This is a genomic window from Pseudolysinimonas kribbensis (genome assembly GCF_039531715.1).
Lineage (GTDB): Bacteria > Actinomycetota > Actinomycetes > Actinomycetales > Microbacteriaceae > Pseudolysinimonas > Pseudolysinimonas kribbensis.
The window spans coordinates 31,094-88,764 of sequence record NZ_BAAAQO010000005.1 but is presented as its reverse complement, the minus strand read 5'-3'; the positions used below and the strand labels follow the sequence as shown (position 1 = coordinate 88,764).

Below are 57,671 nucleotides of genomic sequence, written 5' to 3'. Positions count from 1 at the left end.
AGGCTGCGGGGGTGTTCGAGCACGTCCTGCGTCACGGTCAGTACGCCCCCACGGGTCGCAGCAGCACCTTGACGGTTCGCCAGAGGATCAGGAGATCGCCCGTGAGCGACCAGTTCTCGACGTAGTAGAGATCGAGACGCACGCTCTCCTCCCAGGTCAGATCCGAGCGCCCGCTGATCTGCCACATCCCGGTCAGGCCCGGCTTGATGTAGAGGCGGCGCAGGACGTGCACCTCGTACTTGTTGACCTCATCGATGAGCGGCGGCCGCGGCCCGACGAGGCTCATCTCGCCGACGAGGACGTTGAGCAGCTGCGGGAGCTCGTCGAGCGAGTACTTGCGCAACACGCGTCCGACTCGGGTGACGCGAGGATCGTCGCGCAGCTTGAACAGCACCCCGTTGCCGTCGTTGCCGTCGGCGAGCGCCGCGAGCGCCGTCTCCGCATCCGGCACCATCGAGCGGAACTTGATCATGGAGAAGAGGGAACCGTTGCGACCGACGCGGGCCTGGTGGAAGAACACCGGGCCGCCGTCCGAGACCTTGATCGCGACCGCGATCACCAGCATCGCCGGAGCGTAGAGGGCGAGGGCGAGCGCCGACGCGGCGATGTCGAACGCTCTCTTCAAAAGGTGCTTGCCGCCCTCGTAGCTCGGCAGCTCCACGTGCATGAGCGGCAGGTTCTCCACGGGCCGGATGTGGATCCGCGGACCCGCTACGTTGAGCAGCCGCGATGCGATGAGCATCTCCGCATCGGTGCGCTCGAGGCTCCATCCGAGGTCGCGCAGGAAGGTCCGTCCGTGGGGCTGCCCTGCGACGATGACCGCGTCGATCCCGCGCGCACGTGCCTCGGCGGCTACCGCGGACGACGTCGCCTTCCCGAGCACCGGGAAGCTCCGCTGGCCGGCGCGCACCTCCTGGGTCTCGTCCTCGCCTTCGAGCATGACCCCGACCGTTTCGTAGGGCCCGCCGTGCAGGCCGGCCAGCGTGATCAGGACCCGCTTGACGTCGTGCCGTGGTCCCACGACGAGCGTGGCGAGGGTGTTGCGACCGCGGCGGCGGCGGGAGATGAGCCAGGCGCGCCAGAGGCGACGCGACAGGAGGAGCCCCGCGAGTCCGACCGGGAAGGCCACCAGGAACAGAACGCGCGAGATGTCCGCCCCGATGACGAGCAGGGTGATCGCGTCGAGTCCGAAGGAGACGGCGGTCGCGTTGGTGACGCGCCGGTACTCGGTCGGTTCGGAGCCGATGACCCGGATGTCGCGCGTACGGATCGCGGCGAGCCCGGCGATCCAGGACACCGCGATCAGGCCGACCACGATCCAGTAGTTCACCCGGAGGCCACTGACCTCGAGGGCGGCGTCATCGGTGCCGAACCGCACGATCGTCGCGAGGCCGAGCGACGCCAGGACGACGCCGCAGTCGGTCAGCATGAGCGCGCCGGCGTAGCGGCGCATCGCTCGGCGACCAGGGGTCGTGCTCGCGGTACCGCTGCGCACAGGGAGGTCGAAGCGCGCCTCGAGCTCGGCCCAGGAGGGCGTGGCGGCGGTCACGTGGCCGGCTCCGAAAACGGAACAGGAACGGTGGAGATGTGCACTGTTCACCTGCGGGGGGACAGGTGACGGCGGAGCCGTCGCGGGGACAGGAACGCAAAAGGACGAGTCCGTCGGGGGACGGGCCCGGGTGCTTCCACGAGGGGATCAGCCGACGACGTGATCTCCGGCGACCTTGTTCGGCATCAATCTATCGGGGGACAAAAGGGTGGTCAACTCAAGTTCTGAAATGTAGCCCCGCATTGGGGTAGACAGGTCGTGCGCGTCGGCTTCTCGCCTTACGCGGACGGGGAACGACGCCGCGGGAACCAGGGGATGACGGGCGAGGTGCGCCGCTGGTACTCGGCGTATTCGGGGTACTTGGACCTGGTGATCGCCTCGGTGAACCGCGTCGACCCGATGAAGATCGCCAGCAGCAGCACGATCCCCAGGCAGGTCCAGTCGAGCCCTCGGGCGGCGACGATGCCGAACGCCGCGACGACCCACCACTGCGCGTTCTCGAAGAAGAAGTTGGGATGCCGCGAGACGCGGAACAGCCCCGTCTGCCGGAAGCGCGGCGACGGCTCCCGGCCGGCCGCCGCCTCGCCGCGCTTCCACCGCTGGAACGACCACTGCTGCTGATCGGCGACGGTCTCGCCGACGAGGAAGCCGATGAAGAGCACCGCGAGCACGACGTCGAGCACGCCGAACGGCGTGCGGTGGGCGAAGGCGGTCCACGCCGGGGAGGCGATGAGGAACAGCACCGCGTTCTGGAAGATCACGATGAACAGCAGGTTGAACACCTGGAACTGCGCCGGCGACATCCGGCCGCGCAGCACCGCCCACCGGTAGTCCTCGTGGTCGCCGCCGATGCCGGCGTAGCCGCCCTTGCGTGCGAAGTTGAAGGTGAGCCGCGCACCCCACAGCAGCACGAGCACCGCCATGACGTCCAGGCGCGGGTCGCGCAGGCCGGCCGCGATCGCGAAGACCCAGACGTAGACGACGGGGATGATCGACCAGATCCGGTCGACCCACGAGGTGTCCTTCGTGACGAGCGACGCGATCCAGCAGAACGCGGAGGCGACGGCGGCCACGATGAGCGCGACGATCAGCGGCGACATCGGGCCAGGCTAGCCCGGGACTAGCCTTGATCGCGTGCCGGCAGTGAGCTCTCGCATCCTCACGGTGCCGAACGTGCTGAGCCTCCTGCGGCTGCTGCTCATCCCCGTCTTCCTGGTGCTGCTGATCACGCAGCAGTACCTGTGGGCGCTGGTGACGCTCGTCGTGTCGAGCATCACCGACTTCGTCGACGGCTACGTCGCGCGCCGCTTCGACCAGGTCAGCCGCCTCGGTCAGCTGCTCGACCCGGCGGCCGACCGGCTGTTCATCTTCTCCACGCTCGTCGGGCTGGCGATCCGCGGATTCCTGCCGTGGTGGCTGGTCGGGGTGGTCGTCGCCCGCGACGTCCTGCTGCTCGTGCTCGGCGTGATCCTGGCGCAGCACCGGTACGGACCGTTGCCGGTGCATCATCTCGGCAAGCTGGGCACCTTCGCGCTGCTCGTCGCGATGCCGGTGCTCGTGCTCGGTGCGGCCTTTCCCGCGGTGGATGCCTGGGCCGAGCCCGTGGGCTGGGCGGCGGCGCTCTGGGGCGTCTTCCTCTACTGGTGGGCGGGCGTGGTCTATGCGATCCAGACCGGTCGGATGATCCGGATTTCCGAGGATGCGCCCGCCGGAGCATCGGATAGTGTGGACCGCTAAAAGGAGGGGATGGAATGGCCGACGACCCGCACGAGGACGACACTCCTCGGTCGACCGAGCAGCCCCAGCCCGCCGCGGCTTCCGCCCCGCAGGGGGCCGGCGCCGACACGACCGTGCACTATGCCGATGACTTCGCTCAGCAGCTCAAGGCCATGGAGGCCGGGGTCTCGCCGGAGGAGCAGGAGGCCATCGCCGCGCTCCCGTCCGGCTCCGCGCTTCTGATCGTCCGCCGCGGCCCGAATGTGGGTGCCCGCTTCCTGCTCGACGCCGACTCGACCATCGCGGGGCGGCATCCGGATGCCGACATCTTCCTCGACGACGTCACGGTGTCGCGCCGGCATGCGGAGTTCACGCGGGTCGGCACGTCGTTCCAGGTCAAGGACCTGGGCTCGCTCAACGGCACCTACTTCGACGGAGTGCGGATCGAATCCGCTCTGCTCAGCGACGGTGCCGAGGTGCAGGTGGGCAAGTTCCGGCTCACCTTCTACGCCTCGCGACTCGATCTCGCCGCTCTCAGCCGGTGAGAGCCGGCGCCGCCGCCCCGAAGCCGCAGGGTCCGGGGACGAACCTCCTCAGCATCGGTCAGGTCCTCGCGCGGCTGAGCCCCGAGTTCCCGGATCTCTCCCCGTCGAAACTGCGCTTTCTCGAGGAGCGGCAGCTCGTGACGCCGTCGCGCACGGAGTCCGGATACCGCAAGTTCTCGCCGGCCGATCTCGAGCGGTTGCGTCTGGTGCTGACCATGCAGCGCGACTACTATCTGCCGCTCAAGGTGATCCGCAGCTACGTCGACGACCTCGACGCCGGGCGCGAGCCCGTGCTGCCCGGCGGCCTCCAGGTCAGCGCGGCGCCCTCGATGCTGCCGGGCGGCCGCAAGCTGACCCGCGAGGAGCTCGTGCGGGAGTCCGGCGCGACCCCGATGCTGCTGAACGACGCGGTGAGCGCGTCGCTCATCGTCGCGGGTGACACGTTCGCCGAGGAGTCGCTCGTCATCCTGAAATCGCTCGTCGAGTTGCAGCGTTCCGGCATCGAGCCGCGGCACCTCCGCGGATTCCGGGCCGCCGCCGAGCGCGAGCTGGGGCTCATCGAGAGCGCCCTGATCCCGACCGCGCGCCGCTCCGACGCCTCGAGCCGCGCGAAGGCGCTCGACCTCGCCCGGGAGATCGCGGCGCAGCTCGAGCTCGTGCGCTCCAGCCTCATCCGCTCGGCGCTGTCGAGGCTCTGAGCATCGGCTCATTACACCCGACACGCCCGGCGCCTCATTGTCGGCGTTGATCCACGCGGGTAGCGTGTGAGAGCACAGCAGGTTCACCTTCAACTTCAAGCTGAGGGTTAACGACGGCTACCGAGGAGCGCGAATGAGCGACCTGACCCCCACGAGTCTGGGCCGCAGTGACGCGGCCCGCTACGGCGACGGCCTGCTCTTCACCGACGGTCTGCCGGAGCTGGACGACACGGCCGGGTATCGCGGCATCGTCGCCGCCCGTGCCGCCGGCATCAGCTACCGTCAGCTCGACTACTGGGCGCGCACGCAGCTCGTCGAGCCCACGATCCGGGGCGCGGCCGGCTCCGGCTCGCAGCGTCTGTACGGCTTCCGCGACATCCTCGTGCTGAAGCTCGTGAAGCGCCTGCTCGACACCGGCATCTCGCTGCAGCAGATCCGTGTCGCGATGGAGCAGCTCCGGGAGGCCGGCATCTACGATCTCGCCCAGACCACCCTCATGAGCGACGGCGCGAGCGTCTACCTCTGCACCTCGAACGACGAGGTCATCGATCTCGTCAGTCAGGGTCAGGGCGTGTTCGGCATCGCCGTGGGCAAGGTGCTGCGCGAGGTCGAGTCGAGCCTCGTCGACCTCGACACCACCTCGGTCTCGGACGCCGACGACGAGCTCGCCGCCCGCCGTGCGGCCAAGCGCGCCGCGAGCTGACCTCGCCGGACCGGCTCGGCTGACGCCGGCCCTCAGCCCGCGGTCGACGCGACCGGGGCCGCGGAAGACGTCGTGACCGGCGCGATCGTCGCCGTGCGCAGCACGCGATCCAGCAGCTGATCGAAGTTGCGCGCCATCTCCTGCGCGCTCTCGCCGGGCCAGACGTGCAGCGGCTTGGCGGCGCCCTGCGCCTGCTGCAGCGAGGTGCGCTCCGGCAGCTGCGGCGAGAGCACGAGCGGGCCGAACATGTCGCGCAGTTCCTTGATCCGGAACTGGTGCTCGAGCGACTGCACCCGCGCGCGGTTGACGATGATGCCCAGCGGCTGCAGGCGCGGGGACAGCCCGCGGCGGATCTCCTCGATCGCGCGCAGGGCGCGGTCGGCGGCGGCGACCGAGAACAGGCCCGGCTCCGTGACGACGCCGACCCGATCCGATGCCGCCCACGCGGTGCGGGTCAGGGCGTTGAGCGAGGGCGCGCAGTCGATCAGCACGAGGTCGTAGTCGCGCTCGACGTGGGCCAGCGCCTCCTCGAGCTTCCAGATGTCGCGGATCGACGGGTGCGGGCCGTCGAAGTTGATCGCCGAGGGCGACCCGATGAGCACATCGACCGCGCCGGGGCGACCCCGGGTCCAGCCCGAGGGCGCGATCGCGGCGCGCACGATCTTCTCCTTGGGGGAGGCGAGCACGTCCGCGACGTTGAGGTGGCCGGAGATCGCGATGTCCATGCCGGTCGACACGTCCGACTGCGGATCGAGGTCGACGACGAGGGTCGAGATGCCCTTCGCGAAGGCCGCGGAGGCGAGGCCGAGAGTGACCGTGGTCTTGCCCACGCCCCCCTTGAGGGAGCTCACGCTCAGCACATGCACGAGCACCGAGCCTACCGTCACTACGCTGAGAGCATCCCCTCCCCACGCCCCGCCGAGAGGAACTGTGTGTTCACGAAGATCCTGGTCGCCAACCGTGGTGAGATCGCCATCCGAGCCTTCCGCGCGGCGTACGAGCTGGGGGCCAAGACCGTCGCCGTCTACCCCTTCGAGGACCGCAACTCCCTGCACCGTCTGAAGGCCGACGAGGCCTACCTCATCGGCGAGGAGGGGCACCCGGTGCGCGCCTATCTCGACGTGAGCGAGATCATCCGGGTCGCGAAGGAGTCCGGGGCCGACGCGATCTACCCCGGCTACGGATTCCTCTCCGAGAACCCGGACCTCGCCCAGGCCGCCGCGGACGCGGGCATCACCTTCATCGGCCCCGGCAGCCACGTGCTCGAGATGGCCGGCAACAAGGTGACGGCGAAGGAGCACGCGATCGCGGCCGGCGTGCCGGTGCTGCGGTCGACCCCGGCATCCCGCGACATCGACGAGCTGCTGGCCGGTGCCGACGGGATCGGGTTCCCCATCTTCGCGAAGGCGGTCGCGGGCGGCGGCGGTCGCGGGATGCGACGGGTCGAGACGAAGGACGAGCTGCGCCCCGCGCTCGAGGCCGCGATGCGCGAAGCCGACTCCGCGTTCGGCGACCCCACGATGTTCCTCGAGCAGGCGGTGATCCGCCCCCGGCACATCGAGGTGCAGATCCTCGCCGACGGCACGGGGGAGACCATCCACCTGTTCGAGCGCGACTGCTCGATCCAGCGGCGCAACCAGAAGGTCGTCGAGATCGCACCGGCGCCGAACCTCGACCAGTCAATCCGCGAGGCGCTCTACCGCGACGCGATCGCGTTCGCGAAGTCGATCGGGTACGTCAACGCCGGCACGGTCGAGTTCCTGCTCGACACCGAGGGCGAGCGGGCCGGTCAGCACGTGTTCATCGAGATGAACCCGCGCATCCAGGTCGAGCACACCGTGACCGAGGAGGTCACCGACGTCGACCTCGTGCAGTCGCAGATGCGCATCGCGTCGGGCGAGACGCTCGCCGAGCTCGGCCTGCACCAGGAGGACGTGCACCTGCACGGCACGGCGATCCAGACCCGGATCACCACCGAGGACCCCGCCGCGAACTTCCGGCCCGACACCGGCAAGATCACGACCTACCGCTCGCCGGGCGGGTCCGGCATCCGGCTCGACGGTGGCACGGTGGCGACAGGGGCGCGGATCAGCCCGCATTTCGACTCCATGCTCGCGAAGATGACGGCGCGCGGGCGGGACTACCCGACCGCGGTGCGACGCGCGCAGCGCGGCCTCGCCGAGTTCCGCATCCGGGGCGTCACCACCAACATCTCGTTCGTGCAGGCGGTGCTCGCCGATCCGGCGTTCCAGGCCGGCGACCTCTCGACGAAGTTCATCGAGGAGCGGCCGCAGCTGCTGCAGATCCGCGAATCGCGCGACCGCGGCACCAAGATCCTCAACTGGCTCGCCGACGTCACGGTCAACCAGCCGAACGGCGACGGGGCGGGCGCCTACGACCCGTCGATCAAGCTCCCCGTCGTCGATGTCGACGCGCCGGCGCCGGCCGGATCGCGGCAGCGGCTGCTCGAGCTGGGTCCTGCCGGGTTCGCGCAGGCGCTCCGCGCGCAGACCGCGCTGGCCGTCACCGAGACGACCTTCCGCGACGCGCACCAGTCGCTGCTCGCGACCCGCGTGCGCACCAAGGACCTCGTCGCCGTGATGCCGCACGTCGCGCGCCTGACGCCGCAGCTGCTCAGCGTCGAGGCGTGGGGCGGGGCGACGTACGACGTCGCGCTGCGCTTCCTCGGCGAGGACCCGTGGGAGCGGCTCGCCGCGATGCGCGAGGCGCTGCCGAACATCGCGATCCAGATGCTGCTGCGCGGCCGCAACACGGTCGGCTACACGCCGTACCCGACCGCGGTGACCGACGCGTTCGTCGCGGAGGCCGCGTCGACCGGGATCGACGTCTTCCGCATCTTCGACGCGCTCAACGACGTCGACCAGCTGCGCCCCGCGGTGGATGCCGTGCTCGCGACCGGCACCGCCGTCGCCGAGGTCGCGATGTGCTACACGGGTGACCTTCTCGACCCGCGCGAGGACCTCTACACGCTCGACTACTACCTGCGCCTCGCCGAGCGGATGGTCGAGGCGGGCGCGCATATCCTCGCGATCAAGGACATGGCGGGCCTGCTGCGCGCGGAGGCCGCCGAGCGACTGGTGACCGCGCTGCGCGAGCGGTTCGACCAGCCGGTGCACGTGCACACGCACGACACCGCGGGCGGTCAGCTCGCGACCCTGCTCGCGGCGAGCCGCGCGGGGGCGGACGCGGTGGACGCGGCCAGCGCGCCGATGGCGGGCACGACGAGCCAGCCGTCGCTCTCGGCGCTCGTCGCGGCGACCGCGCACACGGAGCGCGACACCGGCATCCGGCTCGACGCGGTCGACGCCCTCGAACCGTACTGGGAGGCGGTGCGCCGCACCTACCACCCGTTCGAGTCCGGCCTGCCCGGCCCCACCGGCCGGGTCTACCACCACGAGATCCCCGGTGGCCAGCTCTCGAACCTGCGGCAGCAGGCGATCGCGCTCGGCCTCGGCGAGCAGTTCGAGAAGGTCGAGGACGCGTACGCGGCTGCGAACCGGATCCTCGGCCGCCCGCCGAAGGTGACACCGTCGTCGAAGGTCGTGGGCGACCTCGCCCTCGCCCTCGTGGCGGTGGATGCCGATCCCGCCGACTTCGAGCAGAACCCGCAGAAGTACGACATCCCGGACTCGGTCATCGGCTTCATGGCCGGCGAGCTCGGCGATCTGCCGGGCGGGTGGCCGGAGCCGTTCCGCAGCAAGGTGCTCGAGGGGCGCCAGGTGCGGATCGGCGTCGAGGATCTCACGACCGAGGACGAGCAGGGCCTGGCCGGAGACGACCAGGGCGGCTCGGCGCCGTCGCGGCGCTCGACCCTGAACCGGCTGCTGTTCCCGGCGCCGACGCGCCAGTTCGAGCAGGTGCGGGAGCTGTTCGGCGACCTGTCGGTCGTGGACACGCGCGCCTACCTGTACGGCCTGCAGACCGGGGTCGAGACGGTCGTCGAGATCAGCAGGGGAGTCAGCCTGCTGCTGGCGCTCGAGGCGATCGGCGAGGCCGACGACCAGGGCATCCGCACCGTCATGACGACGATCAACGGCCAGCTGCGCCCGGTGCCGGTGCGCGACCGGTCGATCACGGTCGAGACCAAGTCCGCCGAGAAGGCGGACGCATCCCGGCCCGGCCAGGTGCCCGCGCCGTTCTCGGGCGTCGTCACGCTCAAGGTGGCGGAGGGCGACACCGTGCACGCCGGCCAGCCCGTTGCCACGATCGAGGCGATGAAGATGGAGGCCGCGATCACGACCCCCGTCGCCGGCACCGTGCGCCGGCTCGCGATCCCCGCAACGCAGCAGGTCGACGCCGGAGACCTCCTCCTCGTGATCGAGTGACGTCGGGCCGCGCTCGGTAGACTCGCCCGTTGTGACGATCGACCGAGGCTCCCGGCGCACGGGACGGCGGGCGGCCGGTGAACCGGCCGAGCACGCCGCGCTGCCCGAGCGGGGCGACCTCACGGCGATCGTGCCGGAGAGCCTCACCGTGAGCATCGCGCTGCCGGTGCCGGTGCACGAGGCGCCGGAGGACGAGCAGGCGGTCGCGCTCGACGAGATCGTCGTGAGCCCCGTCGTGCCCGGTGTCGTGAGTGCCGCGACCCGGTCGATCGACATCATGCCGGGCGAGATCGTCACGGCGGAGCTCGTCGAGGAACCCGAGGCGGCCGTGGAGGTCGTCGACCCGGCCGACGTCCCGCCGCTGCCCGACGCCGAGACCGCACAACTCAGCCGCCGCGAGCGCGTCCGGCTCGAGAACGCCGCCGCGCGGGCCGCCGCGACCCCGAGCGGCCCGAGCATCGCGGAGGAGCTGGCCCGCGAGCCGCGCTCCGCCCCCGGGCGGCACCGCGCTCCCGAGGGGTTCTGGCAGCGCGGCGTCTACGAGGGCACGTTCCATCTCGTGAACCCCGGCGACTCCGCACGAGCCCGTGAGCGCAAGGCGATGGACGCCCGCATCACCCGCCCGCTCGACGGCGGCACGCGATTCGTCCCGGTGCTCACCCGCAAGGGCGGCGTCGGCAAGACCACGATCACCACCCTGCTCGGGATGGCGCTCGCCGACCTGCGCTCGGACCGCATCGTGGCGATCGACGCGAACCCCGATCGCGGCACGCTGGCCGAACGCGTGAACCGGGAGACCCGCTCGACCGTGCGCGACGTCGTCATTCACGCGCCCGAGATCGTCAGCGAGGCCGATCTGCAGCGCCACCTCTCGCGCGACGTCACCGGCCTCGACGTGCTCGCCTCCGACACCGACCCGCTCATCTCGGAGGCGTTCGGCGAGAACGACTACAACGTCATCGCCGATGTGCTCTCACGGTGGACCGGCATCGTGCTCACCGACTGCGGCACCGGGATCGTGCACTCGGTCATGCGGGCGACCCTCCAGCGCGCCGACGAGGTCGTCATCGTCTCGGGCGGCAGCGTCGACGAGGCCCGTCTCGCCTCCGAGACGCTGACCTGGCTGGAAGCCAACGGCTATGCGCACCTCGTGCGCAACGCGGTCGTCGCGCTCAACACGGCGACGCAGGGCACGGAGCTCGTCAAGCTCACCGAGATCGAGGCGCACTTCCGCTCGCGCGTGCGTCAGGTCGTCCGGATCCCGTACGACCGCGAGCTCGCGGCGGGATCGGTCGTGCGCTACGCGGCGTTGAAGCCGTTCACCCGCCAGTCGGCGCGCGACCTCGCGGCGTATGTGATGGACGGGCTGCCGACCGAGCGCGGCGCTCAGGTGGTCGTCCCGTGACCGAGCGCCAGATCCGGCTGTTCGGCGACCCCGTGCTGCGTTCCGTGTCGGACCCGGTCGTGATCCGCCCCGGGGACTCCCGCCTCGCGGCCCTCGGCGAGGACCTCGTCGACACCGTGCTGCTGCCGGGCCGCGCGGGCGTCGCCGGCTGCCAGATCGGCGTCGGCCTGCGGGCCTTCAGCTGGAACGTCGACGGCGATGTCGGGTACGTGTTCAACCCGCAGCTCGAGGCGTGGGGCGAGCCGGAGCTGGTCGACGAGGGCTGTCTCTCGGTCCCCGGTTTCTACTTCCCGCGCCAGCGGCATCCGCACGCACGGGTCACCGGGATCGACGCCGCGGGCCGCACGGTCGTGGTCGAAGGCGACGGTCTGCTCGCCCAGGCGCTGCAGCACGAGAGCGACCACCTCGACGGGCACCTCTACATCGAGGGTCTCGAACCCGAGGCCAGGCGCGAGGCGATGCGCGCGATCCGCCAGGCGGACTGGTTCCGCGCCGGTGTCACCAGCGCCAGCTAGGACGCCGCCCGGTCAGCCGGCCGGGATCGACGCCGTCTCGGTCGCCGGCCGCGACTCGTACATGCCCTCGATGATGTCGGCGAAGTCCGCGAGGATCGGCCCCCGCTTGATCGAGAGCTTCGGGGTCAGGTGGCCGGAGTCCTCTGTGAACTCGGTCGGCAGGATCACGAACTTGCGGATCGACTCCGCGCGCGACACATGCGCGTTGGCGAGATCGACCGCCCTCTGCACCTCGGCGATGACCTTGGGATTGCGCGCCGCCTCGTCGAGCGACATCGTCGCGTCCTCGCGGCTGTTGTTGAGCCAGACCGGCAGCATGTCGGGATCAAGCGTCACGAGGGCCGAGATGAACGGCTTCTGATCGCCCACCACGACCACCTGCCCGACGAGCGGATTCGCGCGGATCGGATCCTCGAGCGCGGCGGGCGAGACGTTCTTGCCGCCCGCCGTCACGATGATCTCCTTCTTGCGACCGGTGATCGTCAGATATCCGTCGTCGTCGAGGCTGCCGATGTCGCCGGTCTTGAACCACTCGCCCTCGAACGTGTCCGCCGTGGCGGCCTCGTTCTTCCAGTACCCCGCGAAGACGTCGATGCCCTTCACCAAAATCTCGCCGTCGTCGGCGATCTTGAGCCCGACGCCCGGAAGGGCGGGTCCGACGGTGCCGATCTTGAACTTGGAGACGAGGTTCACCGTCGCGGGCGCGGTGGTCTCGGTGAGGCCGTAGCCCTCGAGGATGCGCACGTCGAGACTCCGGAAGAAGTGGCCGAGCCGCAGGCCGAGCGGCGCCGAACCCGAGATCGCGTACTTCACCCGGCCGCCGAGCGCGGCCTTGAGCTTGCCGTAGACGAGCCGTTCGTAGAGCGCGAAGCGCAGCCGCAGGCCGAGCCCGACCTTGCCGGCATCCAGCGCCTGCGAGTGCGCGATCGCGGTCCTCGCCGCGGCTCGGAAGATCTTGCCGTGACCCTCGCCCTCGGCCTTCTGCTCGGCCGAGTTGAAGACCTTCTCGAACACCCGCGGCACCGCGAGCAGGAACGTCGGCTGGAAGCTGCCGAGCGCGGGCAGGAGTTGCGTCGTGTCGGCCTGGTGCCCGACCCGCACCCCGGCGTGCACGCCGAGGATCGAGATGAAGCGGGCGAACACGTGCGCCATCGTGATGAACAGCAGGCTCGACGCGCCGGGCTCGACGACCTCCTTCATCGCCACCGCCGCGTTGCGGCTGAGCTCGACGAAGTTCGAGTGGGTGATGACGCAGCCCTTGGGCGTGCCGGTCGACCCGGACGTGTAGATGATGGTGGCCACGTCGGCGCCCTTGGCGATCGTCCGGCGTCGTTCGAGCTCCTCGTCGGCGATGCCGCCGCCGGACGCGGCGAGCTCGTCCAGGTCGCCGAGGTGCAGCTGCCACACCTTCGTGACCGCGGGCAGCTCGGGACGCACCTCGTCGAAGCGCGTGAAGTGGTCGGCCGTCTCCACGATCATCGCGGTGGCGCCCGAGTCCTGGAGGTTGAACCGCACCTGGCGGGGTGCGGAGGTCTCGTACACGGGCACGATGATGGCGCCGGCGAACGCGACGGCGAAGTCGATGAGCGACCACTCGTAGCGCGTGGAGCACATCAGGCCGATCTTCTCGCCGGGCTCGATCCCGGCGGCGACCAGGCCCTTGGCGAGGGCGACGACCTGGCGGTGGAACTCGGCGGCCGTCACATCGCGCCAGCCGTCCTCGGTGGGCAGGGCGAAGATGGCCCGCTCCGGGGTCTGCCTCACCCGCTCCAGGAGCAGGTCCGTGATGTTGGCGTTCGGGTCGGGCTGCACGACGGCAGGGGTGACGTATTCGTTCACGGCATCTCCTTCGGTGACGTGTGACGTCCGTGCTCCAGCCTAACCGCGCCGCCCTAGACTCGATCGTCGTGCAGGCGATCGGGATCGACATCGGCGGCACCAAGATCGCGGGCGCGCTGGTCGACGACGACGGGCGCGTGCTGCGGTCCGAGCGTCGCCCGACGCCCGCCGCCGACCCCGATGCGATCGTGGCCCACGCGGTCGAGATCGTGCGATCGCTGGCGGGGGAGGGCGGCATCCCGCCGGTGGGTGTCGTGGTGCCGGGGTTCCTCGACGCTCAGCGCGAGCGGGTCTATTACGCCCCCAACATCAGCTTCCGCGACGTGCCGCTGCGCGCGCTGCTGGCCGAGGGCCTGCCCGGCGCGTCGATCGTGATCGACAACGACGCCAACGCGGCCGGATGGGCGGAGTTCCGCTTCGGCGTCGGCCGCGGCGTGAGCGACATGGTGCTCCTCACGATCGGCACCGGGGTCGGCGGTGCGATCGTCGCGGACGGGCGGCTGCTCCGCGGCGGTTTCGGCGTCGCCGGCGAGATCGGCCACGCCAGCCTGGTGCCCGACGGGCTCGCGTGCGGGTGCGGACAGCACGGCTGCATCGAGCAGTACGGCTCGGGACGGGCGCTGTTGCGCTTCGCCGGCGAGATCGCGGATGCCGGCGGCGTCGGACTGCAGCTCGCGGCCGCGCGCCGGGCCGACGGCGCGCTCGATGCCACCAACGTCGGGCGCCTCATCGCCGAGGGCGACCCGGGCGCCCTCGCCGCCCTCGGGCAGCTCGGCGGCTGGCTCGGTCGGGCGTGCGCGTCTCTCGGTGCCGTGCTCGACCCGCGGGTGTTCGCCTTCGGCGGTGGTGTCGCGGCGGCCGGCGAGCTGCTGCTCGAGCCGATCCGCGAGGCGTTCCACGCGCACGTCCCCGCCCGAGGGTTCCATCCGGAGCCGGATTTCCGCATCGCCGAGCTCGTCAACGACGCGGGCGTCGTCGGCGCGGCGGACCTCGCCCGCGCGCGCTTCGCCGTGGGCTGACCCAGTGGAGGCGGCGGCGTGGACGGCGCCGGAGCGGGGGCGCCGCAGGAGCGGCGGCGCCGTGGGCTGACCCAGCGGAGGCGGCGGCGTGGACGGCGCCGGAGCGGGGGCGCCGCAGGAGCGGCGGCGCCCTAGGCTGACGGAGTGCGACGCTCGCGGCCGTGGTTGTACTGGATCCTGAAGGTCGTCGTCGCGCCGTTCCTCACGTCGGTGTTCCGCCCGTGGACGCGGGGTTTCGAGAACGTACCCGAGTCGGGGCCGGTCATCTTCGCGAGCAACCACCTGTCGTTCGTCGACTCCGTCTTCCTGCCGGTCGTGCTGGACCGCCACGTGACGTTCCTGGCCAAGAGCGACTACTTCACCAAGCCGGGTCCCTTCGGCTGGCTGCAGAAGGAGCTGTTCTTCGGTCTCGGGCAGGTGCCGATCGACCGGTCGGGCGGCAAGGCGTCGGAGGCCTCGCTCAACTCGGGGCTCGGCGTCCTGGCCGAGGGCCGTCAACTCGGCATCTACCCGGAGGGCACCCGCAGCCCGGACGGGCGGCTGTATCGCGGGCGCACCGGGGTCGCGCGCATCGTGCTCGAATCCGGCGCCCGGGTGATCCCGGTCGCGATGGTCGACACCCAGAAGATCCAACCGCTCGGCACCCGCATCCCGAAGGTGCGCCGCGTCGGCGTGGTGTTCGGCGAGCCGCTGGACTTCAGCCGGTTCTCGGGTCTGGAGGGCGACCGGTTCGTGCTGCGCTCGATCACCGACGAGATCATGTACGAGATCTCGCGCCTGAGCGGCCAGGAGTACGTCGACGTCTATGCGTCGTCGGTGCGCGCACGGCCGGGGGCTCAGAGCGTCGGCGCCACGCCCTGATGCCCGATACGCTGGAAAGTCCCTTCCAGCACAAGGACTCCTCCCGTGGCAGACCCGACCGAGACCGTCGTCCCCGCAGATCCGAGCGTGATCGCCGGGCTCGACTATTGGCGCGATCTGCCCATCAAGCAGCAGCCGGCGTGGCCGGATCTGGCGGAGGCCGCCGCGGCATCCGCTGAGATCGCCAGCTACCCGCCCCTGGTCTTCGCGGGTGAGGTCGACATGCTGCGCGAGCGCTTGGCGCGTGCCGCGCGCGGCGAGTCGTTCCTGCTGCAGGGCGGCGACTGCGCCGAGACGTTCGCCGGCGCGACCGCGGATCGCATCCGCGCGCGCGTGCGCACGCTGCTGCAGATGGCGGTGGTCCTCACCTACGGCGCTTCGATGCCCGTCGTCAAGATGGGCCGGATGGCGGGGCAGTTCGCGAAGCCGCGCTCCAACGACGACGAGACCCGCGGCGCCGTGACGCTGCCGGCGTACCGGGGCGACATCGTCAACGGCTACGACTTCACGCCGGAATCGCGTCGCGCCGATCCCCGCCGACTGGTGCAGGGGTACCACACGGCCGCATCCACGCTGAATCTCATCCGGGCGTTCACGCAGGGCGGATTCGCCGACCTGCGCGAGGTGCACAGCTGGAATCGCGGCTTCGCGTCGAACCCGGCGAACCACCGCTACGAGGGTCTGGCCAACGAGATCGACCGCGCCATCAAGTTCATGGAGGCGGCCGGGGCCGACTTCGACGAGCTCAAGCGCGTCGAGTTCTACACCAGCCACGAGGGCCTGCTCATGGACTACGAGCGGCCGATGACGCGCATCGACTCGCGCAACGGCACGCCCGTCAACACGAGCGCGCACTTCCTCTGGATCGGGGAGCGCACCCGCGACCTCGATGGGGCGCACGTCGACTACTTCAGCCGCATCCGCAACCCGATCGGCGTCAAGCTCGGTCCGAGCACGACCCCGGATGTCATGGAGCGGCTCATCGACAAGCTCGACCCCGAGCGCGAGCCGGGTCGGCTCACCTTCATCACGCGGATGGGTGCGGACAAGGTGCGCGACGCCCTTCCGCCCCTGCTGGAGGCGATCACCCGGATGGACGCGCAGCCGCTGTGGGTCAGCGACCCCATGCACGGCAACGGTTTCACGACCCCGACCGGCTACAAGACCCGCCGCTTCGACGACATCGTCGACGAGGTGAAGGGTTTCTTCGAGGCGCACCGGGCCGCGGGGACGCACCCGGGCGGCATCCACATCGAGCTCACCGGCGACGACGTCACCGAGTGCCTCGGCGGGTCGGAGCACATCGACGAGGCGATCCTCGCGACGAAGTACGAGTCGCTGTGCGACCCACGGCTCAACCACTACCAGTCGCTGGAGCTCGCGTTCCTCGTGGCCGAGGAGCTCAGCGCCGCCCGCTAGCCGCCAGCCTTCAAGTTGACCTTGATGGTGGAGCCCCACAGCGCGGTGCTCCCACCGGCTGGACTTGTCTTCGTGACCACGAACACGGTGGGGAACGCGTCCGAGGGAGCCTTCGGTGTGTAGTCGAGCTGGAACCCGGCGTCGAGCAGCTGCTGCTTGGCCGTCGCCCAGGTCTTGCCGACGACATCCGGCACGGTGACCGCCTCCGGGCCCTTCGAGATCGTGAGCGTCACGGTGCCGCCGGGACTGATCGGTCCGCTGGTGGCGATCGCGATGACGCTGCCCTGCGGCACGGTGTGGCTGTTCTGCTGCTGACCCTGCTCGGCCGTCACCCCGACGGCGTCGAGCGCGCGGGCCGCAGCGTCGTACGGCTGTCCCACGACGTCGGGCAGCTTGCCGGCCGACACGATGAGCGACACCGGCAGACCCTCGCCGTAGCTGGCCTGTCCGAGCAGGGTCTTGCCGTCCGCGCCGAGGGCGTCGATGACGGTGTCCTTCGCGATCGAGTCGCTGAACTGCTTCTTGGGCGTTCCGGCGAGCGTCCAGTTCTTCTTGATGAGGGCGCGCGCCTCGGCCACGGGTGTGCCGGCCTTGATCGTGAAGTCGATGAGCTTCGGGCCCTGCGAGATCAGCAGCCGCACGGTCGAGCCCTTGACCACGGCCGCGCCGAGACCCGGCTTGGTGTCGGCGACCCGGCCCGCCGGGATGGTCGTCGAGTTCACCTGACCCTGCTGCGTGTCGACCACGAGGCCCAACTGCGTGAGCTGAGCCGTCGCCGCCTCGGGTGTGGTGCCCGCGAGCGAGCTCGGGATGGTGACGTGGGCGCCCGGTCCGAGCAGGAACCACCATCCGGCGCCGCCGCCGGCGAGCACCAGGAGCAGGACGACCACGACCGCGATCCAGCGTCGGCTGCGCCGCGGTCCCGGGGCGTTCCCGCGGGCCGGAGGCGGGGATGCCGCCATCCGCCCGTGCGGCGCGATCACCTGCGTCTCGGAGTCGGCCATCGCGCGCGGGGCGACCACCGTCGTGGGGGCGGTCACGGCGGGCGTCGGCAGCACCATGGTGCGCTGCGCGAGCGTCGGGGTCGGCCCCGTGCCGTCGATCTCGGCGGCGACCTCCTTGAGCTGCTCGAGCATCTCGCGGGCGTCGCGCGGACGTCGGTCGGGGTCGCGCTCGGTCGCCCACAGCACGAGCTCGTCGAGCGGCCGCGGCACCTTGGGGTTGCGGCTCGAGGGCGCCGGCACCGACTCGTTCGCGTGCTGGTAGGCGATCTGCATCGGCTGCTCGCCCGTGAAGGGCTGCTCGCCGGTGAGCATCTCGTACATCATGATCCCGACGGCGTAGATGTCGCTGCGGGTGTCGGCGACGCCGCGGGTGACGAGCTCGGGGGAGAGGTAGGCGATCGTGCCGAGCAGCGCAGCGCCCGTCGCCGTGTTCGCGGACGCGGCGCGCGCGAGACCGAAGTCGCCGATCTTGATGCGTCCGTCATCCGCCAGCAGCACGTTCTCCGGCTTGAGATCGCGGTGCACGATCCCCGCCTTGTGCGCGGCGGCGAGACCCGAGAGCACGGCCTCGGCGATGTCGATGGTCTGCTGCGGCGTGAGCGAGCCGTACTCGCGCAGCAGATCGCGCAGCGTGATCCCCGGCAGGTACTCCATGACGAGGTAGGCGCTCTCGTCGTCCTGGCCCTGGTCGAAGACGTTGACGACGTTCGGATGCGCCAGCCGGGCGGCCGACCGGGCCTCCTGGATGAATCGCTGCGTGAACTGGCTGTCGTCGGCCAGGTGCCCGTGCATGACCTTGACGGCGACGCGGCGCTCGAGGCGCAGGTCGGTCGCGAGGTAGACGGTCGCCATGCCCCCGCGTGCGATGCGTGAGCGCACCTGGTATCTGCCGTCGATGAGCCGGCCGATGACCGGGTCCGACGTGTTGACGCTCACGTCAGAAGTGTAGGGAAGGGCCCCTGAATGGAAGGTCGCAACACCCGGTCGCAGCGCGATTGCGCTATCCCAGAGCGGCCAGCCAGGACCGCGCGCTCGACTCCCACTTGGCGTACGCGTCGGGGTAGGCCGAGATCTGCACCTTCTGCGCCGCCTGAGTGAGCGTCAGGAACTGCCATCCGGGGATGTCGAGGAGGCCGCGCGTTCGTCCCGCGTTCGGATTGCCGGGGCCGCCGTAGAACAGCCGCGCGGCGTAGGTCACGTCCATGAGCTGTGCGCGGGTGCCCCAGCCCGTGCTCGGTCGCTGCTGGAACACGCCGACCGAGTCGCGATCACCGTAGGAGAGGTTGCGCAGCCCCGACTCCTGCATCGCGGTGGCGAGCGCGATGACGATGCCCTGCTGCGGCACGCCGAGCCGGCGACCGACCTGGATCACGATGCGTGCGTTCGCGGCCATCTCGTCGCTGAGGGCCGTCGTGGCCCCGCTGCCCGCGACCGCCCCGCCGGGGATGACGAGCGTGCGCCCGGCGTGGATGACGCTCGACGCGGTCAGACCGTTGGCCTGCAGCACGGCGGCGGTGCTCACCCCGAACCGCTGGGCGATGCTCCAGACGGAATCGCCGCTGCGCACCGTGTACCGCGTGCCGGCCGGCGTGACAGCCGCGACGGGGGTGACCGGCACGACGGGCGTCACCGAGGCGACCGTCTCGATGTGCGCCGCCGGGGCCGCCGACTCCGGGATCCGCAGCTTCTGGCCCGGGTAGATGATGCTCGTGCGGACCAGGCCGTTGGCGTCGAGGATGCTCTGGACGCTCGCACCGAACCGTCCCGCGATGCCCGAGACGGTGTCGCCGCGCACGATCGTGTAGGTGGTCGCGGCCGAGACGGGGGCGGCGGGCACCGCAGCGACGGGCGCCGTCCCGCCGAGGTGGAGGACCTGTCCGGGGAAGATGAGCGAGGACCACCCGAGCCCGTTGCGGGCCAGCACGTCGGCCGTCCGCAGTCCGAATCGCTCGGCGATGCCGGAGACCGTGTCGCCACGCGTCACCGTGTAGCTCGAGGGGGCCACCGCGGCGGGCGCGATCACCGGGGCGGCGGCGGGCGCCGGGGGCTTCTGCACCTCGGAACGCACGAATGCGCGCGGGCGCTCGGCGGGCTTGCGAGGTGCCGCGTCGGCTGCCGGGACGGCGCCGGTGAGATTCATCGTGACCGTCATGGCGCCCGCGAGGACGACGGGCAGGCTGAGGTTCACGCCGTGCCGGATGCGGCGGACCGCCTCGGCGCGCTCGGCGTCGCGAACGGAGCGCGATCGGTTCGCGTCCATGACACCCGCCTTCCTGGCCCCATCCCCCGGGGCCGTGACGACCGCGGTGGCCGCGGACATGCCTCCGCACACGCTGTCACAGTTGGCAACGGGAGTCAATCAGTGTGGCTGATGTGGCCTGCGTTCACAAACACGTAACAAACCAGGGCCGAGCGCGCACCGCCGCGGACGGGCAGGCTGGAGGGGTGGAATCCCGCACGACCGAGTGGCTGACCGTCCCCGACCTGGTGGAGCGCCTGGGCATCCCCCAGGGCAGGGTCCGCCGACTGCTGGAGGACCGGGTCCTGCTCGGCGCGCGCGTCGACGGGGTGCTGCGGGTGCCGGCCGACTTCATCGCCGAGGGGGAGCCGCTGCACGAGCTGCGCGGCACCGTGCTGGTGCTCGCCGATGCCGGGTTCAGCGACGACGAGGCCATGCACTGGCTGCTGAGCGAGGAGGACAGCCTCGGCACGACGCCCATCGCGGCTCTCCGCGCGGGTCGCAAGGCCGAAGTGCGCCGGGTGGCCCAGGCTCTGGGGTTCTGAACCGATCAGGACGAGCGGGCTGTCACGACCGACGCCAGTTCCGCGAGCTGGTCGCGCGCCGACCGGGTGAGAGGTGCGTCGGCGAGTGCGGCGAGCGCCGTGCCGACCTCGCGCTCGATGATCCGCTCGACGTCGTGCACGGCGCCGCTCTCGCGCACCGCCGTCTGGAGCATCGCGATCTGGGCCGCGTCGAGGTCCGGATCGCCGAGCAGCTCGTCGAAGAGACGCCGCACCGAGCCGGGGAGGCGCCGACGGGCGAGGGTGACGAGCACGGTGCGCTTGCCCTCGCGAAGATCGTCGCCGGCGGGCTTGCCCGTCAGCTCCGGATCGCCGAACACGCCGAGCAGGTCGTCGCGCAGTTGGAAGGCGATGCCGAGGGGCAGGCCGAAGGCCCGCAACGCCGCGAGTTGCGGGAGTGCGGCGCCGGCGAGCGCGGCGCCGATCGCGAGCGGCGCCTCGACGCTGTACTTCGCCGACTTGTAGACCACGACGCGCTGGGCGCGGGACAGGAGTTCGGTCTCGTCGCGCAGGCGCCAGGAGTCCTCCTCGAGCATGTCGAGGTACTGCCCGACCGTCACCTCGGTGCGCATCCGCTCGAACTCGGCGCGGGCCGCCCACGCCGCCGAGGCGTCCGCGGTGGCACGCACGCCCGCATCGAAGAGCTGATCGCTCCATCCCATGAGCAGATCGCCCAGCAGCAGCCCGGCCGCCTGGCCGTACCGCTCGGCCGAGCCGCCCCACCCGGCCTGCCGGTGCTGCGTCTCGAACTGCCGGTGGGCGCTGGGACGGCCGCGACGCAGGTCGGAGTTGTCCATGATGTCGTCATGCACGAGAGCCGCCGCGTGGAAGACCTCGAGGGCGGCGGCGACATCGATGACAGCTGCGGGATCCGGTGCCTCGGCGTCGAGCAGCTCGTCGGCCGGGGCGCGCCCCGCGACCGACTGCCATCCCCAGTAGCAGAAGAGCGCGCGGAAGCGCTTGCCGCCGGCCAGGAACGACCGCGCGACGGCATGCAGTTCGCCCAGTTCCGGCGCGATCTCCGCCAGCGCGGCGCCCTCGCGGTCGAGCAGTCCGTCGATGGCCGACTGCACGAGGTCGACTAACCGGGGACTCCCAGGCACCCACCTAGCCTAGCCAGGCGACCGCGCTTAGAATGGTGAGTCATCACCCAGTCGGGCGACCCCGCGAGGGAGCCCCGAGCCCGGGACGAGGGAGATCGAGATGCCGCTTTCGGAGCAGGAGCAGCGCCTTCTCGACGAGATGGAGCGCGGTCTCTACCACAGCGACGCGGACGACGTCACGACGGTCGGCGCAAGCCGCGGACGTGCCGGCAGCACGGCCATCCTGCTGGGGCTGATCGGGCTCGTCGCCGGTGTGGCGCTCCTCGTCGTGGGCGTCATGGTGCGCCTTCCCATCGTCGGTGTGATCGGCTTCGTCGCCATGTTCGCCGGGGCACTGCTGCTCATCGCGCCGCCGCGACGGCTGACGGTGTCGGGCACCGGTCACGGCCACGTCGACGCCCCTCGACCGCACCGCAGCTCGTTCATGGATTCGCTCGGTGAGCGCTGGGACCGGCGCAACGACGACGACGAGCACTGACGTGTCGGGGCGTCCGATGACGTCCTGACGCCAGCCTGAGTCGGCCGCCCCACGGGCGGCTTTTTTCATGCCCGGATGCGATGGCCGGTGCGGGAAAATCCTCCACTTCACTCCACGCCCAGGATCGCTGCATTTTTCTGGCCTTGTTGCGCGCTCGTACCCCCTCTTCGGGGCGATGTCGCCGGTATGTGCTTGGTCGGTGGGGGAGAGTGGAGTAAAGTGGAGCCGTCCTTCCATCTGGCCGGAGTACGAGGGGGTCCGAGATGCTGCTCGGCACCTTCGCGCCCAAGCTCGACGACAAGGGGCGCATCATCCTTCCCGCCAAGTTCTGGGACGACTTCGCCGCCGGCATCGTCATGACCAAGGGCCAGGAGCGCTGCGTCTACGTCTTCAGCCAGAAGGAGTTCGAGTCGGTCTACGAACGCGCCCGGCAGGCGTCGATGACCGGCAAGCGGGCGCGCGACTTCTTCCGTCAGCTGCTGAGCGGCGCCGCGCAGGAGGCCCCCGACAGCCAGCGCCGCGTCACGATCCCCCCGATGCTGCGCGAGTGGGCGACCCTGGACCGCGACCTCACCGTCGTGGGCGTGGGCACCCATGCGGAGATCTGGGACACCGCCGCGTGGACCGCGTACTCCGAGCAGACCGCCGCCGACTTCGCCGACGTGGACGAGGAGGTGATCCCGGGCATCTTCTGACCCTCGGGTGCGACCCTCAGCCGCACGCCCTGCCTTCTCTTCCCCGATGGCAGGTCGCGCCGGATGGGGATCGGACCCGGGGGCCGCAGCCCGCCTCCCATGAGCGACATCACTCCCGACAACCCGCGTCACGTGCCCGTGCTGCTCGAGCGCACGGTCGAACTGCTCGCCCCCGCTCTCGCGGGGACCGATCGCGTGCTCGTCGACGCCACACTCGGCCTGGGCGGGCACGCCGAGGCCTTCCTCGAGCGGTTCCCGGAGCTCGTGCTCGTCGGCTTGGATCGCGATCCCGAGGCGCTGCGGCTCTCCGCGGAACGCCTCGCGCGGTTCGGGGATCGGGTGCGGCTCGTGCACACCGTCTACGACGGCATCCGCGGCGCGCTGGACGGACTCGGGATCGCCCGCGTCGCCGGCATCCTGTTCGACCTCGGCGTCTCGTCGATGCAGCTCGACGAGACGGATCGCGGCTTCGCGTACTCCCGAGACGCCCCGCTGGACATGCGCATGGACCCCGGATCGCCGCTGACCGCCGCGCGCATCCTCGCCGACTACGACGAGGCCGCTCTGCGCCGGATCTTCACGCAGTACGGCGAGGAGAGGCTCGCCAGCCGCTACGCCCGCCGGATCGTCGAGCGCCGTGTCGCGGCCCCCCTCACGACCTCCGCGGAACTCGTCGCGCTGCTCATCGAGGCCACCCCCGCCGCCGTGCAGCGCGAGCGCTCCGGGCACCCCGCGAAGCGCGTGTTCCAGGCGCTGCGCATCGAGGTGAACCAGGAGCTCGTGGTGCTCGAGCGCGCCGTCCCCGCCGCCGTCGACGCTCTCGCCGTCGGCGGGCGCATCGTCGTGCTCGCCTACCAGTCGCTCGAGGACCGCATCGTCAAGCGCGAACTGCAGCGGCGATCCACCTCGACGGCTCCGCGCGGTCTGCCCGTGGAGCTGCCGGAGCACCGCCCGGAGCTGCGCCTGCTCGTGCGCGGCGCGGAACTCGCCTCCGACGAGGAGCGCGCCCGCAATCCGCGGAGCGCGCCCGTGCGGCTCCGCGCCGCCGAGAAGCTGCGGGAGGCGGCATGACGCTCGCGACGGCCACCGCCCCGCGCCGGGCCCCGGTCGGTGCGCCCGACCCACGCCGCCACCTCGAGATCGCCGCGAGTCGCGCCCAGCGGCGTGCCCGTCCGCGGCTCGTGCACGTGCTGGTCACGCTCGGCGGCATCGGGGTGATCCTGCTCGGTCAGCTGCTGCTGAGCATCTGGATCGCCGACGGCGCCTACCAGGTGCACACGCTGCAGGGGCGGCAGGTCGAGCTGCAGCGCACCCAGCGCGCCCTCGGCGAGCAGCTCGATCGGCTCGGATCGCCGCAGTCGATCGCCGCGCGCGCCGAGCAGCTCGGCATGGTGCAAAGCGGCAACCCCGCCTACCTCGACCTGGCGACGGGCGCGGTCAGCGGGAGCCCATCGGCCGGCACGGCGGGCATCCTCGGCGCGGGCGGCGACCTCGTGCCGAACTCGCTCGTCGGTACCGGGGGACTGGATCTGGACCAGCCGGACTCCGCGGGATCCACAGCGTCCGCGGCCGGGAACCCGGGCGGAACCGGCGCGTCATCGACGAACGCCGCGACACCGGATGACAGCGTGATCCCGTCACCGACCACCCACTGACCCGTTCGAGGAGCCGCACGCGATGATCGTCCGACGCCGCATCGGCCGCCGCCTCGGCGTCGCGATGGTGGCCGTGTTCGCGCTCGTCGCGGTGTTCGTCGTGCGGTTGGTCGACATCCAGGTCGTGCAGGCCGAGTCGCTGACCAAGGCCGCGCAGGCGCGACAGGAGTTCCAGTCGACCGTGTACGGCGCGCGTGGCGAGATCGTCGACACCAACGGCGTCGTGCTGGCCTCGAGCGTCGACCGCTTCGACATCACGGCGTCGCCGCGGATCGCGAAGGTCGACGGCTACGGGTTCGACCGCAAGCAGAAGGACGGCAGCAAGAAGACGATCAGCCTCGAGGACTCGGTCTCCGAGATCGCGGCGATCACCGGCGCCGACCCGCAGAAGATGTATCAGGCGATCATCACGGACCCGACCTCCGACTTCACGTACCTGGTGAAGGAGGTGCCGCTCGCGCAGTACCAGAAGGTGAAGGCCCTGCACATCCCGTGGGTGTACGCGCAACTGCACCCCGCGCGCAGCTATCCCAACGGCGCCGTCGCCGCGAACCTCATCGGGCTCATGGGCACCGACGCTCCGCAGGCCGGCGTCGAGCTCTCGGAGAACGCGTGCCTGGCCGGCTCGAACGGCACGCAGACCTACCACGCGAGCGCGAACGGCGTGCCCATCCCGGGCAGCACGATCACCACCAAGCCCGCCGTGAACGGCGGCAAGGTCACGCTCACCATCGACTCCGACCTGCAGTGGTTCGCGCAGCAGACGCTCACCCAGCAGGTGCAGGCGACGGGCGCGCAGTGGGGCACCGTCACGGTCGTGCGCATCCGTGACGGGCACATCATGGCCGACGCCGACTACGGCAGCGGCGACCTCAACGACATCACGGACTCGAAGCAGCTCAGGGCGGGGAGTTTCGTCGCGCCGTACGAGCCCGGGTCGGTCATGAAGCCCGCGACCGTCGCCGGCCTGCTGCAGTCCGGCAAGATCACGGCATCCACCCCGGTCAATGTGCCGAGCAGGTTCACCGACGGGCTGCCCCCCGGGTTCTCGATCACCGACTCCTTCTACCACGGCGACCTGCACCTCACGGCGGCGGGCGTGATCATGGACTCCTCCAACATCGGCATCGCCGAGCTGACCAAGCTGGACACCGAGGCGAACCGCTACGCCAATCTCGCGAAGTTCGGGTTCGGTCAGAAGACCGCGTCGGGCTTCTACGGCGAGGACCCCGGCCTGCTGAAGACGCCGGCACAGGCCGACTCGGTCACATCGATCACGCAGCAGTTCGGACAGGGCATGACGGCCACGTCGGCACAGGTCGCGCAGCTCTATCAGACCCTCGGCAACGACGGGGTCCGGATGCCGCTGACCCTCGTGGAGGGCTGCACCAGGTCCGACGGCACGGTGGTCGACACCCCCTCCACGCAGGGCACGCAGGTCGTGTCGGCATCCACCGCGCGCACCGTGCGCGACATGATGCAGACCGTGTACCAGGAGGGGCCGAGCTCGAGCTTCCTGAAGATCCCGGGGTACAACATCGCCGCGAAGACCGGCACCGCGCAGGTCGCCGATCCCGCGACCGGCAAGTACGCGAAGGGCCAGTACATCGTCTCGGTCGCGGGGCTGGTTCCCGCGGACAAGCCGCTGTACGCGGTCGTGTTCACGCTGGCCAAGCCGCAGGGCATCACCTCGTCGGTCGCGGCGGCCCCCGGCTGGAAGACGATCATGGGTCAGGTCATCAAGGCGTACCGGGTGCCCGCGTCGACGGGCGTCCCGTCGCTGCCGCCCGTCACGTGGTAGCTGCCGGTAACCTGGTGAGCCAGTCCGCCGACACGGACACGATGACCAGGAGGCCCGAGGGAGTGGATTCCCGGAACCCGCCGGTGCTCCGGCCCGAGCACCCGACGCCCCGGCCGCTGGCCCTCCTCGCCCAGGAGTTCGGGCTCGAGCACACCGGCTCGCTCGACGGCGTCGAGGTGACGGGCGTCACCCTGAGCACGGGCGACCTGCGCCCCGGCGACCTGTACGCCGGCATCCAGGGCGCCCACAGCCACGGTGCGCAGTTCGCGTCCCGTGCCGCCGAGCAGGGCGCCGTCGCGCTGCTGACGGACCCGGCCGGAGCCGAGCTCGCCGCCGGATCCGGTCTGCCCGTCCTGCTCGTCGACGACCCGCGGGCCGCCCTCGGTGAGGTGTCGGCGTGGGTGTACCGCACGGGCGCCGACTCCGCGAACCTGCCGTTGCTGTTCGCGACCACCGGCACCAACGGCAAGACCTCGACCTCGTACCTGCTCGAGGGCATCCTGCGCCAGCTGGGCCTCGTGACGGGACTCTCGTCGACCGCCGAGCGGCACGTCGGCGACCTGACGGTCGTGAGCCGGCTGACGACTCCCGAGGCGAGCGAGATGCACGCGCTGCTGGCCCGGATGCGGGAGGGCGGTGTACGGGCGGTGGCCGTCGAGGTGAGCGCGCAGGCCCTGACCTGGCGGCGGGTCGACGGGCTGGTCTTCGACGTCGTCGCCTTCACGAATCTCAGCCACGACCACCTCGACGACTACGCCGACATGGAGGAGTACTTCCGGGCGAAGCTCGAGCTGTTCGAGCCCGAGCACGGCCGGCGAGGCGTCGTCTGCCTCGACACGTCGTGGGGGCGGCGCGTGGTCGACGAGTCGCGCATCCCGGTGACGACCGTCGCCACGCGCGGACATGCCTCCGACGAGGACTACGACGCCGCCCAGTGGACCGTCGAGATCCTCGAGGAGTCGGCGGCGTACAGCGAGTTCCGGCTCACGGGCCCCGACGGGCGCGCCCTCGTGACGCGGGAGCCGCTCATCGGCTGGCACATGGCCGCCAACGCGGCCCTTGCGATCGTCATGCTCGTGGAGGCCGGTTTCGAGCTCGAGGCGATCGGGGCGGCTCTCGACGCCGACGGCGGCATCCGCGCCTACCTGCCCGGGCGCACGGAGCGCGTCTCCGGCGAGCGCGGACCGAGCGTCTACGTCGACTTCGGGCACAGCCCCGACGCGTTCGAGAACACCCTCGGCGCGGTCAGGCGATTCACCCCCGGCCGGACGATCATGGTGTTCGGCGCCGACGGCGACCGGGATGCCACGAAGCGTCACGAGATGGCACGCGTCGCCGCGGAGCTGAGCGACGTGCTCGTCATCACCGATCACCACCCGCGCTTCGAGGACCCGGCGTCCATCCGCGCGACGCTGCTCGACGGGGCGCGACTCGCCGAGCACCAGCCGGAGGAGACCTACGAGGTCAGCCCGCCGGAGGAGGCGATCAGGAAGGCCGTCTCGCTCGCCAAGGAGGGCGACTCGATCCTCTGGGCCGGGCCGGGGCATCAGGACTACCGCGACATCCGGGGCGTGCGCACGCCGTATTCGGCCCGCGAGCTGGCGCGTGCCGCGCTGCACGAGGCGGGCTGGGCGTGATCGCGCTGACGCTCGCCGAGCTGCGTGACGCGCTCGGCGGGGAGCTGGTCGGCGGCGACCCTGCGGACGTCGTCGACGGCAGCGTGCACACCGACTCGCGGCTCGTCGAGCCCGGCGCTGTCTTCTTCGCCCTCCCGGGCGCCGTGATGGATGGTCACCAGTTCGCGGCCGCCGCGGTGGCGAACGGGGCCGCCCTGGTGATCGCCGAGCGGCCCGTGCCGGTCGACGTGCCGGTGATCGTCGTGTCGGATGGGTACGTCGCGTTGGCGGCGCTCGCGCGGCTCGTGGTGGAGCGTGTGCGGGCGGCGGGCGGGCTGCGGGTCGTCGCGGTCACCGGCTCGAACGGCAAGACGACGACCAAGAACCTGCTGCGCGCCATCCTGGAGGCCGAGGGACCGACGGTCGCGCCCGCCGGCTCCTTCAACAATCACGTCGGCGCCCCGTTCACGATGCTGCGGGTCGGGCGCGACACCCGCTACCTCATCGTCGAGATGGGGGCGAGCGCGATCGGCGACATCGCCCGCCTGATCCGGATCGTCGTGCCCGACATCGGCATCGTGCTCAAGGTGGGGCTCGCCCACGCCGGCGGGTTCGGCGGGATCGAGCAGACGCAGCAGGCCAAGTCCGAGATGGTGCGCGACCTGCCGCCCACCGCGGCGGCCGTGCTCAACACCGACGACCCGCGGGTCGAGGCGATGAGCGGCGAGACGTCCGCGCGGGTCGTGCGCTTCGGGCTCGAGGCGCGCGCCGACGTGCGGGCGACCGACGTGCGAGCGACGGCAGCCGGTACGACCTTCCTCCTGCACGCCGACGGGATGACGCTCCCGGTGCGGTTGCGGATCCTCGGCGAGCACCACGTGATGAACGCCCTCGCCGCGCTCGCGAGCGCACGGGAGCTCGGCATCCCGCTGGATCGCGCGATCGCGGCGATCGAGACCGTCCCGCTGGCCGAACGCTGGCGGATGGAGCTCCTGCGCAGCGCGCCGGAGGTGGCCGACGGCGGTGTCACGATCATCAACGACGCCTACAACGCATCGCCCGACTCGACGGCTGCGGCCCTCAAGACGCTCGCCCAGATCGCCGGGCCCGAGCAGCGCACGGTCGCGGTGCTCGGCCACATGGCCGAGCTGGGGGAGTACGCGACCGAGGAGCACGACCGCCTCGGCCGGCTCGTGGTGCGGCTCAACATCGGGCAGCTCGTGGTCGTCGGTGCCGAGGCCCGGGCGATCCACCAGGCGGCCTCCCTCGAGGGGTCGTGGGACGGGGAGTCGGTGTTCGTCGCGGATGTGGACGCGGCCTACGATCTTCTTCGTGCGCAATTGCGGCCCGGCGACGTGGTGCTCGTGAAGTCCTCGAAGTCCGCAGGACTTCGCCACCTGGGCGATCGGCTCGCCGGAGCGGGGACGGCCGAGTGATCGCCCTCCTCATCGGCGCCGGGTTCTCTCTGCTGTTCACCCTGTTCCTCACCCCGCTGTTCGCCCGGGCGTTCCGCCGGTTCGGCTGGGGCAAGTTCATCCGCGACGACGGGCCGCAGACCCACCACGCCAAGCGCGGCACACCCACCATGGGCGGCCTCATCTTCATCGTCGGCTCGACGATCGGGTACTTCGCGGGGCACCTCGCGATCGGCTACCCGGTGTCGCGGGGCGGCATCCTCGTGCTCGCGATGATGATCGGCCTCGGCCTGGTCGGCTTCGTCGACGACTTCCTGCAGACGCGCAAGCAGCAGAGCCTCGGGCTCGGCGGGTGGTCGAAGATCCTCGGGCAGGTGATCGTGGGCACGATCTTCGCCCTGATCGTGATCCTGCTGCCGGACGCCTACGGCACACCGCCGGCATCCGGCTCCATCTCCGTGGTGCGCGACGTCTCCTGGCTCAACCTGTTCTTCCTCGGCCCGGTGATCGGCGTCATCCTGTTCGTGATCTGGACCAACGTCATCACGGTCGCGGCGTCGAACGGCGTCAACGTCACCGACGGGCTCGACGGCCTGGCCAGCGGCGCCTCGATCTTCGCGTTCGCGGGCTACATCCTGCTGTCGTTCTGGCAGAGCAATCAGTGGTGCGAGAACCCGGCGATCGATCCGAACGTGGTCGACAAGTGCTATCCCGTCGCCCAGCCCATCGACCTCGCGATCGTCGCCGCCTGCATCACGGGCGGGCTCATCGGGTTCCTGTGGTGGAACACGACCCCGGCGCAGATCTTCATGGGCGACACCGGGTCGCTCGGCCTCGGCGGCGGGCTCGCGGCGCTCGCGATCCTGACCCGCACCGAGCTGCTGCTCGTCTTCATCGGCGGCCTGTTCTTCATCACGACCGGGTCGGTGATCCTGCAGCGGGTCTGGTTCAAGCTCACCAAGTGGCGCTACGGCCAGGGCCGGCGCATCTTCCTCATGAGTCCGCTGCACCATCACTTCGAGCTCAAGGGCTGGGCCGAGATCACCGTCGTCGTGCGGTTCTGGCTCATCGCCGCGCTCTTCGTGGCGTTCGGCGTCGGCCTGTTCTATCTGGAATGGACGCTGAGCTGACCGCGCTCGAGGAGCTCACCAGCTGGCGCGCCGACTGGCGCGGCCTGCGGGTGGCGGTCTTCGGCCTCGGCGTGACCGGGTTCGCCGTCGCCGACACGCTCGTCGAGCTCGGGGCGGAGACACTCGTCGTCGGGAGCCCCGGCGACGAGGAGCGGCAATCGCTGCTGCGCGTGATCGGCGCGGGGTTCGCGCAGCAGGCGGACCAGTCCGTCGTGCCCGCCGAGCTCGATGCGTTCGCCCCGGAGCTCGTCGTGACGTCTCCCGGATATCCGCCGCATCACGCGCTGCACGCCTGGGCGCGCGAACGGGGGCTGCCCGTCTGGGGCGACATCGAACTCGCGTGGCGAGTGCGCGACAAGGTGCTCGCCCCCGGACGCGACGCGCCGGCCGACTGGCTCTTCATCACGGGCACGAACGGCAAGACCACGACGACCCAGCTGACGGCCACGATGCTGGTGGCGGCCGGGCTGCGCGCCGCGCCGGCGGGCAACATCGGCATCCCGGTTCTGGATGCCGTGCGCGACCCGGCCGGATTCGACGCTCTGGTCATCGAGCTCTCGAGCCATCAGCTGCACTGGATGCGCCCGGGCACCTTCGCCCCGCTGGCGGCCGCGTGCCTCAACCTCGCCGACGATCACCTCGAGTGGCATGGCTCGGCGGCGGCGTACCGCGACGCGAAGGCGAAGGTCTACGACGGCGTGCGGGTCGCGTGCGTCTACAACCTCGCCGACGAGGCCACCCGCGAGATGGTCGAGGAGGCGGAGGTGCAGGAGGGCGCCCGCGCGATCGGATTCGGGCTCGGCGTCCCGGGGCCGAGCGACGTCGGCCTCGTCGACGGGATCCTCGTCGATCGTGCGTTCCTCGACGAGCGGCGCACCTCGGCGCTCGAGCTCGCCACGCTCGACGACCTGCGTGACTCCGGGCTCGACTCGCCGCACATGACGGCGAACGTGCTCGCGGCGGCGGCGCTCGCCCGGGCGGCCGGAGCCGACCCCGCCGCGGTGCGTGAGGCCGTGCGATCGTTCCGGATCGGCGCGCACCGCAACGAGCGCATCGCCGATGCGGACGGTATCCGGTGGATCGACGACTCGAAGGCGACCAACGCGCACGCCGCCCAGGCCTCGCTGGCCGCGTACCCGTCGGTGGTGTGGATCGTGGGCGGCCTGTTCAAGGGCATCGACCCCGAGCCGCTCGTCATCCGGCACGCCGACCGGCTGCGCGGCGCCGTCCTGATCGGCGAGGACCGGTCGGTGCTGCGCGCCGCGTTCGCGCGACACGCGCCGGGGGTCACGGTCGTCGAGGTGGAAGACGTCGAGACTGAGGAGGTCATGCCGTCGGCGATCCGCGCCGCGGCGTCGCTCGCCCAGGCGGGGGACGTCGTGCTGCTGGCCCCGGCGGCGGCGTCGTTCGACCAGTTCTCGGACTACGCGGACCGCGGCACGCGCTTCGCCCGGGCCGTCATCCAGCACCTGGAGCGCTGACCGGACAGGAGGGGCGATGACCACCACCTCCTCCCGTCGCACGCCGCGACCCGGCCCCGAGCGGCGCGATCGCTCCGGCGCGGACTCACCACGACCGTCGGCCGCGGTCGTCGCGGTGCAGCGGATCTTCTCCGCGGAGACGCCCGAGTACTTCCTGCTGCTCGGCACGACGCTCTTCCTCGTCGTGTTCGGCCTCATCATGGTGCTCTCGTCGTCGTCGATCGAGTCGTACGTCAACAACGACAAGGACTTCTTCGCGACCGCCACGCGCCAGGGACTGTACGTGCTGATCGGCCTGCCGGTCATGCTCATCGCCGCGCGCGCACCGCTGTCGTTCTGGAAGCGGTGGGCCGGTCCGGCGGTGATCGCGGGCGTGGTGCTGCAGCTGCTCGTCTTCACGCCGCTCGGCTACGGCTACGGCGGCAATCAGAACTGGATCAAGGTCGGCTCGTTCACGGCGCAGCCGTCCGAGCTGATCAAGCTCGCGTTCGTGATCTGGCTCGCCTGGATCCTGAGTCGTCGCCTCGACGATCTCCACGACTGGAAGCGCGCGCTGATCCCCATCGGTCCGGTCGTGGCCGTCTCGATCGGCCTCGTGCTGGTGGGCCGCGACCTCGGCACGGCGCTCATCATGGTGGCGATCGTGTTCGGCGCGATGTTCATCGCCGGGACACGCCTGCGCATCCTCGGCGTCGTGATCGTGATCGCGGGCGTCGTGGGCATGCTCGTGCTGTCGGTCAGCGAGTCGCGCGTCGGCCGCATCCAGGCGTGGCTGGGCGGCTGCAAGGACCCGACGCTGGCCGCATCCGACTGCTACCAGACCCTGGGGGGCTGGCAGGCGCTCGCGCACGGCGGCGTGCTGGGGGTGGGCCTCGGCAACTCGACCGCGAAGTGGAACTGGCTGCCGGAGGCCGCGAACGACTTCATCTTCGCCGTCATCGGCGAGGAGCTGGGCATGTTCGGCGCGGTCCTCGTGCTCGTGCTGTTCGTCGTGCTGGCGATCGCCTTCGTGCGCATCATCCGGATGTCGGACGACCCGTTCGCCAAGATCGCGACGAGCGCGGCCATGGTCTGGATCGTCGGCCAGGCCTTCGTGAACATCGCGGTCGTGCTCGGGCTGCTGCCCGTCCTCGGCGTTCCCCTGCCGCTCATCAGCGCGGGAGGCTCGTCGCTCATCACGACCCTCGCGGCGATCGGGATCGTGCTGTCCTTCGCGCGACATCGCCCCGCGCGCGCCGAGCGGGTGGTGCGGCCGGGCAGAATGGCCCGGTGACCACCTACCTCCTGGCCGGCGGCGGGACGGCGGGCCACGTCAATCCGCTGCTCGCGACCGCCGACGCTCTGCGCACCCGCGATCCGCAGGCGAGGGTGCTCGTGCTCGGAACCGCCGAGGGGCTCGAGGCGCGCCTCGTGCCGGCGCGCGGCTACGAGCTGCTGACGATCCCGCGGCTGCCCTTCCCGCGCCGCCCGAACCGTGACGCCGCGCGCTTCCCCGCTCGCTGGCGCGCGTCGGTGCAGCGCACGCGCGGGCTGCTACGCGAGCACGGGGTGGATGTCGTGGTCGGCTTCGGCGGCTATGCGTCGGCCCCGGCGTACCGCGCAGCACGACTCGAGCGAGTGCCGATCGCCCTGCACGAGCAGAACGCCAAGCCGGGCTTCGCCAACCGGATGGGTGCGGCACTGACCCGCTTCGTGGGCGTCACGTTCGCGGCGACCCGGCTGCGTCACGCGCGCGTCGTCGGGATGCCGCTGCGGCGCGAGATCGCGGACCTCGACCTGCCCGCGGCGCGCGCGGAGGGCCGTCGCATGTTCGGCCTCGACGACCGGCGCCCCGTGCTGCTCGTCACGGGCGGCTCGACCGGAGCGCGGCGGCTCAACGAGAGCGTCGCGGTGCAGATCGCGGCGATCCTCGGCAGCGGCTGGCAGGTGCTGCACATCACCGGCGCGCGCTCGCCCGTCGCGGATCCGCAGCTGGACGGATACCGCATCCTGGAGTACTGCGATCGCATGGAGCTGGCCCTCGCGGTCGCCGACCTCGCCGTCTCGCGCGCGGGCGCCTCGACCGTCGCCGAGCTCGAGGCGCTCGGGATCCCGGCAGTGCTGGTGCCCTATGCCGTCGGCAACGGCGAGCAGGCGGTCAATGCGCGGGACGCGGTCGACGCGGGTGGGGCGATCCTCGTCGCCGACGCCGCATTCGACGCGCGCTACGTGCGCGAGGAGCTGCCCCCGCTGCTCGCCGACCGCGCCCGCATCGCCCACATGGCGGCGTCGATGGCATCGATCGGACGCCGCGACGGCGCCGAGCGCATGGCCGACCTCGTCGCCGAGGCCCTTGCGTCGCGGGAGGGTGGCTAGCGGGACGCGTCGACTGTCTCGGGGATCCGCTCGAGCGCCTCGAGCAGCTGGGGCACGATCCGGTAGACGGTGCCGCAGCTGAGGGTCATGACGATGTCGCCCTCGCGTGCGATGGCGGCCATGTAGTCGGCGGCGTCCTGCCAATCCTCCTTGAGGATCACCTTGCTCTTGTCGACGAAGTTGTCCACGACCAGCTGGCCGGACACGCCGGGGATCGGGTCCTCTCGCGCGCCGTCGACGGCGAGCACGATCGTGAAGTCGGCGTTCTCCTCGTAGGCGCGCGCGAACTGGTCGGAGACGTTCTGAGTGCGGGAGTACAGGTGAGGCTGGTGCACGGCGATGACGCGACCCTTGCCGACGACCGTCTGCGCGCCCGCGCACGCCGCGGCAGCCTCGGCGGGCTCGTGGGCGTAGTCGTCGTACACCGAGACGCCGCGAACGATGCCCTTGAACTCGAACCGGCGCTTCGTTCCCCCGAAGCGGTCGAGCGCGGCGATCACGAGGTCGATCGGATGCCCCATCCGCACGACAGTGAGCACGGCGGCGGCCGCGTTGAACGCGTGATGCCGACCCGGCACCGAGATGCGCGCCCGGTGCGTCTCGCCCTGCCAGTGCAGGTCGAACGTGACGTGGTCGGTCGCGACGATGTCGGAGAGGCGCATGTCGACGCCCGCGCCCTCGCCGAAGCGGAGTACCTCACCCGTCACGCCCGTGAGCACCCGGTCGAGCTGGTCTCCTTCACCCGCGACGACGAACTCGTGCGCTCCGTTGGCGAACGTGGTGAACGCGTCCTCATAGCCCTGGTCGGAGCCGAAGTGGTCGAGGTGCACGGTCTCGACGTTGGTGATCACGGCGATCGACGTGTCATACAGCAGGAACGAGCCGTCGGACTCGTCCGCCTCGAGCACGAAGAGCGGATCGTCGCCCGCGCCCGAGCTGGTCTTGAGCGACTGGATGACGCCGCCGTTCACGAAGCTCGGGTCGATGCCGAGCTCCCGCAGGATCGTCACGATCATGCCGGTCGTCGTCGTCTTGCCGTGCGCGCCCGCGACGGTCAGCACGCGGCGCCGGCGCGAGAGCCAGTGGAGCGCCTGCGAGCGGTGCAGGAGGGTGAGCCCGCGCTCCTGCGCCAGCAGGTACTCCGGGTTCTCCGGCCAGATCGCGCTCGTGAACACCACGGTGTCGGCGTCGCCGAGGTTCGCCGCGTCGTGCCCGACGTGGACGGTGGCGCCCGCTTCGCGCAGCGGCGGGAGGTAGGGGCTCTCCTCGCGGTCCGAGCCGCTGACCGGCACGCCCGCATCGAGCATCATGTGCGCGATCCCGCTCATGCCGGACCCGCCGATCCCGATGAAGTGGACACGTCCCAGGTTCTCCGGGACGACGAGCGAGAGATCGGGCTTGAGCGGCATCGCCGTGATCATAGCCCGGCCCATGGCGTCCGTCCGGCTAGGCCAGCAGGCCTCGCCAGATCTCGACTCGGCTGAGCGCATGTGGTCCCGCCCCCTCGCTGTCGGGCACGCCGCTGGCCTCGACGAGCGCGCGCCACGCGAGCGTGGCCTCGCCGATCCTGCCCAACGTTCCGTGGTCGCCGCGATCGTTGTGCCAGTCCGCGGATTCGCCCAGTTCCACCTCGATGCCGTCGAGGAACCGGAGGTCCAGCAGGACGGGAGCGGGCCGATCGTCGGGGGGCTGGGGGAGTCGACCGCTGTCGAGCAGAGCCAGCCAGGTCCCCTGCATCCCGAGCGCGGTACGGGTCGTGCTCGTTGACGGTGAGAGTGTGAGGAGCTCCAGATAGTGCGCGCGGATCGTCGGCAGGGACGCGTCGAGGGCCGACCCGAGACCACGTTTGACGCTGGGCATCAGCCGAGCGCGGCGTGCCGTCGCTACGTCGATCATGGCGCGTAGCCGGTTCTGCAGGGCCGTTTGGATCCAGCCGTACCAGGAGATGTGCTGGTGATCTGCCAGGCGAGCATCTGGGAGGCGGGTGTCGGGAAAGCGCGCCGCGAGGTCCGACAGCATGTCGTACGCGTTCGATGAGTAGCTGAGGGCGATCCGCGACATCTGCTGCAGGGAGGCGGGGATCTGGGATCGGTGTCGGACGACCATGAGGTATTCGTCGAGAAGGGAGATGCAGGCGCCGCAGATGGACAGGGTCGTCTGCTGGAGGTCCTCCAGGAGCGTCGTCGCCCGGGCCTCGTCGCCCTGGGAGAGCTGCTTGGTGAGGGCGCGATGCGTGGCCGCGAGGGTCGCGAGTCCGCCGAAGCGATCCCCGAGCTTCCCGGCGACGAGTCCCATATCGCGATCGCCGAGCTCACCGTGGTCGAAGGTGCCCGACTCGTGGTGCTGGATCCGAATGATCCGCTCGACGAGGTCCGGGCGCTTCACATGGACGGCCTGCAGCCTCACCAGCTGATCCGCGAGCGAGATCTGCCGTCGTCTCGCGAGCGGGGGTCGAGCTCCGTCGATTCGGGCCAGGCCCTCGTCATCGACGGGAGCGTGCCAGGCCACGGCCTGCCTCAAATCGAGATAGCGCTCGATGAGGTCCGGTCGCTCATCCGGACCCGCATCCTGGATCGTCGTCGCCCAGTGGGTCGCCCTGCTCGGGATGAGCATCGTCTGAGTCAGGAACTCGGCGACGGCCGCTGCGGACTTGACGTCGGAGGCCGACGTGGCATGCTCGCGCATGGCCGCGTTCTCGAGCTGCCGCTGGCGGTCCCATCCGGTCATCTCGCCCAGGGGATGGAGCTTCCGGTCCGAGATCGCGCTGAGCGGTCCGGATTCCCCGCGCCGCTTGAGCGCGGCGCGCAGCTTCTCGACCGATGGGCCGAGCGCCTCGAACGCCATCATCTGGAGGATGGTCATCGTCTCGTTGTTCCCGACTCCGCTCCCGGCGGGGGCGCCCACGTCGGGCGGAGGGCTCCCGAAGTAGCCCTTGTCGGACCGGTGCCACGCCCGGAGGACCACGCGGTTGATGTGACGCCCCAGATTGCTCGCGGCGCTGTCGCGCATGTAGCTCGTGATGAGCGGTGTGATCACCTCGCGCAGGGCGGCGACGAGGCGTTCGCTCGTCGTCGGGTCCAGGTCGTCGGCGTCCTCGCCGTCGAGCGCGGCGAGGCGTTCCAGGATGACCCGGCGGTCCCGTCTCGGCCACTGATTCCAATCATTCGGCGCCGGCTCCACGGGCCGGTCCTCCAGCGGGTTCGCGACCGCTGATGTGTAGACGGGGATCTGCTCGGCGACCCACCGGCGGACATCCGCTTGGGCGAACACGAGGCGTTCCCATTCGTCCACGATGCTCGCGTCCACGTCGGAGAGCCCGTCGGACGCCTCGTGCCTCGCGACCTGCCGTCGGTCGCCGCCCCAGTAGCGGTCGAGTCGCTCGACGACGTCCTCGGCCGAGAAGCGGAACTCAATCCACTCGCCGGTGATGGCGGCCTTCCAGACCGGCAGGACGCCCCGCAGGATGCGTCTCCCGAGCTGGACTCCGTCGACCCTCCAGCCGTCGGGATCGACGTGAACGGCGAGCAGCGGGCCCACTCTCGTCATCGACCGCGGATAGGGCACGCCGCGGGAAAGGGAGCGCTGAAGGCGCGCGAAGGCGATCAACTGCTCAGCGGTCACTTCGGGCGTCACGCGGCCTCCGCCGTGAGCGTATCTCGCCCGCGGTTTGGCGGAAATATGCAGGCCCTTCTCCGGTGCTCTGCCTCCATACGCCCCGACGGCGCCGGTCCCGGATCACGCTGAGCGGAACAGCTCGGCTCCGGTGCCGGGCGCAGAGGAGATCACGCTCATGACCACCGACCCCGCTTCCGCGGACCGCGTCGCGCGCGACGTGCACCACGCCACCGATGACGTCCGCGCCGCGATCTCGGCGCTGCGTCAGCTGCTCCGGCGGGAGCGGCCCGATCTCGCGACCGCCCTGTCGGTCGGCATCGGGATCTTCGGCTACGTCGACTTGGTCGACGACATGGTCGAGCCGCCGTCGACCGTCCCCGCCCGCCGCTAGCCGAGCGCCTGACCCGAGCGCCCACCCGAGAGGAAAGAATCATGCCCGTCACCACCCCGTCCGCGCCGTCGGCCCTCCGTCGGCGCGCCGCAGTCCCGGCCTCGCACGGTCCGCGCCGTCCGGGACGCCCCGGTCCGCGCCGAGGCGTCCCGCGCTGGGCGGTCGCCACGATCGCGGCCGTCATCGTCCTCGCCGTCATCGGCGCAGGCGTCGCGTTGGGGATACACACCGCGCAGCTCTCCGCGGGCTCGGTGCTCACCGTGATCCTGCAGGAGGACCGCCAGTCCGGCGCGGCCTCCGCCGGCACCCGCGCGCTGATCGCCTCGGCGGCCGACGCGATGTCGGCGAAGGGCGGCGGCACGCTTGTGCTGCACGAGGGCGCCGGCGAGACGCCGACGACCGTCGCGAAGGTCGACCTCGCCGTCGATCGCGACGGAGGTCCGGAGTCCGACGCCGACCTCCGCGCGAAGGCGATCCGCGCCCGCGTCGACCGCGCCTTCGGGAAGGCCGCCGCCGAGGAGCCGACGGGCGAGGGCCGCTCACTCGCGGAGCTGCTGTCGGTCGCCGCGGACGATGCGGCGCCCGGCGCCCGCGACCACGAGGTCTGGCTGCGCTCGCTCGCGCTGCCCACGACGGACCCCACCGACGTCCGCGTCCTGATGGCCGCGGATCCGGCCGCCGCGGTAGCGTCGCTGCCGAGGTCCGGGGTCCCGGACCTACGCGGGATGCGGCTCCACGTCGTGTTCGCGCAGCCGCAGGCCGACCAGCCGCCGCTGAACCTCGCGACCGCGCAGTGGCGCCGCGCCTTCCTGGCCGCGTACATCAAGCGCGCCGGCGGCGTGCTCGTCTCGGCCACCGAGGAGCAGGGCACGCGCGCCGCGCCGACCGCGCCGTCCGCGCCGGTGGTTCCGAACCTCCCCGACCCCACGCCGCAGCAGCCGACCGCCCACGCGGACGGCTCGATCACCGCGAGCATCGACACCTCCAGCCTGTTCCTGCCCGACGAGGCCGTGCTGATCTCGCCCGACGAGGCCCGAGCGCAGCTCCAGCCGCTCGTCGACGCCTGGAGGACCGGCCGCTTCTCGCAGATCGTCTGCCGCGGACGCATCGCGGCCTATGGCGACCCGGGATCGCCCCTCGGGCAGCAGCTCTCCCTCGACCGCGCACGGCGTATCACCGAGATCCTTGCGTCCGAGAAGGTCCCGGCGACGCCGGTCGGTCTCGGCGCGACCGCCCCGCTCCCCGGTTTCGGACCGAAGGACGCCGCACAGCGAAGCGTGGTCTGCACCGCCGAATCCACGACCGACCACTAGAGGAAACACCAGAAGAAGGAGAGACGCATCATGAACCCGAACACGCTGGACGGCCCCGTCGCCCGTCGATCAATCGGAGCGATGTTCTACCGCAACCCGGTCGACCCGCTCCACCCGCTCCACCGGGCCTTCGACCCGTACGCGCGGCTCCTGCCGGACCACGCCGTCGAGACGGCGGCGGCTCTCGTCGTCGGCGCCCCCCTCCATGGACGTGACGAGGAGGCCAACGTGCGCTACATGAACGAGGGCTACGCGGTCTCGTTCGCCGTCAACAAGGCGATCACCGCCGGCCGGTCGCTCTCGATGCCCCTCGTCGAGCAGGCCCACGGCCGTGCCGCCGAGGCGCAGCGTCTCGTCGCGGCCGCCGCGGTGGACTTCGACGAGGCGGAGGAGACATGGTCCCAGGTCGTCCTCGTCGACGGCGAGCACGTCACCCGCGCCGGCGGCTACGTGGCCGGGGACTCGGCCCAGCGCGCCGCTTCTCGCGCAGAGAACCATGGCGACTACCGCCACCGCCAGCACTCCACCCCGGGCGTCTGGGGGTGGATCGCCGCGCTCGGCGTCACGGCCGCCGAGTTCTCGGCCGTGTACACGCTCCTGTGGAACCCGAGCAATCTCCTCACGCTGCTGCCGCTCGTGATCGTGACGGTGCTCGTGTTCGCTGCGACGCACGTCGTCACGAAGCAGACCGGGCGGGCGATCCGCGCCTGGCGGATCGCCCGGGAGGCCCGCATCGACAAGCTCGACGCCGGCTACGCGCACGTGCACTCCGACGCCGCGACGGCGGGGGAGCCGTTCGATCGCGACGCCGCGCGCGCGCACGGCCTCGGCCAGCTCGGGCGCGCGACCCCCGCGCACTCGGTGGGGTGGCTCCACGGCGTCCTGATCGCCTGGGGAGCGGCGTGCTCCGCCCTGACGATCGCGCTCGTGAGCGTCGTGTCGGTCCGGATCTTCGCGATGGCGATGGACGCGGCTCGCGGCCTCGCCTTCTCCCTCCTGTTCGCGGGGTTCTTCGGCGTCGTCGTGCTGGGCGTGCTCGGCTTCCTCGTCTACGGCTACTCGCGCGGTAACGCCCTCGGTCGGAGGCTCGCCGCCTACGGCGCGCTCAACGAGGAGACCGACGGGCTCGTCGAGAGCCACGTCGGCAGCGGACGGGCCGCGCTCGACGCGGCCGAGGAGCAGCTGGTGCTCATGCGGGCCGACCTCGCGGAGGCGGAGGAGGTTGAGATCCGCCACAACGCCGAGGTCATCCAGGCCATCCAGGCCTCGGCGGCGGTCCTGCGCGTCACCGACCTCGCCTTCGACGTGCAGCGCCGCATCCCGTTGGGCACGAGCATCCGCGACGAGATCCAGGCGCTCGCGTCTTCGGTGCACGCCGACGCCGGCGTGCAGCGGCTCCGCATCTCGGGGATCGAGCGCAAGGAGCCCGCGGTCCCGCTGCCGCACGAGTCGGACCACCTCGAGCGGCCCGGCGCCGTCGGACTCGACGAGCTCGACCCCGCCCGGGTCGGGGCCGTCGTCGTTCCGGAGCAGCACGACCACCGCCGGAGCGTCCGCCCGCGGACGCTCCTCCTCGCCGCGCTCGCGGTGCTCGTCGTCGCCAGCGCGATCGCGGCCTCGCTCGTGATCGCCACCGGCGCGGCTCGCGCCTCCGCCGCCGCCGCGGCGCCCCCGGCCGACCTGGTGGAGGGGAGGGACTACTCCTTCCTCGGCACGGCGGCGAACGGCCCCGAGCGCTGGTCCTGCGCCGCGCCCATCGAGGTTCGGCTGGCGGACGGCTCACCGGCCGGCTCCGCGGACGTCGTCGCGTCCGCGGTGGCGAGCATCGCGCGGACGAGCGGGCTGCCGCTGCGCATCGGGTCGTCGTACGACGCGGGGATCCTGATCTCCTACGTCCCGTCTCCCGACGTGCAGCGGCTCGGCGGGAGCGACGAGGCGATCGGCGTCACGTCGACGCGCACCGACGACGAAGGCGCGATCCGTCACGCCGACGTCGAGATCGCCGCCGACGCCGCCGTCAACGCGCCGGGCACGACGACCGCCGAGTTCACCATGCTCCACGAGCTCGGCCACGCCGTCGGCCTCGGCCACGCCACGCGCAAGGACGAGATCATGACCCCGGTGCTCGACCCGGCGACGGCTCCGGTGCTCGGGCGCGGCGACGTGGCGGCTCTGCACGCCGTGGGATGCCGGCAGAGCTGATGCTCGAGGTCAGCCTGGGCAGGTTGTACCGGGCGATCGTGGCCTGGCGACCTCCGAGTCGCCGGGTCGCGGTCAACTGTCTCGCCTGCCTCCGATCGCCGTTCCGGGAAGCGGCCGCCCTCGCGCCGATGCCCCACGAAGTCGTCCACGACTTCCTGCTCGACCTCGAGATCGCGGTCGCTCGGCGTCTGGGCGAGCTCCGGGACGAGCGCGAGGCGGCCGACGCGGTGGCAGGTCTCATCTGGGACGAGGAGCCTGGCGAGCTGGGTGAACTCGTCGAGCGCGCCGAGGACGAGATGTGGGCGTTCTTGGCTCGTCGGCGCGCGGACCTTGATCGCGTGCGACTTCTTGCTCTCGAGCCTCGTCTGGCGGAGTGGATACAGCGCTCCGCGCTCCTGTCAGATCTCGATGAGCGTCCCGAGTGGCTGTTGTGAGTCGAAGGTTGCCAAAGACGCGGTGAGTCGCCGCCGTGCGGCGTGAGCCGTCGGTGATGCTCGGAGGGTGAGACGACCCGAAGCCGTCGGCGGTGCCCTGCGCCGTCCGGCCGCCGCCGCGCCCTCTCCGCGCTCGCGTGTCGCGGCGCCCCCGGTCGAGCGACCCGCGCGCCCGGCGCCCCCCGCGCAGGCAGGCTCCACGCCCGCGCGACCCGCCCCGCCGCACGAGGAGCGCGCGCCGAAGCCACCGCGCGCATCCCGGCGGCCGGCCCCCGCCCGGGAGCGGGTCGCGAGCGCCGACATCCGGGCCGCCGCCCGTGCCCGACGGCGGGAGGAGAAGCGCGAGGTCAAGCGCTTCACGCGGCGCGCGCGGCACCGCCGGGCCGGCCTGTTCGCGGCCGGCGGCGTGCTCGTGCTGCTCGTGCTGCTGGTCCTGACCGCCGTGTACTCCCCGCTCCTGGCCCTGCGCACCATCGGCGTCGACGGCACCCACCGGCTTGACGCCTCGGCCCTCGAGACGGCGCTGGCGCCGAACCTCGGCACACCGCTGGCTCTGCTCGACGATTCGGCGATCAAGAAGGAGCTCGGGCGGTATTCGCTGATCCGCAGCTACGTCACGGAGCTCGAGCCCCCGGCGACTCTCATCGTGCACGTGTCGGAGCGCACGCCGGTCGGCGTGATCCAGGGTGCCGACGACTTCCAGCTGGTCGACCCGGCGGGCATCGTCGTCGACCGCACGGCGAAGCGGCCCGACGGGGTGCCGCTCATCCAGCTCGCCGACGCGCCGCTGAACGGCCCGGGCTTCGCGTCGATGGCGCAGGTGCTGCTCGCCCTGCCGGCAGCCCTGCGCGCCCAGGTCGACACGATCGCCGCGCGCACGCACGACGATGTGACGCTGACGCTGCGCGGCTCGGGGCAGCGCGTGCTCTGGGGCAGCGCCGACCAGTCGGTGCTGAAGGCGCAGGTGCTCGGCCGCCTCATCGCGCTGCACGGGCAGAAGGGCTCCGGCACCTACACCGTGTCGGCGCCCCAGTTCGCGGTCTTCAACCCCAGCGACACGGCGACGCTCGGCGGGGTGACCCCGCCGAGCACCGAGGCTGGCGCGGGCGGGACTCCCACGCCGACCGGCTCGCCGACGGCGCCGGCCGGTGGCGACGACCAGGGCGGCGTGCAGGGCTGACGCCCGGTGTCGCGGCTCAATCGGCGCGACACGCGCGGCGCCTCCCGCCCCTCCTGGTCGCCGTCCGTACCGTGAGGGCAGACCAGCGTAGTCGGAACTTATCTCGACTTCAAGTAGAAGTTGAAGGTTTCGGAAACGAGCGACACGGAAGGCCGGGACGTGACCACGAACCAGAACTATCTCGCGGTGATCAAGGTCGTCGGCATCGGCGGCGGCGGCGTGAACGCCGTGAACCGGATGATCGAACTCGGCCTGCGCGGCGTCGAGTTCATCGCGATCAACACCGACGCCCAGGCGCTGCTCATGAGCGATGCCGACGTCAAGCTCGACGTCGGCCGCGAGCTGACGCGCGGACTCGGCGCCGGAGCCGACCCGGAGGTGGGCCGGCGCGCCGCCGAGGATCACGCGGAGGAGATCGAGGAGGCGCTCTCGGGTGCCGACATGGTCTTCGTCACCGCGGGCGAGGGCGGCGGGACCGGCACGGGCGGCGCGCCCGTCGTCGCCCGGATCGCCAAGTCGATCGGCGCGCTCACCATCGGCGTCGTGACCAAGCCGTTCGGGTTCGAGGGCAAGCGCCGGCAGGCGCAGGCCGAGGACGGCGTCATCGCCCTCAAGAACGAGGTCGACACGCTCATCGTGGTGCCGAACGATCGGCTCCTCGAGATCAGCGATCGCGGCATCAGCATGCTCGAGGCGTTCGCGACCGCCGACCAGGTGCTCCTCGCCGGCGTGCAGGGCATCACCGATCTCATCACGACCCCCGGATTGATCAACCTGGACTTCGCGGACGTCAAGAGCGTCATGCAGGGCGCCGGCTCGGCCCTCATGGGCATCGGCGCGAGCCGGGGAGCCGACCGCGCGATCAAGGCCGCGGAGCTCGCGGTCGCGAGCCCGCTGCTCGAGGCGTCGATCGACGGAGCCCACGGCGTGCTGCTCTCGATCCAGGGCGGATCCAACCTGGGCATCTTCGAGATCAACGACGCGGCGCGACTCGTGCAGGAGGCCGTCCACCCCGAGGCGAACATCATCTTCGGCGCGGTCATCGACGACACCCTCGGCGACGAGGTGCGCGTCACCGTGATCGCCGCGGGTTTCGACGGGGGAGAGCCGCAGGTCAAGGCGGGCCAGGACCGCCGCAGCAACTTCGTCGAGGCCCAGGTGCCGGCCGGGGTGGGCGTCGGGACCTCGGGCTCGCACCTGCAGGAGACCCAGCCGATGCCGTCCGGATGGGCGACCGAGCCCGACGCACCGGTGGCCGCCCCTGCGGACCGCGACTTCGATGACGACGACGACCTCGACATCCCGGACTTCCTGAAGTAGCGCGATGTCGGACCTCGCCGACCGGCTCGCGTCGGTCGACGCGGAGATCGCCGCGACGGCGCGCGCGGCAGGACGCGAGCGCCGCGAGCTCACCCGGATCGTCGTCACCAAGTTCCACCCCGTGTCGCTCGTGCGCGAGCTCGCCGAGCTCGGCGTGCAGGACGTGGGGGAGAACCGGCACCAGGAGGCGGCGGCGAAGGCCGCCGAGCTGGAGAGCCTGGCACTGCGCTGGCACTTCGTCGGGCAGCTGCAGCGCAACAAGGCGCGCGCGGTCCGCGCGTACGCGGCGTCGGTGCACTCCCTGGACCGTGCGGCTCTCGCCGATGCACTGCACCGGGCGGGCGATGCGCTGCCCCCGCTCGACGTGTTCCTCGAGCTCAACCTCACCGACGACCCGGCCCGCGGCGGCGTCGACCCCGACGGGGTCGAGCACCTCACCGAGCATCTGCTGACGCTCCCCTCGCTGCGGCTGCGGGGCGTCATGGCGGTCGCGTCGCCCGGCGCCGAGCCACGGTCCGAATTCGCCCGGGTGCGGGCGGCATCCGAGCGGGTGCGGGCGATCGCGCCCGACGCCGTCGCCATCTCGGCGGGGATGTCGGGCGACTTCCGCGAGGCGATCCTCGAGGGCGCGACACACCTTCGCATCGGGACGGCAATCACCGGAAAACGTTCAACCCCTGGTTAAGGTCAGACCGAACGCGAGCTCCTCGGGAGGACGAGATGGCGAACCCGCTGCGCAAGACCATGGTCTACCTCGGCTTGGCCGACGAGGACTACGAGGACCAAGCCCCCGTCGCGCCGGCGGCGCCCGTCGCAGCCGCGCCGACGTCGACGCGCGCGCCGGTCACCCCGTTGCGACGCCCCGTGGCGAGTCGTCACGCCCAGCCCGCGATGAGCGAGATCCTCACCGTGCACCCGCGGCAGTACAAGGATGCGCAGCTGATCGCCGAGAGCTTCCGCGAGGGCGTGCCGGTCATCATCAACCTCAGCCAGATGAGCGAGCCGGATGCGCGTCGCCTGATCGACTTCGCGAGCGGCCTGTCGCAGGGCCTCTACGGCAAGATCGAGCGCGTGACGAGCAAGGTGTTCCTGCTCTCGCCCGAGCACGTCGCCACGAGCGGCGAGCAGGCCGAGGCGGAGTCGGACGTCGAGGCCGCGTTCTTCGCCTGAAGATCGACCGCCGGTGCCGGGACCGCGGTCCCGGAATTCCGGCGTGCTCGCGCAACGCACACCGCAGCCCCAGGGTCGCGGCACCCGGGGCGGTACGCTGAGTCCTCAGCCTCGGGGTGAGGTGGAAGTTGCTAGCGTTATCGCAACGTGATGTTCCGGGGCCGAGAGACCGGACACGAAGAGCTGGAGAGTGATGGGCATGGCCTTGACGCCGGAGGACGTGGTCAACAAGCGTTTCAACCCGACCAAGTTCCGTGAGGGCTACGACCAGGACGAGGTCGACGACTTCCTCGACGAGGTCGTGGTGGAGCTGCGCCGACTCGGCCAGGAGAACGAGGAGCTGCGGCAGCGGCTCGTTCAGGGCGAGCAGCGCGTCCAGGAGTTGCAGCGCCAGGCGCAGCAGGCACCCGCCGCCGCGTCCGCCCCCGCGCAGCCGGCGGTCGTCGCACAGCCGGAGCCGGCGTTCGCGCCCGTCCCGACGCCGGCACCCGCGCCCGTGAGCGCCGACGCCATGGACCCGGGTAACACCAACAACCTGCTTCAGCTCGCCCGCCGGCTCCACGAGGAGCACGTGCGCGAGGGCATGGAGAAGCGCGACGCGCTCATCGCCGAGGGTCACGCGACCGCGGCGCGCGTCGTGTCCGAGGCGCAGGAGGGTGCGCGGGCGCAGCTCGGCACGATCGAGCAGGAGCGCGCCTCGCTCGAGCAGCAGACGAACCGGCTGCAGGAGGAGAAGGCGGGCCTGGAGCGTCAGGTCGACCAGCTCCGCACCTTCGAGCGCGAGTACCGGCAGAAGCTGCGCGGATACATCGAGGGCCAGCTCCGCGAGCTCGACTCGACCCCCGAGCTGCCGAGCAGCACCTCGCCGACCGCCCCGGCATCCGATGCGTCCGAGACGAAGCAGCCCGCGCAGCCGGTGCAGGTCGGCGCCCCGCCGGTCGCGCCGCAGCAGAACGCTCCCGCGTTCCCCGGCGCTCAGCCGTCGGGCGGTTTCGAGGCGTTCGGTCAGCCGTCCGAGTACCAGGGCTTTGCCGGCAACTGAGCAGCCGGATGATGCGGCGCCCCGCCGCACGGCCTCGGCCGGCGCGCGGGGCGGCGTCAGCGTCCGGGCTCTGCTCCTCCTCGCGATCATCGCGCTCGGCGTCTACGGGCTCGACCAGCTCGCCAAGTTCCTGATCGTCAGCCATCTCCACGAGGACGAGGTCGTCCCGCTCCTCGGGCCCGTGCTGCAGTTCCACTACGTCACGAATTCGGGCGCGGCGTTCTCGTTCGCCAACGGCTACACGTGGATCTTCTCGATCGTCGCGGTCGGCGTGATCGTCGTGATCGCGTGGTTCTCGCGCCGGATCCGCTCTCTCGCCTGGGCCACGATGTTCGGGCTCGTGCTCGGCGGGGCGCTCGGCAACCTCAATGACCGACTGTTCCGGCCGCCGGGGTTCGGGGTCGGGCACGTCGTCGACTTCATCACGATCGGGTTCTTCCCCGCGATCTTCAACGTGGCCGACATCGCCATCACGACGTCGATGGCGTTGTTCATCCTGCTGTCGCTGCGCGGCACCGGGCTCGATGGCTCCCGGGCGGTCATCCGCAAGCCCGCGCGCGCGGCCGCAGCCGAGGCGGAACCGGGCGACGCGCCGGCGGGCCGCCCCACCCCGAAGGGGTAGCCGTGGAGCGCCGCACCCTGCCGGTGCCCGACGGACTCTTCGGCGAGCGCGCCGATGCCGCCCTGTCGCGGCTCCTCGGCTTCTCGCGCAGCTTCGCGGTGCAGGTGATCGACGCCGGGGGAGCGACGCTCGACGGACAGCCGCTCGGCAAGTCCGATCGGCTTCGAGACGGCTGGCTCGAGATCGAGTGGACGCCGCGCGAGGAGCCGTCCGTCGTTCCGCAGCTCGTGCCCGACTTCGCGATCGTCCACGACGACGACGACATCGTGGTCATCGACAAGCCCGTCGGCGTCGCGGCCCACCCCGCGGTCGGCTGGGACGGCCCGACGGTGCTCGGCGCCCTGGCGGCAGCCGGATTCCGGATCAGCACCTCGGGTGCTGCGGAGCGGGCCGGCATCGTGCACCGGCTCGACGTCGGCACGAGCGGCCTCATGGTGGTCGCGAAGAGCGAGCGGGCGTACACGGAGCTGAAGCGCGCCTTCCACGACCGGACGGTCGACAAGATCTACCACGCCGTCGTGCAGGGGCACCCCGACCCCTTCCGCGGGACGATCGACGCGCCCATCGGGCGGCATCCCTCGGCGAGCTGGAAGTTCGCGGTCACAGCCGACGGCAAACCGAGCGTCACCCACTACGACACCCTCGAGGCGGAGCGCTCGGCGACGCTGCTGGAGATCCACCTCGAGACCGGACGCACCCACCAGATCCGGGTGCACATGGCCGCGCAGCGTCACCCATGCGTGGGCGACCTGCTCTACGGAGCCGACCCGACGCTGGCCGCGCGGGTGGGGCTCGAGCGGCAGTGGCTGCACGCGGTGCGTCTCGGATTCCGGCATCCGGGCACCGGGGAGCCCGTCGAGTTCGAGACACGCTACCCGGCAGACCTGCAACACGCCCTCGACGTCCTCCGGGCGGATTAGTCTCGCTAGGTGGCGTCGTCGGATTTCGTTCATCTGCACGTGCACACCGAGTACTCGATGCTCGACGGCGCGGCGCGGGTCGGCGACCTCATGGGCGCCGTCTCCGAGCTCGGCATGAACGCCGTCGCGATCACCGACCACGGCAACAACTTCGGCGCCTTCGACTTCTGGAACCAGGCCAGGAACGCGGGTCTCAAGCCGATCATCGGCACCGAGGCCTACCTCGCGCCCGGCGACTCCTCCCGCCGCGACAAGACGCGCATCCGCTGGGGCAACGGCGGCGAGGACGACGTCTCCGGCGGCGGCGCGTACACGCACATGACGATGTGGGCCGAGTCGACCGAGGGCATGCACAACCTGTTCCGGCTGTCGTCGCTCGCGTCGATCGAGGGGCAGTACTTCAAGGCGCGGATGGACCGCGAGCTGCTCCAGCGCTACGCGAAGGGGCTCATCGCGACGACCGGATGCCCGTCCGGCGAGGTGCAGACCCGGCTGCGGCTGGGCCAGTTCGATCTGGCGCTCCAGGCCGCCGCCGACTACCGCGACATCTTCGGGGCCGGCAACTTCTTCGTCGAGGTGATGCGCCACGGTCTCGGGCTCGAGAAGCGGGTCGCCGACGACCTGCTGTCGATCGCGCGCAAGCTCGACCTGCCGCTCGTGGCGACCAACGACTCCCACTACACCCGCGCGGCCGACGCGGGGGCGCACGAGATGCTGCTGTGCGTGCAGTCCGGGTCGACCATGGCCGATCCGAACCGCTTCAAGCTCGAGGGCAACGGCTACTACATCAAGTCGCCGCAGGAGATGCGCGAGATCTTCCGCGACATCCCCGAGGCGTGCGACAACACGGTCGCGATCGCCGAGCGCTGCGAGGTCGAGTTCAACACGAGTGCGAACTACATGCCCCGCTATCCGGTGCCGGCGGGCGAGACCGAGGAGAGCTGGTTCGTCAAGGAGGTCGAGAAGGGCCTCCACGTGCGCTACCCGAACGGCATCCCGGACGAGGTGCGCACGCAGGCCGAGTACGAGGTGGGCGTCATCACCCAGATGGGGTTCCCCGGCTACTTCCTCGTGGTCGCCGACTTCATCAACTGGTCGAAGGACCACGGCATCCGGGTCGGGCCGGGCCGCGGGTCGGGCGCCGGGTCGATGGCCGCCTACGCGATGCGGATCACCGACCTCGACCCGCTGCAGCACGGGCTCATCTTCGAGCGGTTCCTCAACCCCGATCGCGTGTCGATGCCCGACTTCGACGTGGACTTCGACGAGCGCCGGCGCGGCGAGGTCATCCGGTACGTGACCGAGAAGTACGGCGAGGAGCGCGTCGCGCAGATCGTGACCTACGGCACGATCAAGGCGAAGCAGGCGCTCAAGGACGCGGGGCGCGTGCTCGGGTTCCCGTTCGGCATGGGTGAGAAGCTCACCAAGGCGATGCCGCCGCCGGTGATGGGCAAGGACATGTCGCTCACCGGCGTCGTCGACCCCGCGCACGAGCGCTACAAGGAGGCCGGCGACCTCCGCACGATCATCGAGACAGACCCGGAGGCCAAGACCGTCTTCGAGGCCGCCCGCGGCCTCGAGGGGCTCAAGCGCCAGTGGGGCGTGCACGCCGCCGGCGTCATCATGTCGAGCGAACCGCTCATCGACATCATCCCGATCATGAAGCGGGAGCAGGACGGCCAGATCGTCACGCAGTTCGACTACCCGGCATCCGAGGCCCTCGGTCTCATCAAGATGGACTTCCTCGGGCTGCGCAACCTCACGATCGTCGACGACGCGCTGGACAACATCCAGGCCAACCGGGGATTCCGTCCGGTGCTCGAGGAGCTGGCGCTCGACGACCCCGAGGCCTACGCGCTCCTGTCCCGCGGCGACACGCTCGGTGTGTTCCAGCTCGACGGCGGGGCGATGCGGTCGCTGCTGCGGCTCATGAAGCCCGACAACTTCGAGGACATCTCCGCCCTCATCGCGCTGTACCGCCCGGGACCGATGGGCGCGAACTCGCACATCAACTACGCCCTGCGCAAGAACGGCCAGCAGGAGATCACGCCGATCCACCCGGAGTTCAAGGACTCGCTCGCCGAGATCCTCGACACCAGCTACGGCCTGATCATCTACCAGGAGCAGGTCATGGCGATCGCGCAGCGGGTGGCGGGCTTCTCGCTCGGCCAGGCCGACATCCTGCGGCGCGCGATGGGCAAGAAGAAGAAGTCGGAGCTCGACAAGCAGTACCAGGGCTTCGTCGACGGCATGAAGGCCAACGGCTACTCCGCCACGGCGATCAAGACGCTCTGGGACATCCTGCTGCCGTTCTCGGACTACGCGTTCAACAAGGCCCACTCGGCCGCGTACGGCGTGCTCAGCTACTGGACCGCCTACCTCAAGGCGCACTACCCGGCCGAGTACATGGCGGCGCTGCTGACGAGCGTCGGCGACGCCCGCGACAAGCTCGCGATGTACCTCAACGAGTGCCGCCGCATGGGCATCAAGGTGCTCTCACCCGACGTCAACGAGTCGATCGGCTACTTCTCCGCCGTCGGCGAGGACATCCGGTTCGGGATGGGCGCGGTGCGCAACGTCGGCTTCGGCGTCGTCGATCAGATCAAGGCGGCGCGCCAGGAGAAGGGCTCCTTCACGAGCTTCCACGACTTCCTGCGCAAGGTGCCGCTCGGCGCCCTCAACAAGCGCATGGTCGAGTCGCTCATCAAGGCCGGCGCCTTCGACTCGCTCGGCGACACCCGCCGGGCGCTCATCGAGATCCACGAGGGCGCCATCGACAGCGCCGTGAGCGACAAGCGCGCCGAGGCCAACGGCCAGGTCGGCTTCGACTTCGATCAGCTGTGGGACGAGCCCGAGCACGCGGTGGAGCGGGTGCCCGAGCGTCCCGAGTGGGCCAAGCGCGACAAGCTCGCGTTCGAGCGCGAGATGCTCGGGCTCTACGTGAGCGACCATCCGCTGGCCGGGCTGGAGCTGACTCTCGCCAAGCACGCGAGCGTCTCGATCGGCGAGCTGCTGGAGGGGGAGCCGGAGGACGGCGAGGTCGTGACGGTCGCCGGTCTGCTGACCAGCGTGCAGCACCGCACCGCGCGCCAGTCCGGCAACCCGTACGGCATCGTCCAGCTCGAGGACTTCGGCGGGGAGGTCTCCGTGATGTTCCTCGGCAAGACCTACCAGGAGTTCTCGCCGTCGCTCGTCGCAGACGCGATCGTCGTCATCAAGGGCAGGGTGAGCGTGCGCGACGACGGCTTCAACCTGCACGCGCAGAGCCTGTTCGTCCCCGACACCGGGCAGTCGCTCGGTTCCGGCCCGCTCGTGATCTCGGTGCCCGAGCAGCGGGCGACCACCGACGTCGTGAGCGCGCTGAACGACGTGCTGATCCGGCATTCGGGCGAGAACGAGGTGCGGCTGCGGCTGGTGCGCGGCGAGTCCGCGCGGATGTTCGAGATCCCGTTCCCGGTCTCGGTCACCGCCGACCTCTACGGCGAGCTCAAGCGGCTCCTCGGCCCCAACTGCGTCGCCTGAGCCGGGCTAGTCGATCCGGTCGCCGGGTCGCCAGTAGTCGCGCTCGTGGTACAGCAGCGGCTGGTCGGGTTCGCCGAGCCCGCCGTCCTCGATGCGCACGACGACGACCGCGCTCTCCTCGACGGGATATCGTCCGATCACGCGCCCCAGCATCCAGGCCGGCACGTCGCGCAGCTGCGGGATGCCGAGCGGCCCCGGCGCCCAGTGCGGTCCCCGGAAGCGCAGCTGCGCATCGAGCGACATCGTGTGCGCCGCCGCCCGGTTGCGGGCGCCCATGATGTGCACCAGCACGTGCTCGGTCTGCTCGACCGCGTGCCAGGAGCTCGCGGCGCGCGCCATGTTGAAGGTCGCCATGGGGGGATCGGCGGCGAGCGACGCGAGAGAGGTCGCCGTGAATCCGACCGGTGCGCCGTCCGGGCCGAGGGCGGTCACGACGGAGACGCCGGCGGCGAGGCGGCGGAAGGCGAGGCGGAAGGCCTCCTGGTCCTGCATCCCCCCATCCTCCCGCGCCCTCCGGCCGCGCGCTGACACGAGCGCACCGCTCCATCGGAGGCGCCGATACGCTGAACGACGATGATCCAGACCCTCGACCTGCGGGGCGCGCGACCCGGCCGTGCCGATCTCGCGGCCCTCGTCCCTCGTGCCCAGGTCGACGTGACGACGGCCACCGATGCGGCCGCGGCGCTCATCGCGGACGTGCGGGATCGCGGCGAGGCCGCCCTGCTCGACCAGGCCGAACGGTTCGACGGTGTGCGCCCGCCGGCGGTGCGGGTCGACCCGGCCGCGATCGATGCCGCGGTGGAGGGCCTGGATGCCGGCGTGCGCGCCGCGCTCGAGGAGGCGATCCGCCGGGTGCGGCTCGCGAGCCGGGCGCAGGTGCCCTCGGCAACCGTGACGCCGCTGGGCGACGGCGCCGTCGTCGAGCAGCGCTGGCAACCAGTGGGCAGCGTGGGCGTCTACGTGCCCGGTGGCAAGGCCGCCCTCGCCTCGAGCGTCGTCATGAACGTCGTGCCCGCCCAGGTGGCGGGCGTGGACGCGATCGCCCTCGCGTCGCCGCCGCAGGCCGCATTCGGCGGGGCCGTGCACCCGACGATCCTCGGTGCGGCCGGCCTGCTCGGCGTCGACCGCGTCTTCGCGATGGGCGGCGCCGGAGCGATCGGCGCCTTCGCCTACGGCGTGCCGGCGCTGGGCCTCGAGCCGGTCGACCTCGTCACCGGTCCCGGCAACGTCTTCGTCGCGGCCGCCAAACGGGTCGTGCGCGGCGTCGTGGGCATCGACGCCGAGGCCGGTCCCACGGAGATCCTCGTGATCGCCGACGCCGGCGCCGACGCGCGGCTCGTCGCCGCGGATCTGCTGAGCCAGGCGGAGCACGACGAACTCGCCTCCGCGGTGCTCGTGACCGATGCACCGGAGCTGGCGCGGGCCGTGGTCGCGGAACTCGAGCGCCAGCTCGGGGCGACCGTGCATCGCGAGCGCGCGAGAACCGCCCTCGACGGGCGGCAGTCCGCCATCGTCCTCGTGGACGACATCCCGAGCGCGGCGCGGTTCAGCGACGCCTACGCGCCGGAGCACCTCGAGCTGCAGACCGCGGATCCCGACGGGACGCTCGCGCTCATCCACGACGCCGGGGCGATCTTCCTCGGGGCGACGTCGCCGGTCAGCCTCGGCGACTACCTCGCGGGGTCCAACCACGTGCTGCCGACCGGCGGGCAGGCGCGCTTCTCCGCGGGTCTCTCGGCGGCGGCGTTCCTGCGCCCGCAGCAGGTGATCCGATACGACCGGGCGGGGCTCGCGGCCGTGCGGAGGGGTATCCGGGCGCTCAGCGACGCGGAGCAGTTGCCGGCCCACGGCGACGCGGTGGACCGCCGCTTCGACTGAACTGCGGCGCCGGGGGACCCGCGGGACTTATCCTGGCGGGGCCATGTTCTGCCCCTTCTGCCGTTATCCCGACAGCCGCGTCATCGACTCGCGCACCTCGGACGACGGCCTCGCCATCCGCCGTCGCCGGCAGTGCCCGCAGTGCGGGCGCCGCTTCTCGACGACCGAGACCGCGAGTCTCAGCGTGATCAAGCGCAGCGGCATCGTCGAGCCGTTCAGCCGCGAGAAGATCGTGTCGGGCGTGCGCAAGGCGTGCCAGGGGCGGCCCGTCAGCGACGCGGACCTCGCCCTGCTCGCGCAGCGCGTCGAGGAGTCGATCCGCGCGACGGGCGTCTCGCAGATCGACGCGAACGACATCGGCCTGGCGATCCTGCCGCCGCTGCGCGAGCTCGACGAGGTCGCCTACCTGCGGTTCGCGAGCGTGTACCAGGGATTCGAGTCGCTCGACGACTTCGAGGCGGCCATCACGCTCCTGCGGGTGGAGCACGACGCGGCCTCGGCCGAGGCGGACGCCGACGCCGAATAGCACCCGATAGCCTGGCGTCGGCATGTACCGCGTCCTGTTCCGGCTCGTCCTCGCGCGTCTCGACGCGGAGAGCGCCCACCGCCTCGGCTACCTCGTCATCCGGATGCTGCCGGTGCTGGCGTTCGCGCTCCGCCCGCTCACCCGGCCCGCCGCCTCGCTCGCGGTGCGCACCCTCGGCCTCGAGTTCGCGTCGCCCTTCGGGGTGGCGGCCGGATTCGACAAGGAGGCCCGCGCGATCCGGGGCCTGGGTGTTCTCGGCTTCGGCCACGTCGAGATCGGCACGGTGACCGCGCGCGCCCAGCCCGGCAATCCCCGGCCCCGGCTGTTCCGGCTGATGCCCGACCGGGCCCTCATCAACCGCATGGGCTTCAACAACGACGGCGCCGAGGAGGTCGCGCCGCGTCTTGTCCGCGAGCGTGCGCGGCGGGCGCGGCCGGTGATCGGCGTCAACATCGGCAAGAGCCGGGTGGTCGAGGTCGACGACGCGATCGACGACTACCGCGCGAGCACCCGCGTGCTCGCGCCGCACGCCGACTACCTGGTCGTCAACGTGAGCTCGCCCAACACCCCGGGCCTGCGCGGCCTGCAGGAGCTCGACCGTCTGGCGCCGCTGCTCGAGGCCGTGCAGGGCGAGGCGCGGGGAGTGCCGGTCCTGGTCAAGATCGCACCCGACGTCACCGACGAGCAGGCGAAGCGGATCGCCGCCCTGGTCGTGCGACTGCACCTCGCGGGCATCGTGGCGACCAACACGACGCTGGCACGCGACGGGCTCCGCACGGACCCGCTGGTCGTCGAGCGGGCGGGAGCCGGCGGGCTGTCGGGACCCCCGGTGGCTCCCCGCTCTCTCGAGCTCCTGCGGCTGCTGCGCACCGCGGTGCCGGACGAGCTGTGCATCATCTCCGTCGGCGGCGTGGAGACCGCGGCCGACGTGCGCGCACGCCTCGACGCCGGGGCCACCCTCGTGCAGGGCTACACGGCGTTCCTCTACGAGGGTCCGTTCTGGGCCCGCCGGATCAACCGCGGTCTGCGCCTCAGGACGGGTACTGCCCGCGCCTGACCTGCGCCTTGGGCATCCGCATCGGTCGCAACTGGATGGCGCGCATGAACGCGTACCAGCGGACGCCGCGCTCGACCGTGCCGAACTTGGCCGACAGCCGCTTCCGCAGCTGGAACCCGATCACGATGCCGTCGATCACGACGATCGCGATGACGATCCAGACGCCGAAGAGCGCGTACTGGGCGATCGTCGGGAAGAAGTAGCTGACGATGACGAGGGCCAGAAGCGGGAGGAGCACCTCGCCGACGCTCCATCGGGCGTCGACGAAGTCGCGGGTGTAGCGCTTCTGCGGACCGCGGTCGCGCTGGGGCAGGTACTGCTCCTGGCCGGCCGCCATGCCGACCCGGGCGCGCTCGCGCTGCGCCGCGATCTGGTCCTTCGACATCCGAGCCGCCTGGCGGCGGTCGCTCGGCACGAGGGGGCGCTTGTTCGCCGCCTCGCGCTGCTTGCGGGTCGGGGTCGCGCGCCCCTTGCCGTTGACGACCTCGGTGTCGTCGCTGTGCGGGGGAGTCGGGGTCTTGGCCACGGGAAGTCCTCTGATTCTTCGGGTCCCTAGGATACCCGCATGACCGACACCACCCCCCGATCGGCCGAGCTGCGCGAGGCGGTGGAGGCCGGATTCCCGGCCGCCGTCGCCGACCTCACGCGTCTCGTGCGCATTCCCTCCGTCTCCTGGGACGGATTCGACCCCGAACAGGTGCAGCGCAGTGCCGACGCCGTGGCGGAGCTGGCCCGCGCCACCGGCGTGTTCGAGTCGGTCGAGATCGTCCGCGCGCCGATCCCGGGCAAGGAGCAGGACGGCCTCCCCGCCGTGCTCGCCACCCGGCCGTCGCGCAACGGCCGGCCGACGGTTCTGCTCTACGCCCATCACGACGTGCAGCCGCCCGGTGACGATGCCGACTGGGAGACGAAGCCGTACGAGCCCACGCTCCGCGGCGACCGGCTCGCGGGTCGCGGGGCCGCGGACGACAAGGCGGGCGTGACGGCGCACATCGCGGCGATCCGAGCGCTGATCGCGGCGGGCGTCGACCCGCAGGTGGGCATCGTGCTGTACGCGGAGGGGGAGGAGGAGTTCGGCTCCCGGTCCCTCCCCAGCTTCCTGGACCGCTTCCACGACCGGATCGCGGCCGACGTCATCGTCGTCGCCGACGGCGGCAACTGGGATGTCGACACCCCCGCGATCAACGTCGCGCTCCGGGGCATGGTCGCCTTCAATCTCCGGATCACCACCCTCGGGCACGCGGTGCACTCCGGCATGTTCGGCGGCGCGATCCCGGATGCGATGCTCGCGGCGTCGAAGCTGCTCGCGACTCTGTGGGACGACGAGGGCGCCGTCGCGGTTCAGGGGCTCACCACCCACGACGCGCCGACGCCCGGCTACGACGAGGCGAAGCTCCGCGAGGAGTCCGGTCTGCCGGAGGGGACGTCGCCGATCGGCCGGGGCACGATCCTCAGCCGCGAGTGGTTCCAGCCGTCGATCACCGTGACCGGCATCGACGCGCCGAGCGTCCTCAACGCGTCGAACACCCTGATCCCGAGCGTGCGGGTCCGCATCGCGGCCCGGGTCGCGCCCGGGCAGGACGCCCACGAGTTCGAGCGCATCCTGCGCGAGCACCTGGTCGCGCACGCACCGTTCGGCGCACGGCTCGACTTCGACCCGGACGTCGATCTCGGCCAGGCGTTCCTCGCGCCGGTCGACGGGTGGGCGGTCGAGGCGGAGCAGGCGGCTCTGCGCGAGGCGTGGGACGGCGTGGAGCCCGTGCTCATGGGCTCCGGCGGCTCGATCCCGTTCACCGCCGACCTGGTTCGGCACTTCCCGCGGGCGCAGATCCTCATCACGGGAGTCGAGGATCCCGACAGTCGCGCGCACAGCCCCAACGAGTCGGTGCACCTGCCGAGCCTGCAGCGGGCGATCCTCGCGGAGGCCTTCCTGCTCTCCCGGCTCGACGCGCGTACCATCGAGCCATGACCGACACCGCGCTCACCAGCGAGGCGACGCATGGCGTCGCCCTCTCCGACGTCGCCGCCGACAAGGTGCGCAGCCTGCTCGAGCAGGAGGGCCGCGACGATCTGCGCCTGCGCGTCGCCGTCCAGCCCGGCGGCTGCTCCGGCCTGATCTACCAGCTCTACTTCGACGAGCGTCTGCTCGAGGGCGACGCGACGCGCGACTTCGACGGTGTCGAGGTCGTGGTCGACCCGATGAGCGCGCCGTACCTCGACGGAGCCTCGATCGACTTCGAGGATTCGATCCAGAAGCAGGGCTTCACGATCGACAACCCCAACGCGAGCGGCAGCTGCGCCTGCGGCGATTCGTTCCACTGAGCCGATC

At 71.3% G+C, this 57,671-nt stretch carries 51 protein-coding genes (1 of these 51 cut by a window edge); 39 read left to right on the top strand and 12 right to left on the bottom strand.

Annotated features, from left to right (window positions below; translation table 11 throughout):
- From ABD285_RS16675 to ABD285_RS16665, 3 genes are all read right to left on the bottom strand, one after another.
- Positions 1-35: the beginning of a CDP-alcohol phosphatidyltransferase family protein gene (locus ABD285_RS16675; protein WP_344203668.1), read on the bottom strand. It extends 718 nt beyond the left edge of the window; 35 of the gene's 753 nt are visible here — the first part of the coding sequence; the start codon lies at positions 33-35; its stop codon lies beyond the left edge, outside the window.
- A gap of 2 nt (positions 36-37) precedes the next feature.
- Positions 38-1,549 carry a sugar transferase gene (locus ABD285_RS16670; protein ID WP_344203666.1) on the bottom strand — a complete coding sequence of 504 codons (1,512 nt, stop codon included), beginning with the start codon at positions 1,547-1,549 and terminating at the stop codon, positions 38-40.
- 278 nt (positions 1,550-1,827) lie between these two features.
- A complete protein-coding gene (locus ABD285_RS16665) occupies positions 1,828-2,649 on the bottom strand; it encodes a DUF1295 domain-containing protein (protein WP_284252203.1) in 822 nt (273 codons plus the stop codon).
- Positions 2,650-2,683: 34 nt separating this feature from the next.
- Between ABD285_RS16665 and ABD285_RS16660 the strand changes: the two genes are divergently transcribed.
- The 4 genes from ABD285_RS16660 (at position 2,684) to ABD285_RS16645 (ending at position 5,211) form a co-directional block, all read left to right on the top strand.
- Positions 2,684-3,286: a CDP-alcohol phosphatidyltransferase family protein gene (locus ABD285_RS16660; RefSeq protein ID WP_284252202.1), complete on the top strand. Its 603-nt coding sequence runs from the start codon at positions 2,684-2,686 to the stop codon at positions 3,284-3,286.
- Positions 3,287-3,300: 14 nt separating this feature from the next.
- Positions 3,301-3,810 carry an FHA domain-containing protein gene (locus ABD285_RS16655; protein ID WP_344203663.1) on the top strand — a complete coding sequence of 170 codons (510 nt, stop codon included), beginning with the start codon at positions 3,301-3,303 and terminating at the stop codon, positions 3,808-3,810.
- Complete coding sequence (gene ftsR, locus ABD285_RS16650) at positions 3,807-4,508, top strand: transcriptional regulator FtsR (RefSeq protein ID WP_284252200.1); 702 nt, start codon at positions 3,807-3,809, stop codon at positions 4,506-4,508. The genes ABD285_RS16655 and ftsR overlap by 4 nt, the downstream gene beginning before the upstream one ends.
- A gap of 133 nt (positions 4,509-4,641) precedes the next feature.
- A complete protein-coding gene (locus tag ABD285_RS16645; protein ID WP_284252199.1) occupies positions 4,642-5,211 on the top strand; it encodes a MerR family transcriptional regulator in 570 nt (189 codons plus the stop codon).
- Positions 5,212-5,243: 32 nt separating this feature from the next.
- Here ABD285_RS16645 and ABD285_RS16640 read toward each other — a convergent pair whose 3' ends face one another.
- Entirely contained in the window at positions 5,244-6,077 is an 834-nt protein-coding gene (locus ABD285_RS16640) for a ParA family protein (RefSeq protein WP_344203676.1), read from the bottom strand.
- Between the two features lie 66 nt (positions 6,078-6,143).
- On the opposite strand from ABD285_RS16640, the gene ABD285_RS16635 reads away from it, so the two are divergent.
- From ABD285_RS16635 to ABD285_RS16625, 3 genes are read left to right on the top strand one after another with little or no spacing between them, the layout of a single operon-like run.
- Entirely contained in the window at positions 6,144-9,557 is a 3,414-nt protein-coding gene (locus ABD285_RS16635) for a pyruvate carboxylase (protein ID WP_284252197.1), read from the top strand.
- 31 nt (positions 9,558-9,588) lie between these two features.
- A complete protein-coding gene (locus tag ABD285_RS16630) occupies positions 9,589-10,962 on the top strand; it encodes a MinD/ParA family ATP-binding protein (protein WP_284252193.1) in 1,374 nt (457 codons plus the stop codon).
- A complete protein-coding gene (locus ABD285_RS16625; RefSeq protein ID WP_284252192.1) occupies positions 10,959-11,477 on the top strand; it encodes a peptide deformylase in 519 nt (172 codons plus the stop codon). The genes ABD285_RS16630 and ABD285_RS16625 overlap by 4 nt, the downstream gene beginning before the upstream one ends.
- A gap of 12 nt (positions 11,478-11,489) precedes the next feature.
- On the opposite strand, the gene ABD285_RS16620 is transcribed toward ABD285_RS16625, so the two are convergent.
- Entirely contained in the window at positions 11,490-13,316 is a 1,827-nt protein-coding gene (locus tag ABD285_RS16620) for an AMP-dependent synthetase/ligase (protein ID WP_284252191.1), read from the bottom strand.
- 68 nt (positions 13,317-13,384) lie between these two features.
- On the opposite strand from ABD285_RS16620, the gene ABD285_RS16615 reads away from it, so the two are divergent.
- The 3 genes from ABD285_RS16615 (at position 13,385) to ABD285_RS16605 (ending at position 16,615) form a co-directional block, all read left to right on the top strand.
- Positions 13,385-14,335: an ROK family protein gene (locus tag ABD285_RS16615; RefSeq protein WP_344203657.1), complete on the top strand. Its 951-nt coding sequence runs from the start codon at positions 13,385-13,387 to the stop codon at positions 14,333-14,335.
- Positions 14,336-14,479: 144 nt separating this feature from the next.
- Positions 14,480-15,196 carry a lysophospholipid acyltransferase family protein gene (locus ABD285_RS16610; protein WP_284252190.1) on the top strand — a complete coding sequence of 239 codons (717 nt, stop codon included), beginning with the start codon at positions 14,480-14,482 and terminating at the stop codon, positions 15,194-15,196.
- Between the two features lie 45 nt (positions 15,197-15,241).
- Positions 15,242-16,615, top strand: a complete 1,374-nt coding sequence (locus ABD285_RS16605; protein ID WP_425565079.1) for a class II 3-deoxy-7-phosphoheptulonate synthase — start codon at positions 15,242-15,244, stop codon at positions 16,613-16,615.
- Here the strand turns inward: ABD285_RS16605 and pknB are convergent.
- Both pknB and ABD285_RS16595 read right to left on the bottom strand, forming a co-directional pair.
- A complete protein-coding gene (pknB, locus tag ABD285_RS16600) occupies positions 16,612-18,555 on the bottom strand; it encodes a Stk1 family PASTA domain-containing Ser/Thr kinase (RefSeq protein ID WP_344203654.1) in 1,944 nt (647 codons plus the stop codon). The genes ABD285_RS16605 and pknB overlap by 4 nt on opposite strands.
- Positions 18,556-18,619: 64 nt before the next feature.
- Positions 18,620-19,879, bottom strand: a complete 1,260-nt coding sequence (locus ABD285_RS16595) for a muramidase family protein (RefSeq protein WP_344203651.1) — start codon at positions 19,877-19,879, stop codon at positions 18,620-18,622.
- A 185-nt stretch (positions 19,880-20,064) separates the two neighbouring features.
- Here ABD285_RS16595 and ABD285_RS16590 point away from each other — a divergent pair, with 185 nt between their 5' ends.
- Positions 20,065-20,403, top strand: coding sequence for an Rv2175c family DNA-binding protein (locus ABD285_RS16590; RefSeq protein ID WP_284252183.1), 339 nt, complete (start codon positions 20,065-20,067; stop codon positions 20,401-20,403).
- Between the two features lie 5 nt (positions 20,404-20,408).
- On the opposite strand, the gene ABD285_RS16585 is transcribed toward ABD285_RS16590, so the two are convergent.
- Positions 20,409-21,524: a polyprenyl synthetase family protein gene (locus ABD285_RS16585; RefSeq protein ID WP_284252181.1), complete on the bottom strand. Its 1,116-nt coding sequence runs from the start codon at positions 21,522-21,524 to the stop codon at positions 20,409-20,411.
- Positions 21,525-21,624: 100 nt separating this feature from the next.
- On the opposite strand from ABD285_RS16585, the gene ABD285_RS16580 reads away from it, so the two are divergent.
- From ABD285_RS16580 to ABD285_RS16530, 11 genes are all read left to right on the top strand, one after another.
- On the top strand, positions 21,625-22,002 hold the full coding sequence (locus ABD285_RS16580) for a DUF3040 domain-containing protein (protein ID WP_284252179.1): 378 nt from the start codon (positions 21,625-21,627) through the stop codon (positions 22,000-22,002).
- 263 nt (positions 22,003-22,265) lie between these two features.
- The gene (gene mraZ, locus ABD285_RS16575; protein ID WP_344203646.1) at positions 22,266-22,697 is read left to right on the top strand and encodes a division/cell wall cluster transcriptional repressor MraZ; all 432 of its coding nucleotides are present in this window, start codon (positions 22,266-22,268) and stop codon (positions 22,695-22,697) included.
- Positions 22,698-22,796: 99 nt separating this feature from the next.
- Complete coding sequence (gene rsmH, locus ABD285_RS16570) at positions 22,797-23,768, top strand: 16S rRNA (cytosine(1402)-N(4))-methyltransferase RsmH (protein WP_344203644.1); 972 nt, start codon at positions 22,797-22,799, stop codon at positions 23,766-23,768.
- Positions 23,765-24,352, top strand: coding sequence for a cell division protein FtsL (ftsL, locus tag ABD285_RS16565; RefSeq protein ID WP_284252178.1), 588 nt, complete (start codon positions 23,765-23,767; stop codon positions 24,350-24,352). Before rsmH ends, ftsL begins: the two co-directional genes overlap by 4 nt.
- A gap of 22 nt (positions 24,353-24,374) precedes the next feature.
- On the top strand, positions 24,375-26,153 hold the full coding sequence (locus ABD285_RS16560) for a peptidoglycan D,D-transpeptidase FtsI family protein (protein ID WP_344203641.1): 1,779 nt from the start codon (positions 24,375-24,377) through the stop codon (positions 26,151-26,153).
- Between the two features lie 41 nt (positions 26,154-26,194).
- Positions 26,195-27,790, top strand: a complete 1,596-nt coding sequence (locus ABD285_RS16555; protein WP_425565077.1) for a Mur ligase family protein — start codon at positions 26,195-26,197, stop codon at positions 27,788-27,790.
- Positions 27,787-29,205 carry a UDP-N-acetylmuramoyl-tripeptide--D-alanyl-D-alanine ligase gene (locus ABD285_RS16550; protein WP_284252170.1) on the top strand — a complete coding sequence of 473 codons (1,419 nt, stop codon included), beginning with the start codon at positions 27,787-27,789 and terminating at the stop codon, positions 29,203-29,205. The genes ABD285_RS16555 and ABD285_RS16550 overlap by 4 nt, the downstream gene beginning before the upstream one ends.
- Entirely contained in the window at positions 29,202-30,314 is a 1,113-nt protein-coding gene (mraY, locus tag ABD285_RS16545; RefSeq protein ID WP_284252168.1) for a phospho-N-acetylmuramoyl-pentapeptide-transferase, read from the top strand. Before ABD285_RS16550 ends, mraY begins: the two co-directional genes overlap by 4 nt.
- The gene (gene murD, locus ABD285_RS16540) at positions 30,299-31,795 is read left to right on the top strand and encodes a UDP-N-acetylmuramoyl-L-alanine--D-glutamate ligase (protein ID WP_284252166.1); all 1,497 of its coding nucleotides are present in this window, start codon (positions 30,299-30,301) and stop codon (positions 31,793-31,795) included. The genes mraY and murD overlap by 16 nt, the downstream gene beginning before the upstream one ends.
- 16 nt (positions 31,796-31,811) lie before the next feature.
- On the top strand, positions 31,812-33,068 hold the full coding sequence (gene ftsW, locus ABD285_RS16535) for a putative lipid II flippase FtsW (RefSeq protein WP_344203638.1): 1,257 nt from the start codon (positions 31,812-31,814) through the stop codon (positions 33,066-33,068).
- Entirely contained in the window at positions 33,065-34,150 is a 1,086-nt protein-coding gene (locus ABD285_RS16530) for a UDP-N-acetylglucosamine--N-acetylmuramyl-(pentapeptide) pyrophosphoryl-undecaprenol N-acetylglucosamine transferase (protein WP_284252162.1), read from the top strand. The genes ftsW and ABD285_RS16530 overlap by 4 nt, the downstream gene beginning before the upstream one ends.
- Here the strand turns inward: ABD285_RS16530 and murC are convergent.
- A complete protein-coding gene (gene murC / locus ABD285_RS16525; RefSeq protein ID WP_284252160.1) occupies positions 34,147-35,559 on the bottom strand; it encodes a UDP-N-acetylmuramate--L-alanine ligase in 1,413 nt (470 codons plus the stop codon). The two genes, ABD285_RS16530 and murC, sit on opposite strands and share 4 nt — an antisense overlap.
- Positions 35,560-35,596: 37 nt before the next feature.
- Positions 35,597-37,696, bottom strand: a complete 2,100-nt coding sequence (locus ABD285_RS16520; protein WP_344203636.1) for a hypothetical protein — start codon at positions 37,694-37,696, stop codon at positions 35,597-35,599.
- A 244-nt stretch (positions 37,697-37,940) separates the two neighbouring features.
- Between ABD285_RS16520 and ABD285_RS16515 the strand changes: the two genes are divergently transcribed.
- From ABD285_RS16515 to dnaE, 12 genes are all read left to right on the top strand, one after another.
- On the top strand, positions 37,941-38,156 hold the full coding sequence (locus ABD285_RS16515; protein ID WP_284252149.1) for a hypothetical protein: 216 nt from the start codon (positions 37,941-37,943) through the stop codon (positions 38,154-38,156).
- Positions 38,157-38,197: 41 nt separating this feature from the next.
- Positions 38,198-39,469, top strand: a complete 1,272-nt coding sequence (locus tag ABD285_RS16510; RefSeq protein ID WP_284252147.1) for a hypothetical protein — start codon at positions 38,198-38,200, stop codon at positions 39,467-39,469.
- Between the two features lie 30 nt (positions 39,470-39,499).
- Positions 39,500-41,671, top strand: a complete 2,172-nt coding sequence (locus tag ABD285_RS16505; RefSeq protein WP_344203634.1) for a matrixin family metalloprotease — start codon at positions 39,500-39,502, stop codon at positions 41,669-41,671.
- Positions 41,671-42,105, top strand: a complete 435-nt coding sequence (locus tag ABD285_RS16500; RefSeq protein ID WP_344203632.1) for a hypothetical protein — start codon at positions 41,671-41,673, stop codon at positions 42,103-42,105. Before ABD285_RS16505 ends, ABD285_RS16500 begins: the two co-directional genes overlap by 1 nt.
- Positions 42,106-42,172: 67 nt before the next feature.
- Positions 42,173-43,285: a cell division protein FtsQ/DivIB gene (locus tag ABD285_RS16495; protein WP_344203630.1), complete on the top strand. Its 1,113-nt coding sequence runs from the start codon at positions 42,173-42,175 to the stop codon at positions 43,283-43,285.
- A gap of 159 nt (positions 43,286-43,444) precedes the next feature.
- Positions 43,445-44,605, top strand: a complete 1,161-nt coding sequence (gene ftsZ / locus ABD285_RS16490) for a cell division protein FtsZ (RefSeq protein ID WP_344203628.1) — start codon at positions 43,445-43,447, stop codon at positions 44,603-44,605.
- A 4-nt stretch (positions 44,606-44,609) separates the two neighbouring features.
- Positions 44,610-45,290 carry a YggS family pyridoxal phosphate-dependent enzyme gene (locus ABD285_RS16485; protein WP_284252132.1) on the top strand — a complete coding sequence of 227 codons (681 nt, stop codon included), beginning with the start codon at positions 44,610-44,612 and terminating at the stop codon, positions 45,288-45,290.
- 35 nt (positions 45,291-45,325) lie between these two features.
- Positions 45,326-45,775, top strand: coding sequence for a cell division protein SepF (locus ABD285_RS16480; protein WP_284252130.1), 450 nt, complete (start codon positions 45,326-45,328; stop codon positions 45,773-45,775).
- 199 nt (positions 45,776-45,974) lie between these two features.
- Positions 45,975-46,817, top strand: coding sequence for a DivIVA domain-containing protein (locus ABD285_RS16475; protein WP_284252128.1), 843 nt, complete (start codon positions 45,975-45,977; stop codon positions 46,815-46,817).
- Positions 46,804-47,439: a signal peptidase II gene (lspA, locus tag ABD285_RS16470; protein WP_284252126.1), complete on the top strand. Its 636-nt coding sequence runs from the start codon at positions 46,804-46,806 to the stop codon at positions 47,437-47,439. Before ABD285_RS16475 ends, lspA begins: the two co-directional genes overlap by 14 nt.
- Before the next feature lie 2 nt (positions 47,440-47,441).
- On the top strand, positions 47,442-48,359 hold the full coding sequence (locus ABD285_RS16465; protein WP_284252124.1) for an RluA family pseudouridine synthase: 918 nt from the start codon (positions 47,442-47,444) through the stop codon (positions 48,357-48,359).
- A 9-nt stretch (positions 48,360-48,368) separates the two neighbouring features.
- On the top strand, positions 48,369-51,881 hold the full coding sequence (gene dnaE / locus ABD285_RS16460; protein WP_344203624.1) for a DNA polymerase III subunit alpha: 3,513 nt from the start codon (positions 48,369-48,371) through the stop codon (positions 51,879-51,881).
- 6 nt (positions 51,882-51,887) lie between these two features.
- Here the strand turns inward: dnaE and ABD285_RS16455 are convergent, their stop codons facing one another.
- The gene (locus ABD285_RS16455) at positions 51,888-52,373 is read right to left on the bottom strand and encodes a flavin reductase family protein (RefSeq protein WP_284252122.1); all 486 of its coding nucleotides are present in this window, start codon (positions 52,371-52,373) and stop codon (positions 51,888-51,890) included.
- A gap of 81 nt (positions 52,374-52,454) precedes the next feature.
- Between ABD285_RS16455 and hisD the strand changes: the two genes are divergently transcribed.
- From hisD to ABD285_RS16440, 3 genes are read left to right on the top strand one after another with little or no spacing between them, the layout of a single operon-like run.
- Entirely contained in the window at positions 52,455-53,759 is a 1,305-nt protein-coding gene (gene hisD / locus ABD285_RS16450; RefSeq protein ID WP_284252120.1) for a histidinol dehydrogenase, read from the top strand.
- Between the two features lie 43 nt (positions 53,760-53,802).
- The gene (nrdR, locus tag ABD285_RS16445; RefSeq protein ID WP_284252118.1) at positions 53,803-54,285 is read left to right on the top strand and encodes a transcriptional regulator NrdR; all 483 of its coding nucleotides are present in this window, start codon (positions 53,803-53,805) and stop codon (positions 54,283-54,285) included.
- A gap of 22 nt (positions 54,286-54,307) precedes the next feature.
- Entirely contained in the window at positions 54,308-55,342 is a 1,035-nt protein-coding gene (locus ABD285_RS16440) for a quinone-dependent dihydroorotate dehydrogenase (RefSeq protein ID WP_344203622.1), read from the top strand.
- On the opposite strand, the gene ABD285_RS16435 is transcribed toward ABD285_RS16440, so the two are convergent.
- Positions 55,317-55,868 (bottom strand): DUF3043 domain-containing protein, encoded by a 552-nt coding sequence (locus ABD285_RS16435; protein ID WP_344203620.1) that lies wholly within the window; start codon positions 55,866-55,868, stop codon positions 55,317-55,319. The genes ABD285_RS16440 and ABD285_RS16435 overlap by 26 nt on opposite strands.
- A gap of 39 nt (positions 55,869-55,907) precedes the next feature.
- Here ABD285_RS16435 and ABD285_RS16430 point away from each other — a divergent pair, with 39 nt between their 5' ends.
- Together ABD285_RS16430 and erpA are read left to right on the top strand one after the other, a co-directional pair.
- Entirely contained in the window at positions 55,908-57,311 is a 1,404-nt protein-coding gene (locus ABD285_RS16430; RefSeq protein WP_344203617.1) for a M20/M25/M40 family metallo-hydrolase, read from the top strand.
- Complete coding sequence (gene erpA, locus ABD285_RS16425) at positions 57,308-57,664, top strand: iron-sulfur cluster insertion protein ErpA (RefSeq protein ID WP_284252114.1); 357 nt, start codon at positions 57,308-57,310, stop codon at positions 57,662-57,664. The genes ABD285_RS16430 and erpA overlap by 4 nt, the downstream gene beginning before the upstream one ends.
- Positions 57,665-57,671: the final 7 nt, after the last annotated feature.

Coding starts and splice junctions, on each gene's coding strand:
- ABD285_RS16665 (WP_284252203.1), bottom strand. CDS start 2,649: ATGTCGCCGCTGATCGTCGCGCTCATCGTGGCCGCCGTCGCCTCCGCG.
- ABD285_RS16655 (WP_344203663.1), top strand. CDS start 3,301: ATGGCCGACGACCCGCACGAGGACGACACTCCTCGGTCGACCGAGCAG.
- ABD285_RS16645 (WP_284252199.1), top strand. CDS start 4,642: ATGAGCGACCTGACCCCCACGAGTCTGGGCCGCAGTGACGCGGCCCGC.
- ABD285_RS16595 (WP_344203651.1), bottom strand. CDS start 19,879: ATGGACGCGAACCGATCGCGCTCCGTTCGCGACGCCGAGCGCGCCGAG.
- ABD285_RS16580 (WP_284252179.1), top strand. CDS start 21,625: ATGCCGCTTTCGGAGCAGGAGCAGCGCCTTCTCGACGAGATGGAGCGC.
- mraZ (WP_344203646.1), top strand. CDS start 22,266: ATGCTGCTCGGCACCTTCGCGCCCAAGCTCGACGACAAGGGGCGCATC.
- rsmH (WP_344203644.1), top strand. CDS start 22,797: ATGAGCGACATCACTCCCGACAACCCGCGTCACGTGCCCGTGCTGCTC.
- ftsL (WP_284252178.1), top strand. CDS start 23,765: ATGACGCTCGCGACGGCCACCGCCCCGCGCCGGGCCCCGGTCGGTGCG.
- ABD285_RS16560 (WP_344203641.1), top strand. CDS start 24,375: ATGATCGTCCGACGCCGCATCGGCCGCCGCCTCGGCGTCGCGATGGTG.
- ABD285_RS16555 (WP_425565077.1), top strand. CDS start 26,195: ATGACCAGGAGGCCCGAGGGAGTGGATTCCCGGAACCCGCCGGTGCTC.
- murD (WP_284252166.1), top strand. CDS start 30,299: ATGGACGCTGAGCTGACCGCGCTCGAGGAGCTCACCAGCTGGCGCGCC.
- ftsW (WP_344203638.1), top strand. CDS start 31,812: ATGACCACCACCTCCTCCCGTCGCACGCCGCGACCCGGCCCCGAGCGG.
- murC (WP_284252160.1), bottom strand. CDS start 35,559: ATGCCGCTCAAGCCCGATCTCTCGCTCGTCGTCCCGGAGAACCTGGGA.
- ABD285_RS16520 (WP_344203636.1), bottom strand. CDS start 37,696: ATGACGAGAGTGGGCCCGCTGCTCGCCGTTCACGTCGATCCCGACGGC.
- ABD285_RS16515 (WP_284252149.1), top strand. CDS start 37,941: ATGACCACCGACCCCGCTTCCGCGGACCGCGTCGCGCGCGACGTGCAC.
- ABD285_RS16510 (WP_284252147.1), top strand. CDS start 38,198: ATGCCCGTCACCACCCCGTCCGCGCCGTCGGCCCTCCGTCGGCGCGCC.
- ABD285_RS16505 (WP_344203634.1), top strand. CDS start 39,500: ATGAACCCGAACACGCTGGACGGCCCCGTCGCCCGTCGATCAATCGGA.
- ABD285_RS16500 (WP_344203632.1), top strand. CDS start 41,671: ATGCTCGAGGTCAGCCTGGGCAGGTTGTACCGGGCGATCGTGGCCTGG.
- ABD285_RS16485 (WP_284252132.1), top strand. CDS start 44,610: ATGTCGGACCTCGCCGACCGGCTCGCGTCGGTCGACGCGGAGATCGCC.
- ABD285_RS16480 (WP_284252130.1), top strand. CDS start 45,326: ATGGCGAACCCGCTGCGCAAGACCATGGTCTACCTCGGCTTGGCCGAC.
- ABD285_RS16475 (WP_284252128.1), top strand. CDS start 45,975: ATGGCCTTGACGCCGGAGGACGTGGTCAACAAGCGTTTCAACCCGACC.
- ABD285_RS16455 (WP_284252122.1), bottom strand. CDS start 52,373: ATGCAGGACCAGGAGGCCTTCCGCCTCGCCTTCCGCCGCCTCGCCGCC.
- hisD (WP_284252120.1), top strand. CDS start 52,455: ATGATCCAGACCCTCGACCTGCGGGGCGCGCGACCCGGCCGTGCCGAT.
- nrdR (WP_284252118.1), top strand. CDS start 53,803: ATGTTCTGCCCCTTCTGCCGTTATCCCGACAGCCGCGTCATCGACTCG.
- ABD285_RS16440 (WP_344203622.1), top strand. CDS start 54,308: ATGTACCGCGTCCTGTTCCGGCTCGTCCTCGCGCGTCTCGACGCGGAG.
- ABD285_RS16430 (WP_344203617.1), top strand. CDS start 55,908: ATGACCGACACCACCCCCCGATCGGCCGAGCTGCGCGAGGCGGTGGAG.
- erpA (WP_284252114.1), top strand. CDS start 57,308: ATGACCGACACCGCGCTCACCAGCGAGGCGACGCATGGCGTCGCCCTC.